The following is a 53,558-nucleotide window of genomic DNA, read 5'->3' as shown; positions in this document are numbered from 1 at the left end:
ATTCGTTCAAGGTGGAGGCCACCGTGCGCGGCCCTGCCGTGGAGCCGGTCGGCTGGGTGGCGGATCTCGCCGACCTGGAATCGGCGCTGAAGGGCGTGGCCTCCGAGCTCGACCACGGCCTGCTCAACGAGAAACCGGGCCTCGAACGGCCGACCCTCGAGCACATCTGCCTCTATTTCGCCGAGCGTCTGAAGCCGGCCTTTCCCGGCCTGTCGCGCATCGTCGTCTCGCGCCCCACCATCGGCGAGAGCTGCGCCTTCAGCCTCTAGACCCGCGGCTTCGGGGCGTTCCGGAGGTAGGGCGGGTCCGTGTGCCGCCTCCACGGGCCCTCGAACTTGGGGTCGTCCTTGCGGCGCCGGTCCGGCCCGAAATAGTCGTCGCAGCGTACGAAGGGCCGCGGGAACTCGATCGCCTGGTGCAGCCGCTCGATCACGCCCCGGGCGGTCAGCGGCTTCGTCAGGATCTCGCTGACCCCGGCGTCCCGCGCCTCCTTCACCCGGGCCAGGGTGGAGTGGGCGGTGATCATGATCACCGGCGCCATCATGTTCGGGCTGTCGGGTGAGTTGCGGAGCAACCGGACGAAATCGATGCCGTCCAGCGGCTGCATCGACAGGTCGGTCATCACCACGTCGACCTCGTGGTCGCGCATGATCTGCAGGCCCTCGGCCCCGTCGCGGGCCTCATAGATCTTCTGCACGCCGACCGAGCGGAGAATCTCGCGCACCATCACGCGGATGAACTGGTTGTCGTCCACCAGCAGGATTCTCAGCAGGTCGTACTTCAAGTCGCCCCACGCGGCCGCATGATCACCCGCTCAACGCATGACGCTCGGTGAACGGGTTCGGCAGATAGGGCGCGCCGCCCGCGCCGGTCAATCGGGGACGTCGTCGCAGGTGCCGAAAACCCCCGGTCCATCCGCGACTTGCGGGGTTTCAGCCGCGGTCCGCGCCGGGGTCGAACGCCCCGCCGCCGGTCTGCGCCCGGTGCCGGAGGAAGGCGTCGGCCAGGACGCAGGCGACCATGGCCTCCACCACCGGCACGGCGCGGATGCCGACGCAGGGGTCATGCCGGCCCTTGGTGCGCAGCTCGACCTCTTCGCCGGCCTCGTTCAGCGTCCGGCGCGGGGTCAGGATCGAGGAGGTGGGCTTGAACGCCACCCGCGCGGTCACCGCCTGGCCGGTGGAGATTCCGCCCAGCACGCCGCCGGCCTTGTTCGACAGGAAGACCGGCCCGTCGTTGCCCATCCGCATCTCGTCGGCGTTCTCCTCGCCGGACAGCGCCGCCGAGGCGAAGCCCGCGCCGATCTCCACGCCCTTGGCGGCGTTGATCGACATCAGGGCCGCCGCCAGCTCGGCGTCCAGCTTGCCGTAGAGCGGCGCGCCCCAGCCGGCCGGAACGCCGCTGGCCTCCACCGCCACCACCGCGCCGGTGGACGAGCCGGCCTTGCGCACCTTCTCCAGGTGTTCCTCCCACACCGGCACGATGGCCGGATCGGGCGCCCAGAACGGATTGTCGCCGGTGACGTCGAAGTCGATCCGCTCCGGGTCCACCGCGTGCGGGCCGATCTGCACGACCGCGCCGCGGATCGTCACGCCGGCGATCACCTTGCGGGCGATCGCCCCGGCCGCCACGCGCGCCGCGGTCTCCCGCGCCGAGGACCGGCCGCCGCCGCGATAGTCCCGCACCCCGTACTTGGCGAAATAGGGATAGTCCGCGTGGCCCGGCCGGAAGGCCTGGGCGATCTCGGAGTAGTCCTTGCTGCGCTGGTCGGTGTTCTCGATCATCAGCGAGATCGGCGTGCCGGTGGTGACCTGGCCGTCGGTCCGCTCGTCCTGGAACACGCCCGAGAGGATGCGGACCGCGTCCGGCTCCTGGCGCTGGGTGACGAACTTGCCCTGCCCAGGCCGGCGGCGGTCCAGCCACGGCTGGATGTCGGCCTCGGTCAGGCCGATCCCGGGGGGGCACCCGTCCACCACGCAGCCCAGGGCGGGCCCGTGGCTCTCGCCCCAGGTGGTCACGCGGAAAAGGTGGCCGAAGGTGTTGTGCGACATGGCGCCGGTTCTCTAGCCCGGAACTTCGCCCGCTGGGAACCTCGGGCTTAGACCCGGATGTCCAGGAAGGCGCCGGTGGCGCGGATCTCGGCGCGCCGCTGGTTGTCGGCCGCCAGGTCCTGCAGGGTCCGCTCGACGATCATCGCCGTCTCGGCGCGGATGCGCTCCTGCGAGCTCAGCTTGAACAGACTGACCGGGTCGCGGCCGGCTTGCGCCGGTTCCGGAGCGCGCACCGGCTCACGCGGCGGGGTCGGCGCGTAGGCCAGTCCGCGGGCGATGGCGCCAGTATGGGTCAAGCCGAGGCTCATGGAGACCTGCCACGCAACGGCGGCGCCAGATCAGGTGAGGGCGACCCCAGCGGCCACGGCCAGCCCCAGGACGGCGAAGATCGCGGTCCCCTTCAGCAGGTCGCGCACGTGCTTGGCGTGGTCCAGCGGCGGCGCCGCCGCGGCGACCTCCGGCGGCAGCAGGCCCCGGCCGCGCGCCACGCCCAGCCAGAGCTCGTCCAGCACCAGCCAGTCGGCCAGGTTGAACGCCATGCCGACCAGGAAGGCGTGCAGGGCCAGGCCGGCGAACGCCTCGCCCCGCGCCTCGGCGCCGAGCGTCGAGAGGACCATTCCGCCGACCACCCAGCCGACCAGCGCCAGGCCCCCGGCCGCGCCGGCGCGTCGCTCGCCCGGCGCCAGCGGCGGCGCCTGGCTGCGCAGAGGTTCGGGAAAGTGCCGGAGGAAGAGGCGCGGGTTGGCCCGCATCAGGCCCGCGATGATGGCGCAGGCGCCCAGGGCGACGATCCCGCCGTCGCGCAGGATCGCGCCCCAGTCCAGCGTCACGCGCCGTCCCCGTCGAAGGCGATGAGGACGGCGCGCACCGGTCCGACCGTCAGGCCGGCTGCTTCTGCGCGGTGGTCTGCGAGCCCGGCAGCGGGCCGCGGTTCAGGTCGAAGAACTTCGGCGCCATCTTCGGCACCGCCTCGTCCAGGATCGACTGGACGGTCCAGCCTTCTTCCTTGGTCACCGTCTCGACCGGGCGCGGCTGGCTGTAGAGGATGATGTTCTCGCCCGACGAGCCGAAGATCTGGCCGCTGACGTGGGCCGCGGCCGGCGTGACCATGGCCACGGAGAAGCGGGCCGGCTGGTCGGCGCGGATCTTCTCGGCCATCACCGCGCGACGGGCGGCGGCGGCTTCGTCCTTCACAGGCACCGATTGCGTCATTCGGGTCCAGGCGACGGGCGCCAGGCAGTTGGAGCGCACGTTGTTGCGGGCGCCTTCCATGGCGATGATCCGCGACAGGCCGGCGATGCCCATCTTGGCCGCGCCGTAATTGGCCTGGCCGATGTTGCCGAACAGGCCCGACGTCGACGTGAAGAACATGTAGGCGCCGTCGTTCTGGTCGCGGAAATGCTCGATCGTGGCGCGGGCCACGTTGAACGAGCCGCGCATGTGCACCTCGATGACCAGGTCCCACTCTTCCTCGGTCATCTTGTGGAACATCACGTCGCGCAGGATGCCGGCCGGATTGATCACCGCGTGCAGGCCGCCGAAGGTGTCGAGCGCCTGCTCGACCATGCCCTTAACCGACTTCATGCTGGTGACGCTCTCGGAGTTGGAGACCGCCTCGCCGCCGTTGGCGCGGATCAGGGCCGCCACTTCCTCGGCCGGGCCGGCGGAGCCTTCGTCGCCGCCCTTCAGGCCGCCGCCCAGGTCGTTGACCACCACCTTGGCGCCTTCCTGCGCCGCGATGATCGCCGCGTCCCGGCCGATGCCGTTGCCGCCGCCGGTGACGAGGACCACCTTGCCTTCCAATGCGCCCATGACTGCAATCTCCCTAAAATGAATGGGAGACAGTTATTCGAGGCGGTCCGCGCGGCGCAAGTCGGGGAAGAGCTTGGCCCAGAGCGCGGTTACCGCAACGGCGCCCACCCCGCCGAACACCGCCGCCCCGACCGGACCCAGGATACGGGCCACCACGCCGCTCTCGAACTCGCCCAGCTCGTTCGAGGCGCCGATGAACACCGATGACACCGAGGCCACCCGCCCGCGCATGTGGTCGGGGGTGACGAGCTGCACCAGCGTCTGGCGCACGAAGACGCTCAGCATGTCCGCCCCGCCCAGCACGGCCAGCGCCGCCACCGAGAGCCACAGGGACTTGGACAGGCCGAAGGCGATGGTCGCCAGGCCGAACACCGCCACGCCGGCGAACATGAACAGACCCGCCTTGCGTCGGATCGGATTGGCCGCCAGCCACAGCGCCACCAGCGTGGCGCCGATCGCCGGCCCCGCCCGCAGGATGCCGAAGCCCTCGGGCCCCACGTGCAGCACGTCGCGGGCGAACACCGGCAGCAGGGCGGTCGCCCCGCCCAGCAGCACGGCGAACAGGTCCAGCGAGATGGCGCCGAAGACGATCTTCTGCCGCCAGACGTAGGCCAGCCCTTCCTTCATGAGCTGCCAGCGCGAGCCCGGATTGGTCTCGGGCTTGGCGTTGCCCCGGATCGACAGCACCAGCAGGGCCGAGACGCCATAGAGCGCGAAGGTCGTGAAGTACGCCGTCTCCGCCGAGCGGGCGACGAGCAGGCCCGCCGCCGCGGGACCCGCGATCGACGCCGTCTGCCAGGCCAGGGAGTTCCAGGCGATCGCCCGCGGCAAGAGTCGGCGCGGCACCAGCATCGGCCCCAGCGCCGTGTTGGCCGGGGCGAAGAACGCCCGGCTGGCTCCGAACAGCGCCGCGATGACCAGCAGCAGGGCCGGCGAGGCCCAACCCTGCACGGTCGCCACCGCCAGCGCCAGCACGCTCAGGATCTCGCCGGTCAGGCAGAGCAGCAGCACCTTCTTGCGATCGTAGCGGTCCGCCGCCTCGCCGGCCGGCAGCGTCAGCAGGAAGACGGGGAGAAAGGCCGCCAGCCCGATCATCCCCACCAGGAACGCGCTTTCCTCCACCGATCGGGTCTGCCGGGCCAGGGCGTACATCTGCCATCCCATGGCCACGCTCTGGATCTGGGCCGCGAAACTGCCGGTCCAGCGGGTGCCCCAGAAGAACAGGTAGTCGCGCTCCTTCAGCAGGGCGCGGGCGGAGGGGACGGTGTCGTCGTCGGCGGGGGGCGTGTCGGACATGGAAGGCGCGCAGCTTGGCCGCCGTCGCGCGCCGGGGCAATGGCGCAGGCGCATCTGGCGGCTGCTTCAGTATTTCCAGGTCAATGATGCCGTGTGTCGAAGCTGACGGGGTATTTTCTCGGGTAGCTCCGAGAATTGTTTAGATATCAATGTGCGACATGTTGTCCGTTTGAGCCTCAATCCGATGGTTAATCATGGATTCAGGACAAACAGTCGTCGGTGGTTAATCCGTACCGGCGTTCTTCCTGTGGGCGAAATTCGAGACACAACGTCATCGAAGTCCTGGGAGAGTCCAACAGATGAAGTTCGCTTGCCTGGCCGCCGCCTCGGCCGCCGCCCTCGTCGCCATGCCCGCGGCCGCCGCCGACCTGCGCGTCTCCAAGGAGCCGGTCCCGATGGTCCGCATCAGCCTGATCGGCAAGACCGACGCCCAGGTGTCCGCCGAGATCAAGAACGCCGCGGCGACGGTGTGCAACGCGGAAGCCGGCGCCTGCGTCCAGACCGCGGTGCTGAACGCCAACCGCCAGTACACGGCCATCAAGCGCGCCCGCGACGGCGGCGCGACCAAGGTGGAAGTGATCCGCGAGGACCGAGCGTCCGTGCGCGTGAAGATCGCCGGCCGCTCCATGGATCAGATCCACGCCGACATCGATTCCGCGGCGAAGGCGGTCTGCAAGGCCGTCGGCAGCGCCGACTTCCGCACCTGCGTCGACAAGGCCTCGCGCAACGCCAAGACCCAGCTGCGCGACATGCAGGTGGCCTCGATCGGCGAGTTCGCCGCCCGCTAAGCCGCGGCGAGTCCCGACGGCAGCGGCCCGCCGGCGACGGCGGGCCGTTCTGTTTTGCGCGCCTTTCGCCGCACGGCGAAGCCGGGCCATTGACCGGCGGGGGCGATGGCCCTAATTGCCCGCTCCCGATCCACGGCCCGGAGGGCCCCTCAGATGCGACGACGTCCGCTGGCGTGAAGCCACTGAACCGCACCGCCGGAACGGAATTCCAGTCCTCCGGTCGTCCCGTCGTCATCCGCGTCTGAGAAAAGTCCCCTCGATGTCCGTCCAGCCCTGCCGGCCCGCGCCGGCGCTCACCCTCGTCAACGAAACCGGCGCCCACGGGCCCCAGATCGAGACGCTGCTCGACCGCGCCTTCGGGCCCGGCCGCTTCGCCAAGTCGTCCGAGCGCGTCCGCGAGTTCGCCGACTTCGCCCCCGAGCTGTCGTTCGTGGCCGAGGAGGACGGCAAGGTCGTGGGCGTCGTCCGCATGTGGCGGGTGAAGGCGGGCGACCAGCCGGTCGTCTTCCTGGGCCCCCTGGCCGTGGAGGCCAGCGAGCGGCGGGGCGGCCTGGGCGCCCAGCTCGTCGAGCGCGCCTGCGAGGCGACCCGCGCCGCGGGCGAGGACGCCGTCGTCCTGGTCGGAGACCTGCCGTACTTCCAGCGCGTCGGCTTCCAGATCGCCCCCGGCGTCGGCATGCCCGGCCCGGTCGACCCCAACCGCGTCCTCGTCCGCAGCTTCAAGGGCCCCGCGCCAAGCGGCGCGATCGCGCCGCGCTGAGCTCGAACGGCGGGCTGGCCCGCCGTTCGATGCAGGCGTCAGCCGGCCACGGCGGCCCGGCGCCGCGCGGCGGATGTCGCGACATCCGGGATCCGTTCGACTTCATATGCCGTGCCGTCCACCCACTTGCGGACGATCTGCGCGAACCGCTCGCCGTAACGCTCGCCCGTGATCAGGTCCGACGGCGGCGTCGCCTCCGCGACCGGAATGTCGGCGAGGCTCTGGCTCATGGGGCCCAGGAACGCGCCAAGGCGGTTGATGTCGTTCTCGCCGCCGCCGCTCCAGTTGGAGCCCGGATGGTCGCCCATCGGAACCCACATCATCCCCATCTGGGCCGCGAAGACCAGAAGCTGGATCTGGGTGTTGGTCTTGTCGCCGTTCAGCGAGGCCGAGTTGGTGAAACCACCGGCGAACTTGTCCTTCCAGCCCTGCCGCCACCAGGGATCGAAGGCGCCCTCCATGAACGCCTTGAAGGGGGCGCTGGGCATGCCCATCAGCGTGGTGCAGCCGAAGATCACGCCGTCCGCGGCGTCGAGCTTTTCCATGACCTCCGCATCCCACCAGCGCATGCGCGCGTCGAGTTGCTGGGGCGTGATGGCGATGAGGTCCGTCGAGACCCCTTCCACCCGAGCGGCGCCGCGGTGGACGGCGTCCGCCAGCAGGCCGGTCCGACCTGAACCCGAATGATAGACCACTGCGACCCGAGCCATCGGATCCTCCTTCCAAATTCTGTACCTCGTGGTACAATACCGAGCGGTACAGAATTGTCTCGGGGCGGTCAAGCGGCTAAGAGAGGGTCATGGCCAGGCCACGCAGCTTCGACCCCGACGCAGCGCTCGACGCCGCCCGCGACGTCTTCTGGGCGCGGGGCTTCGCGGGCGCGTCCTACGAGCAGATCACCGAGGCGACAGGCCTGCAGAAGCCCAGCCTCTATGCCGCCTTCGGCGACAAGCAGGCCCTGTTCCTCAAGGTGCTCGACCGCTACCAGCAGGGGTTGCTCGACCATGCGCGTCGGGTGCTGGCGAAGCCCGGCACGGCGCGCGAGGCCGTCGGCCGATGGTTCGAAGGGTTCGTCCCGCTCTGCAGCGGCGCGCGGGGATCGCGGGGCTGCCTGTCGGTGAACACCCTGGTCGAAGGGGTGGGCCGCGATGACGCGGTGGGCGCCAGCCTCGATGCGTACAATCGGGAACTCGAGGCCTTGCTGCGCGCACGCCTGGAGGCCGGCCTGTCCGCAGGCGAGTTCCCGGCGACCTACGACGTCGCCGGCGCCGCCCACGCCCTGGTCGCCGGCTACAACGGCCTCATGGTCATGGCCCGCCAGGCGCCGCCCGCCGACCTGACCCGGGCAGCCATCGCTCACCTACTGCGGCTGCTGGACGCCTAGGCCCAGACCTCCTCTCCCCCGACCTCGGCGCTGCCGGGGGAAGAGAGGGGAGAGGGCAGGGTGAGGGCAGGGTGAGGGTAGGGAGAGGGGCGAGGCCGACCGCGCCCCCCCCCCCGCACGCTAGCCCAGCCATGACCCGCCTCGATGTCATCCCGGTTTGGGCAAAGCCCAAGACCGGGACCCAACCCGAGGCCGTGCGCCTGGACGGGCCGCAGGGCGCGTCGAGCCAGCAGGTGCGCCCCCGCCATCCGGCGCTCCCGGACGGTTGGGTCCCGGTCTTCGCCCGCGGCGAAACCGGGATGACAGCTCATGGAAAACACCTACGTCCGCTTCTGACGCAGAGCCATGTTCTCCTCCCCACATGGCCACGCCCGCCGCCCCGTCCGCCCCGGATCCCGACGAGCTGATGCTCGCGCGGCTGGCGGAGATGGACATGGCGGCCGCCGTCGAGGCCCATGCGCGGATGATGGCGGCCGAGACGCCGGAGCAGTTCAACGACCTCGGCCGCACCTACCAGCGGATGGCCCGCTCGGCCCGCCAGTCCATCGCCCTCAAGGCCCGGCTGAAGCGTGAGCGCGAACAGCCCGCCCGGCCGGAGCGGCCGCCGCTCAGCCCCGACTGCCTGCCCGCGCGGGTGCGCAACCACATCGACCGCGCCAGCGCCCTGGCCCTGCGCTTCACCGAGCGCGACGCCCCAGAAGGGACGGGGACGGGGACCGGGATCGACGAGATCGACCTCGTCGACGCCCTGATCGCCATCGCCGTCGACGACGGCGAGGCGGCCTTCCTGGGGCGCCCGACCGAATCCCTCGCCGCCGAGGTCCTGCGCCTGGTCGGCCGCCCGCGTCGGACCGACGGTCCGCCGCCGCCGCGACCCGACCCAAAACCAACCGTCCTCTGGCGCGGCCCCCTGCCGCCGTCCCTGCGGCCTCCGCGGAATAGATCGGGTTGATCCGCCGCGGTCGCCGCCGGTTGAGCCGACTCCGCCGCGCGCCTACCTTTACAGCGTGACCAGCACGACCAAGTCCGGCCTGAACGACATCGCCGCCGCCGCCGAGAGCGCGAAGGGGCAGGCGCCCGGCCGTGGGCTGCCGCCTGTGCACCTGTGGAATCCGCCGCACTGCGGCGAGATCGACATCGTCATCAAGGCCGACGGCCGCTGGGTCCACGAGGGCGCCGTCATCGGCCGCGAGGCGCTCGTGCGCCTGTTCTCCACCGTCCTGCGCAAGGATCCCGACGGGATCTACCTCGTCACGCCCGTCGAGAAGTTGAGGATCACCGTCGAGGACGCGCCCTTCGTGGCGGTGCGGGTGGACCGCGAGGGCGAGGCCCTGAAGTTCCTGACCAACGTCGGCGACGAGGTGGTCGCCGGCCCTGACAATCCGATCCGCGTCGAGACCTCGCCCGGCGGCGAGCCGCGCCCCTATGTCCACGTCCGCCGCGGGCTGGAGGCCCTGATCGCGCGGCCGGTGTTCTACGAACTCGTGGAGATGGCCGAGGTCCGGGAGACGCCCGACGGCCCCATGCTCGGCGTCGGCTCCGGCGGCGCCTGGTTCCCGATCGGCGCGGCCGAGGCGGAGGGCGCATGAACCTGATGCGCCCCGTCTCCGAGCTGCGCGACTGGATCGCCCAGCACCTCGACCCGCTGCACGACGAGGCGGTCCAGGGCGCGGCGCGGCGCTCGGACTACGACCTCACGCCCGACGGCTGGGCGGGCGTGGAGACGCGCGAGCTCAAGCCCGCGGCGGTCCTGATCGGCCTGATCGAGCGCGAGCACGGGCCGACGGTGCTGCTGACCCGCCGCTCGGAGACCCTGCGCAACCACACCGGCCAGGTCGCCTTGCCCGGCGGACGGCAGGATCCCGGAGAGAAACCCTGGCAGACGGCCCTGCGCGAGGCGCACGAGGAGGTGGGGCTGGAGCCGCACTACGTCCACCCGCTCGGCCTCGCCACGCCCTATCAGACGGGCACCGGCTACCTGATCACCCCGGTGGTCGGCGTCGTGCGGCCCGGCTTCAGCCTCACGCCGAACCCGCATGAGGTGGCCGACATCTTCGAGACGCCGTTCAGCTACCTCATGAACCTCGCCAACTACGAGGAGCACGAGCGCGAGCTGCCCACGGGCGAGCGGCGGCGCTTCTACGCCACCACCCACGAGGACCGGTACATCTGGGGCGCCACCGCCGGCATCCTGCGCTCGCTCTACGAGCGGCTCTATGGCGCGGCGCTCGCCTGAGGTAGTCCAGCGGCCATGACTGACACCATCGGCCAGCGCCCCTGGATGAACGCGCCGGAAACGGCCGCCGTGTTCGACGCCCTGGAGGCAGAGAGCGGCCCGGACTGCGCCCGTTTCGTCGGCGGCTGCGTCCGCAACACCTTGGTCGGCCGGCCGGTGGACGATATCGACATCGCCACCACCCTGACGCCCGATCAGGTGACCAAGGCCCTGAAGGCCGCCGGCATCCGCGCCGTGCCGACCGGAATCGACCATGGCACCGTCACGGCCATCTCGCGCCACAAGCCGCACGAGATCACCACCCTGCGCCGCGACGTCTCCACCGACGGTCGCCGGGCGACCGTGGCCTTCACCACCGACTGGGCCGAGGACGCCCAGCGGCGCGACTTCACCCTGAACTCGCTCTACGCGCGCCGCGACGGCTCGATCTTCGATCCCACCGGCCACGGCGTGGCCGACGCCAAGGCGGGCCGGATCGTGTTCGTCGGCGACGCCGAACAGCGGCTGCTGGAGGATCACCTCCGCAACCTGCGCTTCTTCCGCTTCTTCGCCTGGTTCGGACGCGGCGAGCCCGACGCCGCCGCCGTCGCCGCCTGCGCCAAGCTGAAGGACCACATCGACGCCCTGGCCGCCGAACGCATCCACAAGGAGCTGCTGAAGCTGCTGGCCGCCGACGATCCGCGCGCGGCCGTCCGCCTGATGGCCGAGACGGGCGTGCTGCAGGTGATCCTGAAGGCGCCGGCCAACCTCGCCCGGTTCGACAGCCTCGTGGAGATCGAGACTGAGCAGATCTTCGACTGCGATCCGGTCCTGCGCCTCGCCGCCCTCCTGCCCGACGACCAGGTGGGCGCCGGCAAGCTGGCCGCCCGCATCCGGCTCTCCAACGACGAGCGCGACCGCATCACCGCCGCCCTCGCGCCCACGCCGAAGCTCAAGAGCTGGATGAGCCCGCGCGAGATCCGCCGCGAGGTCTATCGCGCCGGCCAGGCCGTGTTCCGCGACCGCGCCAAGCTCGCCTGGGCGGCGAGCGACCGCTCTGCGGCCACCATGCAGTGGCGCGGGATGATCGCCCTGGCGGACGGCTGGACTCCGCCCGCCTTCATGATCACCGGCGAGGACGTGATGAAGGCCGGCGTGCCCAAGGGGCCGCTGGTCGGCGCCGTGCTGCGCGAGGTCGAGGACTGGTGGATCGACCACGACTTCCTCGACGACAAGCTGTCGGCGGTCGAGAAGCTCAAGGCCGTCGCCCAGGGGATGGCCTATTGAGGGTCGGCATCCTCAAGACCGGCCGGCCGCCGCGGCCGGCGATCGAGCAGTTCGGGACCTATCCCGAGATGTTCATGGAGCTGCTCGGCCGCGACGCCTACGACTGGCGCGTCTTCGCCGCCGACGAGGGTGAGTATCCGACCGCGCCCGAGGACTGCGACGCCTACATCGTCACCGGCTCGTCCTCCGGGGTCTATGATCCCGACCCGTGGATCGGCCAGCTCCTCGACTTCCTGCGCGCGGCCAAGGGGCGGGCGAAACTGGTCGGGGTCTGCTTCGGCCACCAGGCCATGGCCCAGGCGTTCGGCGGCCAGGTGATCAAGTCGCCCAAGGGCTGGGCGATCGGGGCGCACGAGTACGACCTGCTCTCCCACGAGCCCTGGATGGACGCCGCCTCGCCGATCCGCCTGCCGGCCTCGCACCAGGACCAGGTGGTCGTGAAGCCGCCCGGCGCCGACATCATGGCCGCCAGCGCATTCACCCCGTTCGCCGGCCTCGTCTATCGCGACCAGCCGGCCATCTCGATCCAGCCGCATCCCGAGTTCCAGCCGGCCTACGCCAAGGCCCTGATCGAGGCCCGCCGCGGCAAGGTCTACGCCGACCTCGAGGCCGACCGGGGCATCGCCACCTACGACCTGCCCGACGACCGCCACCGCGTCGGCGGTTGGATCCGGGCGTTCCTGGACGGCTGAGAGATGCTCCCCCTCAGGGGGAGCTCCCGCGGAGCGGGTGAGGGGGCTTCATCCGCGAGGCTGCGACGCGAATCTGACTCGCTCAAAAGGCGAGTCCGGATTGACCTCATGTGTCCAGGAATTGTATTGGCATAAATCGTGCCAATATGTCGCCGCATGCGATCGGCGGCTCCGGAGTGGGGGTTCGGGATGCGGACTGCGAGCTTGGCGGCCTGGGCCGCGGCAGGCGCCCTGCTGGCGGCGGCGCCGGCCGAGGCGGCGATCATGATGGCCACCTACTATGGCTCCACGCCCTATGGCGGCTACGACTACGCCGGCGTCTTCGGGGCGCCGGGCCAGAGCCTGGCCTACAAGTCGGCCACCGTCAGCTTCACCTACGACAGCGAGCGGGGCATGGGCTTCACCACGCCTGCCGACGACTTCCGCGCCGGCGGCTCGTGGTGGGGCGGGGCCGGGCCGATCCTCTCGGCCAAGGTGAGCATCGACGGCGTCGACCTGGACCTGGACCTCTCCCACTACAGCTACGCCGACTCCTACGGCGGGGCCTGGACCTGGCTCAGCGGGCGCTCCCCGACGGCCGGCAACAACGACAACGTCCTCTCGGCCATGGTCTACCACGACGCCCCGGCCGACCTGGCGGCCCCGTTCTTCGTCTACGCCTACGGCTCGGGCGCGCTTCAGCTCTACAAGCCGGACTCCTGGGGCGAGATGCTGGCCGAGACCGAGTTCGAGTTCGGCGGACTGGAGGTCACCTATGTGGGCCCGTCGCCGACGCCCGGCGGCGTGCCCGAGCCCGCGACCTGGGCCCTGATGATCGCGGGCTTCGGCCTCGCGGGCGCGGCGCTCCGGCGGCGGCGGATCGCCTACCCGATGGCCATGTAGACGACCTCGGGCGACGCCGCGCCTTCCAGTCGACGGAAACCGTAGCGGTCGTAGAAGCCGAGGGCGCGGACGTTGCGCGGGCTGCAGCCCAGGTGCGCGCAGCCGCCGACCATGCCCAGCCAGCGGTCCATCAGGGCGCGGCCCAGGCCTTGGCCCTGCGCGCGGGGCAGAAGGTCGATGTGCAGGTGCGCCGGCGCCGCGGCCACGGCTGCTTGCGGCGCGATCGGCGGGTGGTGGATCAGGAAGGCCGCCCACTGGTCGGGCGTGCGCCGCCTCGCCGGCACGTCCGCCGTGTCGGCGTACCGCGCCCGTAGCGCTGGCCACCACTCGGCCTCGCACCGCGCCTCGAACGCTCGCGTGTCGGCGGTTCCCAGGATGTAGCCGCAGGCGCCGGCCTCATCCTCGGCGACCAGCGCCAGCGCCAGCTCCAGTTCGGCGTAGGGCGCGGCGAAGATCTCGCCCAGGATCCTCGGATCCGCATAGAGCGCGCTGGCGTCCGCGCCTGCGTCGCCCGTCCTCAGGCAGATGTCGTACAGCGCGGGCAGGTCGTCGGGGCGGGCCGGCCGAACCTGCATCGCCTCAGTCGTCCCGCTGCAGCGCGCGCAGAGGCGCGAAGTCGATCAGCGTCGCGCCCGCCGCCGCGATCCGGGCGGGCAGGGTGGGGTCGGTGAGCGTGCGGTGGTCGGCCACCCGTCCATCGGGCTGCTCCAGGTCGTAGGCGCGCAACTCGGGTCCATCCTCCACCGGGTGGAAGTAGACCTCGGTGACGCCGGGCTTCAGGCCGGCCACCAGGACCTCGAAGGTCCGGCCCGGCCGCGCGTTCTCCAGCGAGACGCTGGTGAGGTGGTCGGGGAACACGACGCCTCGCTCTTCGGCGGCGGCCCGCCCCGGAAAGCCGATCTGCGCCTCGGCCTTGGCCCCCGCCATCCGCAGCGGCAGGCGGTACTCCGCGGCCAGATCCAGATAGACCTCAAAGAACCGCGGCTCGAGCTGCATCACCCCCATGTGCGTGTCGAGGTGGGTGATGTCGACGCCCCAGGCCAGCGCCTGCTCGATCTGCGCCCGGCACTCCGCGCGCACGTCCGCGAGCTCGGCCTGGGCCCAGACCTCCCGCGTCGTCGCCGGCATATGGCCCGTGGCGTCATGCAGCGAGGCCGCGCCCGTCAGCGCCCGCCACCGATAGGTCGGATATTCGCAGGTCAGCGTCAGATGGACGCCGATCCCACCGGCCTTGCCCTTCGCCACGCCGTCCAGCGCCCAGGGGCAGGGGACCATCAGGGTGGCGCTGGTCGCCGTGCCCGCCGCCAGGCACTCCGCCGTCGCGCGGTTCGCTGAGGCGCTGGAGCCCAGGTCGTCGCAGTTGACGATCAGCAGCTTCGCATCGGGCCCATGGCCCAGGCGCTCGGCGAGGCTGGCCATCTACGGCCAGGCCACCATCGGCGGCATGGACGACAGGATCGTCTCGATGTTGCCGCCGGCCTTCAGGCCGAACATGGTTCCGCGGTCGTAGAGCAGATTGAACTCCACGTAGCGGCCTCGGCGCACCATCTGCTCCCGCCGCTCGGCCTCGCCCCACGGCTTCATCATCTGGCCGCGGACGATCTTCGGATAGACCTCCAGGAACGCCTCGCCGACCGCGCGAGTGAAGGCGAAGTCCTTCTCGAAGTCGCCGCTGTTGTGCCGGTCGTAGAAGATGCCGCCGATGCCGCGCATCTCCTGGCGGTGCGGCAGGTAGAAGTACTCGTCGCACCAGGCCTTGTACTTCGGATACCACTCCGGATCGTAGGGGTCGCACGCCGCCTGCATGGCTGCGTGGAACAGCTTGGTGTCGTCGGCGTCCTGGCTGCGCTGCACGTCCAGCATCGGGGTCAGGTCCGCCCCGCCGCCGAACCAGCTCTCGGCCGTCGAGAGGAAACGGGTGTTCATGTGGACCGTCGGGACCCACGGGTTCAGCGGGTGGATGATCAGGCTGATGCTGGCCGAGACGTAGGAGGGGTCCTTGTCCGCGCCCGGCATCTGCGCCGCCATCTCCGGCGAGAACTTCGCGGTCGCGGCCGAGGTGTGGATGCCCGCCTTCTCGATCAGTCGCCCGCGCAGGAAGCCGCCGGTGCCGCCGCCGACGCCGGTCTCGCGCGTCCAGGGCTTGTACTCGGTCCGCCCCGGCGCGCCGGGGTAGAGCTCCGGCGGCGCCTCGTCCTCGAGTTGCTCCAGGGCGGCGAAGATTCGTCGCTGCAGCGACTCGAACCATTCCTGCGCGCGGCCGCGCCGCTCCATGATCTCGGGGGTCAGGCTGGACATGGGGCCACGTGCTAGCCCGGCGGGACGGGGGTTGGAAAGCCGTTCGTCTGTCTCAGCGCCTCACCCAGGGCCAGGGTGGCCGCTGTGACCAGGTTCAACGAGCGTGCTCCTGGCGTCAGCGGAATCAGCAGGCGGGCGTCGGCCACGGCATGGACCTCGTCCGGGACGCCCGCGCTCTCGCGGCCGAACAGCAGGATGTCCGAGGGCGCGAAGGAGAAATCATGGAACGGCTCGGCCGCCCGGGTCGTGAACAGCACCAGCCGGCCCGCGCCCGCCGTTTCGGCGCGGAAACTGGCCCAGCCGGCATGGCGCCGCACCTCCGCGAGGGCGTCATAATCCATGGCCGCGCGGCGGATCGCGGCCTCGCTGAGCGGGAAGCCGCAGGGCTCGATCACGTCCAGCGGCACGCCCAGACAGGCGGCGAGGCGTATGGCCGCGCCCAGGTTTTGCGGAATGTCCGGTTGAAAAAGGGCCAAACGCATTCTAAGGCCTCTCGCCATCGGGAGTGGCCGGGGCATAGGGGCACGAATCACGGGGACGCGGACACGACGTTCGCATATGTCCCAGTGTAGAGTGCCCGTTCACCGACCGTCTTCCGGAAAGGCCTTTCACCAGACGCCTGGGGCGGGCCGCTAAAGCTTTACGGCCCCTTGGCGCGTCGAGGGGCCCTATCGAAGGGTAGCTTCAAGGTGGCCGACACCGTCGTGGGCGCAACTCCCGACCCGCACGCTCCGGGTGATGACCCGAGCCGTCGCGATTTCATTCACATCGCCGCTGGCGCCGCTGCTGTCGGCGCCGTCGCGGCGCTGGCCTGGCCCCTGGTCGACCAGATGAACCCGGCCGGCGACACGCTGGCTCTGGCGTCCATCGAGTTCGACCTCGGGAAGGTCGTCGATGGACAGCAGGTGGTCCTGAAGTGGCGCGGCAAGCCGCTGTTCGTGCGCAAGCGCACGGCGGCCGAGATCGCCGCGGCGGTGAAGGACGACAACGCGTCCAACCTGCGCGACCCCGCCACCGACTCTTCGCGCCACAAGCCGGGCAAGCCCGAGTGGCTGGTCCTTGTCGGCACCTGCACGCACCTCGGCTGCGTGCCCACGTTCGGCGGTGGCGACTACGGCGGCTGGTTCTGCCCGTGCCACGGCTCGCACTACGACACCTCCGGCCGGATCCGTAAGGGTCCCGCGCCGAAGAACCTCGAAGTGCCGGACTGGGCCTTCCTGTCCGACACCCAGATCAAGATCGGCTGACAGCGATGAGCGGACATTCCACTTACGAGCCGAAGACCGGCATCGAGCGCTGGCTCGACACCCGTCTCCCGATCGTCCGGTTCATGAAGGACACGGCGATCGACTTCCCGACGCCGAAGAACCTGAACTACTGGTGGACTTTCGGCGGCATCCTCGCGCTGATGCTGGGCATCCAGCTCGTGACCGGCATCGTGCTCGCGATGCACTACGTGCCGCACGTCGACCACGCCTTCGCCTCGGTCGAGCGCATCATGCGCGACGTCAACTACGGTTGGCTGCTCCGCTACATGCACGCCAACGGCGCCTCGATGTTCTTCCTGGCGGTCTACATCCACATGATCCGCAACCTCTACTACGGCTCCTACAAGGCGCCGCGCGAGGTGCTCTGGATCATCGGCTGCCTGATCTATCTGGCCATGATGGCCACCGCCTTCATCGGCTACGTGCTGCCCTGGGGCCAGATGAGCTTCCACGGGGCCGTCGTGATCACCAACCTGTTCGGCGCGCTGCCGATCGTCGGTGAGCCGATCACCACGTGGCTGTGGGGCGGCTTCGCGGTGGACAATCCCACGCTGAACCGCTTCTTCTCGCTGCACTACCTGCTGCCCTTCGTGATCGCGGGCCTCGTGGTCCTGCACATCTGGGCGCTGCACGTGCCGGGCAACAACAACCCGACCGGCGTGAACGTGAAGTCGGAGGCCGACACCGTTCCGTTCCACCCGTACTACACGGTGAAGGACGGCTTCGCGATCGCGGTCTTCCTGCTGCTTTACGCCAGCTTCGTCTTCTACAACCCGAACGTCCTGGGCCACGCCGACAACTACGTGCCGGCCAACCCGCTGGTGACCCCGGCGCACATCGTGCCTGAATGGTACTTCCTGCCGTTCTACGCGATCCTGCGCGCGGTTCCGGACAAGCTCGGCGGCGTGCTGCTGATGTTCGGCGCCATCGCCACCCTGTTCGTCCTGCCCTGGCTGGATACGTCCAAAGTGCGCTCGATGCGCTACCGTCCGACGGCGCGGCTCTACTTCTTCATCTTCGTCCTGGCCGCGCTGGTGCTCGGCTACTGCGGCGCCAAGCTGCCCGACGATCCGGTGATCGGCGCCGCTACCGGCCTGATGCTGCTGGACGCCGACATCAACAGCTTCGTCTGGCTGAGCCGCCTCGCGACGCTCTACTTCTTCGCCTACTTCTGGGTCATCCTGCCCGTGCTCGGCCTCACCGAGACGCCGCTGCCCGTGCCGGAATCGATCTCCGAACCTGTCCTGTCGCATCCCGCCTCGACGCCCGCGGGCGCCGCGGCGTCGCCTGAAAAGAGGGGCTGAGCCTTAAGATGCTGCGCAAAGGTATCGCGCTCGCGGCGCTGGGGCTGGCCCTGATCGCCGCCCCGGCGGCCCAGGCCGCCACCGGCCACGCCGTGATGAAGCACGTGTCGTGGTCGTTCGACGGGCCCTTCGGCAAGTACGACACGGCCCAGCTCCAGCGGGGCTACAAGATCTATCGGGAGGTCTGCTCGGCCTGCCACTCGATGGAGCTGGTGTCGTTCCGGAACCTCGGCGAGAAGGGTGGGCCCTTCTACGATCCGAAGTATCCGAACCCGAACGACAACCCGTATGTGAAGGCCCTGGCCAAGGACATCCAGGTCCCGGACATCGACTCCGAGACGGGCGACGTCGTCCAGCGCCCGGCCGTTCCGGCCGACCGTTTCCCGAAGCCGTACCCGAACGCCGCGGCCGCGGCGGCCGGCAACGGCGGCGCCATTCCGCCGGACCTGTCGGTGATCGCCAAGGGCCGGACCGGCGGGCCGGACTACATCTACTCGCTGCTGACGGGCTACAAGGCTCCGCCGGCCGGGCTGACCGTCAATCCGGGCCAGAACTACAACGTCTCGATGCCCGGCGATGTGTCCGGCCAGTGGACGGGCGACCATCACAAGGTGCCCCCGGGCGGCTTCCTGGCCATGCCGCCGCAACTCGCCGACGGCAAGGTGACCTACGACGACGGCACTCCGTCGACGGTGGATCAGCAGGCCAAGGACGTGGCCGCCTTCCTCATGTGGGCCGCCGAGCCCAAGATGATGGCGCGCAAGCAGTTCGGCTTCGGCGCGATGATCTACCTCGCCCTGTTCACGGCGCTGCTCTACTTCAGCTACCGCCGCGTCTGGCGCAACGTCGCGCACTGAGGCGACGTCCACGGATTTGGCGAGGGCCCCGGAGCGATCCGGGGCCCTTCTGCTATCTGGCGGGCTGCACGATGAGTCGGCCGGCCGGGAAGTCGAAGCGCAGCCGGAAGTGCGCCAGCACCGGTCCGCCCAGGACGCCCACCACCCCGCCGTCCGCCGGCATAAGGCCCGTCGCCACGTCCCGTCCCACGGCGCCGGCGAAGCTCACCTGCGGCAACCGGGCGAACCAGACGCCGTCCTGATATAGCTCCTGAGGGTCCGACAGGCCGGGCGCCTGGGCGAGGTCGTCGGCGAGCCGAAGGGGCGCGTTCGCGCCGCTGGCGACCACAAACCGCCCCCGGATCTCGTGCGCGTCGTCCGACACGGCGGCCTCCACTGTCGGCCGGCCCAGGTCCCAATCCAGCGCCAGGACGTGGCCCCTGAAGGGCGCCGCCCCGCCAGGCGACGAGAGACGGATGCGACAGGGAGCGTAGCTCACGTCCACCACGTGCCCTCTCAGGGCGTCGGCCCCGATCACCCCCGCCAGGGGCGTCGACAGGTTCCAGCCGCGGACGTCCAGGTCGGCCACGCCGATGGACAGTCCGTCCACTGTGGCGCCGGCGACCTGTACGCTCCCCGTTAGATCGTCCGCGACGATCCCCTCGGATCGCGCGCGCGTGTCGTGCAGAAGGGTCCGCGGTGCGCCGGTGTCGAGCACAAAGTCGCCGGCCAACCCGGCCACCGTCGCGGACACGACCGGCGCGCCGCCTTCGAACCGGCAGGCGACCTCGCCCGCGCCGGCGGCGCCCGCGGCGACGAGGCCGCTCGCCAATGCAGTGAGACTCAGACGCGCCACGCCCGACCATAGCGTGAGTTCGCGCCACGCCTTACCCTCGCCATCCCGTGCGCTAAATAGGACCCATGGCTCACACCCCCGCCTGGCGGAATTTCAAGCGCACCGAGGACCTCACGGTGGTGACGGCGGGGCTGATCTATGCGGGCGCGGTGGTGCACGCCTTTGACCGCCTGCCCGGCGGCTTCGCCCTGATCGCCGAGCGCACGCTCCTGTGGCCGGGCATCTTCCTGAGCCTTTCGCTGGGCGCGCCACTTGCGGTGGGCGTCCTGCGCCGGACGCTGGCCCGCTATGTCTGGATGAGCTTCCGGGCGGGATTCGGCCAGACCGCGCAATCGATCCTCACGGGCGTGGCCCTCCTCGCCGGGGCCGCGGCGTTCATGTACTGGCAGATTTCCAGCGCGGCGAATGGCGGCCGCTACCCGGCCGGCGTCTTCTCCGGCTATGCCGCCGGAATCGGCATCCTCGCGGCCCAGGCCGCTCTGGTGCGGGTGCTGGAGAAGCATCCCGAGGTCCGCCGCGAGATCGAGGTCTAGGCTTCCTCGCCGCCGCGTCCGCCGCCGTGGCGGGCGAAGAGGGCCAGCGTGCGCAGCCGCGACAGCCGGGCGGAGTCCGCGTGGAAGCCGTTGGGCGCCACGAAGGCATGTCCCGCCTCGTACATGTAGACGGGCAGGTCCGGGTGCGCCGTGCGGATCCGCTCCACATCATCCGGCGGGATCAACTCGTCCGCCTTGCCCAGGTGCAGGATGGTCGGGACCGTGGGCGTATCGGCCAGGCAGTCCTTGATCTGACCGCCGTAGTAGGCGGCGACGGCCGACAGCCCGCTGCAGCGCGCCGCCGCCAGCCACGCCACCGTCCCGCCGAAGCAGAAGCCGATGGCGAACACGGGCGGGCGCAGGGCGTCGATCGCGGCCTGGACCGCGTCCAGCACGCCCACGCCCCACCCGACGGACTCCGCGAAGCCGTTCTGCCGCTGGAAGAGGGCCGGATCGGTATCGCGCTCGGCGAAGCCGCGCTGGAAGCGGTCGAACAGGCTGGGGACCAGAACCTCGTAGCCGTCCTCGGCGAAACTGTCGGCCAACTCCCGCAGATGGGGCGTCACCCCCCAGATCGCATGGCAGATCACGAGCCCGCCGCGGCGCGCGTCGGTCGGCGCGGCGCGATAGGTGTCGAACGCGAAGCCGTCCTTGGCGCTGTGGAGCTGGACCGTTCCGCCCATCAGGCGTTGTCGAACAGCTCGAGAGTCCGATGGCGGGCCAGGTCCGCAGCCTCGGCGTTGTAGCGCTCCGGGCTTTCATTGTTGAAGCCATGGCCCGCGCCTTCGTAGATGTGGACGGGCACATCCGGATGGTGCTGCCGGATGGCCGTCTCGACCTCGTCGGCGTCGATCCCAGGGTCGGTGCGCCCCAGGTGGACGATGGTGGGGCATTTCGGCGTCTCGGCCGCGAACGACTTCACGAGGCTGCCGTAGTAGCTTGAGGCCGCAGCGACGCCGGGGAGCCGCGTGGCGCTGAGCCAGGTCAGCGAACCGCCGTAGCAGTAGCCCACCACGCAGACCTTCTCGCCATGCCGCTGCAGGAAGTCGCGGCAGGCGGCGATGTCGCCCAGCGCCTGCTCCAGCGGCGTGGCGCGCGCTTTCTCCAGGCCGGCCTTGATGCCGGCGTCGTCGTGCTCGGCGTGGAAGTCGCGCTGCAGGCGGTCGAACAGCGCCGGCGCCAGGGCCTCGTAGCCCATCTTCGCCCAGCGGGAGACATCGGCCCGGACGTGCCGATCGATGCCGAAGATCTCCTGGATCACGATCACCCCGCCCTTGCGGGGCGTGAAGGCAGGCTCGTGATAGGCGGAGAACTCGAAACCGTCGGCTCCCGCCAGGGTGATCGTCTCCGCCATCGTCAGTCTCCCGTATCTTCCGTCAGACGTTGAACCTGAAGTTCATCACATCGCCGTCGCGGACGACATACTCCTTGCCCTCGGAGCGCAGCTTGCCCGCGTCCCGCGCGCCGGCCTCGCCGCCCAGTCCGACATAGTCCTCGTAGGCGATGGTCTCGGCCCGGATGAAGCCCTTCTCGAAATCGGTGTGGATCACGCCGGCCGCCTGCGGGGCGGTGTCGCCCTTGTGGATCGTCCAGGCGCGCGCCTCCTTCGGGCCCACGGTGAAATAGGTCTGCAAGCCCAGCAGGTGGTAGGCCTCGCGGATCAGCTTGTTGAGGCCCGGCTCGGTCAGGCCCAGGGTCTCCAGGAACTCAGCGCGCTCCTCGGGATCGAGCAGGGCGATCTCGCTCTCGATCTTGGCCGAGATGACCACGCTGTCGGCGCCGTCGCGAGTGGCGCGGTCCTGAACCTGCTTGGATAGGGCGTTACCCTCGGCGGCCGACGCCTCGTCCACGTTGGCCACATACAGCGCCGGCTTGGACGTGAGGAGCTGCAGCATCCGCCAGGCCTTGTCGTCCTCGGCCGACACCTTCGCCACCCGGGCCGGGCGGCCCTCGTTCAGCTCGGCCAGGGCCAGCTTCACGAGGCGCAGCGTCGTGGTCGCTTCCTTGTCGCCGACCTTGGCCCGCTTCTCCAGGTTCACCACGCGCTTCTCGAGGCTTTCCATGTCGGCCAGCATCAGCTCGGTCTCGATGGTGTCGAGGTCGGCCAGCGGGTCGATCCGCCCTTCCACGTGGGTGATGTCGTCGTCGATGAAGCAGCGGGCGACGAAGGCGATGGCGTCGCAGTCGCGGATGTTGGCCAGGAACTGGTTGCCCAGGCCCTCGCCCTTCGACGCCCCGCGCACCAGACCCGCCACGTCCACGAAGTTGATCCGCGCCGGGATGATCTCCTTCGACGGGATCACCTTGGCCAGCGCCTCCAGGCGCGGCTCCGGCACGGCCACGTCGCCGACGTTCGGCTCGATGGTGCAGAACGGATAGTTCGCGGCCTGGGCGGCGGCCGTCTGGGTGAGGGCGTTGAAGAGGGTCGACTTGCCGACGTTCGGCAGGCCGACGATGGCGACTTTGAGAGCCATGGAGTGCGCAGTTCCTAGAATGAAGGCGCCGCACCTAGCACGCGCGCGCGCCCGCGCGAAGCGCTGAGGACCCGGTCAGGCCTCGGCCAGCGCCTTGGCGGCCAGGTCGCGCCACTGCTTGCCTTCGCGCCGGAAGTGGGGAGCCAGCTTCGTCAGGCGCTTATCCATGTCGGCGACCATCGCCCGGGCCTGGTCCTTGCGGCCGGTGCGGGCCAGGAAGGCCGCGTAGCGGCCCATGCCCTCGAAGCCTGGCAAGCGGGTGGCGGCGTCGCTGAGGGCGGCCTCGGCCTCTTCCGCCCGGCCGACGGCCTCATAGGCCCGGCCCAGCGCCAGAACCGCGCTCGGCGTCTGGCCCTCGGACGCGTCCGCCCTGAGGCGCTCCAGCACCGCCAGGGCGTCGGCGCCGCGGTTCAGCTCAAGCAAGGCGTTGGCGCGGCCCAGCAGCAGGGCGGGGTCCTCGGCGTGGATCCCCTGCGCCGCCTCGGCATAGAGCCGTTCCGCCTCGTCGTGCCGGCCGAGCGTGGCGGCGGCCTGGGCCAGTCGCGACTGGTTGCGGACGGTCGGTGTCTCCTCGCATGCGGCCTTCGCCTCACGATACTCTCGCATCGGGTCGAGCGCGGCGCGGGTGGCGGCGCCAAGGCGCTGGGCGCCGGGGCCGCGCAGCATCTCGGGCAGGACGATGGCGATCAGGTAGACGATCCCGCCGATGGGCTGGAAGATCAGGATGATCCAGAGCCAGAAGAGCTCCCGGCCCGTGCGGACGACATGGACGGCCAGGGCGATCGCGACGATCAACGACAGGCCGATCAGTGGCAGCGAGCCGCCCAGCAGGTTGAACAGACTCATTCGCCGCCCCGCGCCAGTTTCCGCGGATCGGCCTTTTCGGCGGGGGCCAGGCGCATGACCTCGGCCTGGTATTTCTCGTCCTCGCCCAGGGCGAGCAGAGGCATGGCGTCGGCGCAGGCCTCAAGCAGGGGCTCGACCCACTTCATCTCGGCCTTGTGGAAGTCCGACAGCACGTGGCCGTGCACCAGCGCCTTGTCGCCCGGGTGGCCGGTGCCCAGCCGCGCGCGGCGGAAGTCTGGGCCCACCTGGGCCGCCACCGAGCGGATGCCGTTGTTGCCGGCCGCGCCACCGCCCGTCTTCATCCGGAAGCGCCCGGGCGCGAGGTCGATCTCGTCGTAGAAGACCACCAGGTCAGACGGCTTCAGCTTGAAGAACTTGAGCGCTTCGCCGACCGCCCGGCCGCTCTCGTTGTAGTAGGTCTGCGGCTTCAGGATCAGCGCGCGGACCGGGCCGTCCGGCGTGTCGATGGCGCCCTCGGACGCCTGGCTGTGGAAACGCGAACGCGCCGGCGAGAACCCCCACCGGCGCGCAATTTCGTCAACGGCCAGGAAGCCGATGTTGTGACGGTTCTTCGCGTAGGTCGGGCCTGGATTCCCAAGCCCCGCGATGAGCAGCATCGTCGTCCCTCAGGGAGGGGCGAGGATCAGCCCTCGCCGCCCGCTTCGCCTTCGCCTTCGGCCTCGGTCCCGGTCCGGGAGCCGGCGATCGAGGCGACGACCAGATCGCCGTCCACGGCCGCGGTAACGCCCTTCGGCAGCTTCAGGTCGGAGACGCGGATCGTGGCGCCGATCTCAAGACCCTTCAGGTCGATCACGATCTCTTCCGGGATGTGGTCGGCCGGGCAGGAGACGTTCAGGGTGTGGAGCACGACCGCCAGGTTGCCGCCGCGCTTCAGGCCCGGGGATTCTTCCTGGTGGGCGAAGTGCACCGGCACCTCGATCTTGATCTGCTGGTGCTCGTCGACCCGGTAGAGATCGAAGTGCCACGGCTCGTCCGTCACCGGGTGCATGTCCACGGCCTTGGCGATGACCGGCTGGGTCTCGTCGCCATACTTCAGGGTCACGAGGTGGCCCAGGAGCTTGCCGGTGTAGAGCGCCTTGCGGAACTCGTTGGACTTCACGGCGATGGCCACGGGGTCCTTCGCGCCGCCGTACAGGATGCCCGGCACCTTGCCGGCCCGACGGGTTTCACGGGAGCCGCCGGTACCGGTCCGCTCGCGCACTTCAACGTTCAATACGATCTCGGCCATGGCCTTGCCTCAAAACGAAGCCGCCGCGCGACTCGCGCGCGGCGACAAATTCCGTGACCTGTCGGTCGAAAGGGTGCGCGTAGATACACAAAAGCTCCGGCGGGCGCAACGGGGCCGGACGCGTCAGTTTCAGCTCTTTCGCGCGGGCTTGCGGGCTGGAGCCTTTTTCGTCGGCATGCCCTTGTTGATCGAGTCCTGGCTGGGCACGAACCGCGGTTCGTAGGGTTCCGGCAGGCCGGCGGCTTTGATCATGCAGCGCCCGGTGTCCATCATCGCGTGCTGCCCCAGGCAGAAGACGTCCTCGTAGTGCGGCCGCGCGACGGCCAGGCACTGATAGAGGTTCAGCTTCGACATGTTCATGCACGTGCCCACGTTGGGCTCCTGCATGAGGCCCAGGACCTGTTCGACGTTCGCATCCCCGGCCTCCCCGAGAGCGGCCAGGGCCGCGATCGCGAGGCTTCGGACGACGGTGGGCGTGTAGGGGGGCGCGGCGGTGGCGGCGGTCACGGCCAGCGGCGTTGCGCCGATGGAGGCCTGTTGCAGTCGGGCGGTTTCGGCGACGTCGCCGGCCATGGCGGAGGCCGAGAGTGTCTTGGCCGCCTGGAGCCGGGCGCTGCGGTCGGCCACCTCGGCCTTCGACCAGGGCTGGCGCTGGATATCGTAGGCCGACTGCTTGACGCTCTTGCCGCCATCGTACAGTCGCTGGCCCTCGCCCCCTATGGCGCCGATCACCAGGCCTGCGGCGCTGGCTGAGCCGGGAAGGCCGACGGCGTAGGCAGGGTCACGCAGAATCTCGTGAGCCACCTGCCGACGGGAGGCGGCGTCCTTGGCGTAGACCCGCACGCCATCCACGAAGGTCTTGTCCTGCAGCGCCGCGACAGCGCCATAAGCCATGGCCCCGCGCAGGAGCTGGCCAGGCTCGTAGGCGGCGCCCACCTTCAGCGACCGCGCCACGCCGTCGCCGTCGGCGAAGTCGCTGGTGATGCCTGTCGAGCGGACCATGTAGTAGCGATAGGCGCCGGCCAGCTCGATCAGCTTCGGCGACAGGGCCACGCTCGGAGGGGCGGGCGGCGGCGGCGGGGGCGGCGGCGGTTCGGCGCAGGCCGCGACCAGGATGGCGGCGAGGACGGCCGAAGCGGTCTGTCTGACCGGAAAGCGGAACGGCATCAGGCGACTCCCCCTCTCGCGAGTGGTGATTCTACTCAATTCGCCCCCGAATTGGCCCCTGGCTTACCCGCCGTCGCCCGGCGTCGGCAAGCTTGGGCGAGCCTTTGGCTCAATCGAAGAGTTTGGACACGCTCTCTTCGTTGGCGATGCGGCGGATCGCCTCGCCGACCAGCGGCGCGCAGGTGACGGTGCGGATCTTGGTCTCGCCCAGCACCTGTTCCGACGCTTCGATGGAGTCGGTGATCACCAGTTCCTTCAGCACCGAGTTCTTCACCCGCTCGGTGGCCGCGCCCGACAGGACGCCGTGCGTGACATAGGCCGAGACCTCAACCGCGCCGGCGTCGATCAGCGACTTGGCCGCCGAGCAGAGGGTGCCCGCCGAGTCGGCGATATCGTCGAACATGATGAGCCGGCGGCCGACGACGTCACCGATGATGTTGGCCACCTCGGACTTGCCGGGGCCCGTGCGCCGCTTGTCGACGATCGCGAGGTCCGCGTTGAGGCGGCTCGCCACCGCCAGCGCCCGCACCACCCCGCCCACGTCGGGCGAGACGATCATCAGCTCGGACGGCTTCTCGTAGTTCTCCTTGATGTCCTGCGCCATCAGCGGCGCGGCCAGCAGGTTGTCGGTCGGGATGTCGAAGAAGCCTTGGATCTGGCCGGAGTGCAGGTCCATCGTCAGCACCCGGTCGGCGCCGGCGCGGGTGATCAGGTTCGCGACCAGCTTGGCCGAGATCGGCGTGCGGCCGCCGGTCTTCCGGTCCTGCCGCGCGTAGCCGAAGTAGGGCATCACCGCCGTGATCCGCCGGGCCGACGCGCGCTTCAGCGCGTCGATGCAGATCAGCAGCTCCATCAGGTGGTCGTTGGCCGGGTAGCTGGTCGACTGCAGGACGAAGACGTCCTCGCCGCGCACGTTCTCGTCGATCGTGACCCAGACCTCATTGTCGGCGAAGCGCTTCACCTGCGCCTTGGTCAGCGGCAGGTCCAGGTGGTTCGCAACGGCCTGAGCCAGCGTATGATTCGAGTTGCCGGCGAGCAGCTTCATCGGACCCCCTTGGACGAATGCGCGGGCTTGTAGCAGCGCCGCGCCCTGAGTCCATCCCTGACGAGCCTGTCCCCGACGCTAGGTCAGGACGATCGCCGAGAGCAGCCGCCCGTAGTCCGGCTCGCCCAGCTTGAAGGCCCGCCGGTTGGAGAAGAACAGCTCCGGCTCGGCGCAGGTGTCGCGGCCGATCCACTCGCAGCGCTCGATCCCGGCGACCCGCAAGCGGTGCAGGACGAAGGCGGGCAGGTCGAACTGACGCTTGTCCGGCCCCGCTCCGGAGGTGAAGAAGCGGCCATAGGCCGGGTCCTTGTCGGTGAAGCGGGCCTCATATTCGAGCCCCACCTCGTAGGACGCCGGCCCGATGCACGGGCCGACCGCTGCGACGATTCGCCCGCGGCGGGCGCCCAGCGATTCCATCCTGGCTATGGCGTCCTCGGCCACCCCGGTCAGCGCGCCCTTCCAGCCGGCGTGCGCCGCGCCGACGACACGCGCCTCGGCGTCGGCCAGCAGGATCGGGGCGCAGTCGGCGGCCAGCGCGCCACAGACGACGCCCGGCGTGGCGGTCACCACCGCGTCCCCCTCGGGGGGCGCGTCCGGCCAGGGGCGGTCGGCCACGTGCGCGGTCGCGGAATGCACCTGGTAGGCCGTCACCAGCGCTCCGCCCAGGTGCGCCGCCGCCCGCCGCCGGTTCTCGGTCACCGCGTTCGGATCGTCCTTCGAGCCCACGCCGACGTTCAGGCTGGCGTAGATCCCGTGCGAGACCCCGCCCTGCCGCGTGAAGAAGGCGTGGCGGATTCCCGGCAGGTCCAGTAGCGGCGAGGTCAGGACGGGCAGGTCGGTCATCTCACGCCTCCGCGAACGCCGGCGGCGCCCAGCCGGGCGAGCTCAGGCAGCAGGTCTTGAAGAGTTCGCCCATCTCGTCGGCGCCGATCAGCCGCTGGAGCTGACGGCCGATCAGGGACGCCCTGTCGGGCCGCGCCCGCACCAGGGCCTCGGCCCGGGCGCCGATCCCCATGCGAGCCAGGAACTGGGCCTGGGTCAGGATCGCCGCCTCCGCCCCGCTCCGCCGCGCCGCGGCCATCACCGCCGGGAAGTCGGCCCAGACGGTGAGATCGGCTTCTCCCGGACAGGCGAGCGGGTCGACCTTCCGGTGGCGCGTGAGGGCCTGCAGCGTGTCGCCGAAGCCTGGCGTGTCGCGGCCGTAGTCGATCAGCAGGGCGGCCCCGCCGTCGCGGACCAGACGCTCGCCCAGGGCCTGACCCAGCGCGGCCTGCGCGCCGGAGACCTCCACGACCGCGCCATCCCTTGCGTCCGCGACCGGGGCGGATGCGGGCACGCGGCCGAAAGCGAGCCGGCCGTCGGGCCCCAGGCCCACCACCTGCTCGGTCCAGCCGGCCGCGGTCTTCACGAACTGACGCGCCGGCAGGCAGTCCAGCAGCTCGTTCGCGACCAGCAGCAGAGGATGGCCGCCGGGAACTTCGTCCAGCGACCGCGCCCACCGGACTCCATCGCCCAGACGTTGACGTTGCAGCGCCGCGAGAGGCTCCGAGGTCTCAACCAGCCAGACCTCGGCCGCCTCGAGGAAGCCGGGCAGGGCGCGACCGGCCCGCAGCAGGTCGCTCATCAGTGTTCCGTCGCCGGGGCCCATCTCGACCAGGATGAAACGCTGCGGCGCGCCTATCGCCTGCCACGCGCTGGCCATCCACAGGCCGATCAGTTCACCGAACATCTGGCTGATCAGTGGCGCGGTGATGAAGTCGCCGCCTTCGCCCAGCGCCGGGCGCGTGGCGTAGTAGCCGTCCCGGGGGTCGTGCAGGCAGGCGGTCATGAACTGGGCCACGGTCATGGGCCCGGATTGCCGGATCTCCGCCGCCAGCCGGTCGGCCAGGCTCATCCCTTTTCAGGCAGCGTGGGCGGCAGGGGCTCGCGCATGCCGCGCCAGATCAGGAACGCGCCGGCCAGCAGCATGGGGATCGACAGGATCATTCCCATGGTCAGGCCCAGCGGCAGGTTCTCGAGCCCGGCGTCCGGCTCTCGCACGGTCTCGATGGCGATGCGGAAGACCCCGTAGAACAGCACGAAGATCCCCGCGACCACTCCCCGGCGATCGCCCAGCTTCGCTATGTGCGTCGCCCAGCGCAGGATCAGGAACAGGATGAGGCCCTCGAACAGCGCCTCGTAAAGCTGGCTCGGATGCCGCGGGACAGTGCCCGCCGGACAATAGCCGTGGGTCTTCACGATCTGCTCGTTGCAGAAGCGCACGGCCCAGGGCAGGCCGGGCGCCTCGCGGCCCCAGAGCTCGCCGTTGATGAAGTTGGCGCAGCGGCCGAGGAAGTGGCCGATCGGGTAGGCAGGCGCCACGACGTCGGCGATCCGCAGCAGGTCCAGCTTGTTCTTCCAGGCGAAGAGGATCATCGCGATCGACACGCCGATCACGCCGCCGTGGAAGCTCATGCCGCCTTCCCAGGTGCGGAAGATGCTGAGCGGATCGGCCAGCGTCTCCGAGAAGGGCGTGTAGAACAGCACGTGGCCCAGCCGGCCGCCGCCGATCACCCCGATGGCGATCCACAGGATCAGGTCGTCCATCTGCTCGGGCGTGAAGGGGGCGGGGCGGCGCGTCCAGAGCCGCCCATTCTTCAGCAGGCCTGTGGCGTATCGCCACCCCAGCAGTATCCCGGCCACGTAGGCCAGGGCGTACCAGCGTATGGCGAGCGGCCCCAGTTGCACGAGGATGGGGTCGATATTGGGGAAGGGCACTGGCGCTCTGCTCCGGCGTTGGAGCTGTGGACTTAGACGAGAAGCCCTTCGCTTTCATCCCCCGAAGGGCCATATAGAGGCTGAACGGGACGGTTGACCGGCCCTTAAGAAGACAACGATGCAGACCCAGAACCCCCTACTCGACGAGATCGCCAAGCTGACCACCGCCGCCATGGGGCTGGCCCAGGCCGCGGGCGACGAGGCCAAGGCCGCCATGCGCAGTCAGGCCGACCGCGTGGCCGCCGAACTCGACCTCGTCCGGCGCGAAGATCACGAGGCGCTCAAGGCCGAGGTCGCCGCTCTGCGCGCCGAGATCGAGGCGCTCAAGGCCGTCAAGAAGCCGGCGCGGCCGGCGAAACAAGCGTGACCGTATCGCATACCGCGCGAGGAGGGCTCGCGCGTCGCAAGAACTCGCTGACACCTCTGTCAGGAAACAGTTTAGCTTCGACTCTACGGACGATTCGGGGGCGGCGTTCCGTCCACCGTCCGTGTCGAAAGGGGTCGTGATGGACACCTCCCACGCAGACGACAACGTCGTCCTGACGAACGATCCTCTCGACGTGGTGGAGCATGTCCTCACCGCCGAGAACCTGCCTTTCGACCGCACCGAGGACGGTGACCTCGCCTTCACCCTGGCCGGCGACTGGAAGGACTACGAGCTCTGGTTCGCCTGGCGGCCCGAGGGCGACACCCTGCAGCTCTGCCTGTCGATGGACCTCGCGGTTCCGCGCGCGCGCCGCCAGGTGGCCCAGGAACTGATCGCCACCATCAATCCCCGCGTCTGGCTCGGCCACTTCGAGCTGTGGGACGAGGGCGAGATCATCTTCCGGCACGGCATGGCGCTGATGACCGGAGAACAGCCCAGCCTCGCCCAGGCCGCGGCGATGATCGACGTGGCGGTGGAGGCGGCCGACCGCTTCTTCCCGGCCTTCGACTTCCTCCTGCGCGGAGCCAAGACGCCCCAGGAAGCCATCGCCGCCTGCATGTTCGAGACGGTGGGCGAGGCGTAGGACCTGAATTGGCGGAGGGCGGCTATGCCCGCCGCCCGCCGGCCCAGAAGCGCTCTTGCGGTTTGAAGAATTCGTCGGCTTGCCGAAGAGCGACGCCTTGGGCACGAGGCGCGCCCATGCGTTCGACCCTTGTCACTATGCTGCGCGGTCCCGTCCCGATCCGTTCGGGCGAGGCGGCGCGCGCGGCGGTCGGCGCTCTCGCCGGCGTCGCTGCCGCCGGCCTCCTGGCGCGGGCCCTGGTCGACGGCGCGGTCTCCGAGGTTCCGCTGCTGGTCGGCCCGATCGGGGCGTCGGCGGTGCTGGCCTTCGCCGTGCCGGCCAGTCCCCTGGCCCAGCCCCGAGCGATCATCGGCGGCAATGTGCTCTCCGCCCTCGTCGGAGTGACCTGCGCCCTGGCCATCCCGCAGCCCGCGCTGGCTGCGGCCGTGGCGGTAGGCGGCGCGATCCTCGTCATGGCGCTGCTCGGCTGTCTGCACCCGCCGGGCGGGGCGGTGGCGCTAGGCGCGACCCTTGGCGCTGGGGCGGTCTCGCCGTCGGGCTACGCCTATGTGCTGGCGCCGGTTGGGATCTGCTCGGTCCTGCTGGTCCTGGCCGCCATGCTCTACGGACGCCTCACGGGGCACGCCTACCCGCACCGCGTGGTGACGGCGCGCTCACCGCACCGCACCGCCGACCCGCCGCCTGGAGAGCGCCTGGGTTACACCCCCGCCGATCTCGACCGGGCGCTGGCGCAGTACGGCGAACTGCTCGACGTCAGTCGGGAGGACCTCGATGCGCTCTTTAGGCAGGTGGAGTTGCAGGCGCACCGCCGGCTGCATTCCCAGATCCATTGCCGCGATATCATGTCCCGGGATGTGATCGCTGTGGACCTCAACCAGAGCGCCGAGAGCGCCCTGGCCTACCTGCGCCAACATGAGCTGCGCGCGGCGCCGGTGATCGACTCCGACCGGCGCGTGGTGGGGATGGTGCGGCGCGCCGAGCTGGTCGCCGGTCGCGGCCGCCGCGTCGAGGCGGTGCTGGACCCCTTCGTCCACAAGGTGCGGCCTGGAACGCCGATCGAGGCGCTGCTGCCTCTCCTGTCCAGCGGGGTCACGCACGAGGCGCTCGTGGTGGACGAGGCGCGCCGCCTCGTCGGTGTGATCACCCAGACCGACCTATTGGCGGTCCTCTATCGGGCCCATGTGGTGGAGGCGGTGGTGTCCGCGACCGCCGCCTGATCGCCGGAATCCACAATATGGGCAGGGCGTCCGGACCGTCTGGCGGGGCCGCCAGCCGCAGGTAACTCCCTCTTAACTCCGTCCGCGCGTCAAGCGACCAGTAAGTTCGCGCGGGGGGAACGAGGCATGGCGGAGGGGTTGGCGGCGTTGCGCCTGCTTGTGGTCGACGACAATCCGCAGATGCGGACCATCGTCGGCACGGTGCTGAAGGCGGCGGGCATCCGCGACCTCCACTACGCGCCGAACGGCCGGGTCGCCTGGCACGGCCTCGCCGAGATCAAGCCCGACATCTGTTTCGTCGACTACGAGATGCCGGTCATGAACGGGCTCGACTTTCTGTCGATCGTCCGCGGCCTCAACTCGCCGCTGCGCTTCATGCCGGTCATCATGCTGACCGGGCACTCTGACGAACTGCGGCTTACCGCCGCCCGCGATCGCGGTGTCAACGAGTTCCTCGCCAAGCCCGTGAGCGCCCGGACCATCCTCATGCGCCTCCATGCCGTGATCATGCGGCCGCGGCCGTTCGTGACATCCGAGAGCTATTTCGGACCCGACCGGCGCCGCCGGACGACCCCCAGCTTTGCCGGCCCCTTCCGCCGCGCTGAGGACCGCGTGCCTGACCGCCGGGAAGTCTTCGAACTCTGACCGCGCGGCCGGTATGGCTGCCCGCTCGCATGCGGCATGCCGCCGCATCGCACCGCTTCCAAGGCACGGAAACGCCTGAAAAAACGCCCTGAAGATTGAACTTCTCAAGGCCGCGCAACCTTGGCGCGTGTTCGCAGAGCGGCGTGTTAGGTCGTGGGAAAGGTTAGCGCGACCATACCATGTTCCATGACCCGAACGGTCCGTGAAACCCTTCTGACGATCGCCCTCTGCGGGGGTATCGGCGTGTTCAGCGCCGCCGTGCTGCTGGGCGCGTCCCGGTCTCCCGATCCGACCGAGGCGGCCGGCGTGTTCCCGCCTTGGTGGAGCCGGCAGGCTGTCCTGGCCGCCGCTGGGCAGGCCGGAGTCATCCGCGACCTGGGCGCGGTCCCGTTCATCGTCGTCATCCGCGATCCGGCAGGGCAGGCGCAGGCGCGTCTCCAGGCGGCCGGCGCACTCTTCTCTGTCGGCCCCGCCGGCTCCTTCGCCTGCGGCAGCTAGAGGACTAACTCCCGTGTTCCAGACCATCGCCGAACAGCGCAGCTTCGCCAACCGCATCGTCATCGGGGGCATCTGGCTCCTCGTGCCGATCATCGCCCTCGCCGCCATGCTGGTGCATGGAAACTGGCTGCCGCTGACGATCGCCGCCGCCGGCATCGCGGGCGGCGCCACCGCGGCCTGGCGGCTGTTGAGCGAGAGCCCGGTCGTGCGCATCACCGCCGGGGTGGCGCAGATGGCGCAGATCTCCCTGCTGGTGGGCGGCTTCTCCGGCCATCCCTGGCAGATCGACATGCACATGGCCTACTTCGCAGGCCTGGCGGTGCTGATCGTCTACTGCGACTGGCGCGTGATCGCGGCGGCCACCTTGATCGTGGCGGTCCACCACCTGCTGCTCTCCTTCGTCCTGCCGGCCGCGGTCTTCCCTGGCGGCGGCGACATTGCGCGCGTGCTGGTGCACGCGGTGATCCTGCTGGTCGAAGCGGGGGTTCTGATCTGGGTCGGGCACAACCTCTACGCCATGTTCGAGCGGTCGGGTCTGATGCTCAAGCAGGCCTCCGAAGCCCGCGACCGCGCCGAGTCGGCCATGGCCGACGCCGAGGCCGCCCGGGCTGGCGAGGCCAAGGCCGCGGCCGATCGCGAGCGCGTGCGCCGCGCGTCGGAGCAGGAGGCCGAGCTCGTCGTCGGCGCCCTGGCCGACGGTCTGGGCAAGCTGGCCCGGGGCGACACGACCCACCGCATCTCGGCGGCCTTCCCCGACCACTACGGCCAGCTCAAGACCGACTTCAACGCCGCGGCCGACCAGCTCCAGTCGACCCTGCGCTCGATCGTCGAGGTGAACGGCCGCGTGCGGGGCAGCGTCTCGGAGATTGCTGGCGCCTCGAACCACCTGTCGCAACGCACGGAGCAGCAGGCTGCGACGCTCGAGGAGACCGCTGCGGCCCTTGACGAGATCACCGCCACGGTGAAGCGCACCGCCGCCGGCGCCCGCGATGCAGGCCAGGTGGTCGGCGCCGCCCGCGATCACGCCGAGCAGTCGGGCGAGGTCGTTCAGGCCGCGGTCGACGCCATGAACGGCATCGAGGAATCCTCGAAGCAGATCAGCCAGATCATCGGGGTGATCGACGAGATCGCGTTCCAGACCAACCTGCTGGCCCTCAACGCGGGCGTCGAGGCGGCCCGCGCCGGAGACGCCGGCAAGGGCTTCGCGGTCGTGGCTTCGGAAGTCCGGGCCCTGGCCCAGCGCTCGGCCGAAGCCGCCAAGGAGATCAAGGCCCTGATCACGACCTCCACCTCCCAGGTGGGCGAGGGCGTGGCCCTGGTCGGCCGCACGGGCGAAGCCCTGGCGCGCATCGTCGCCGAGGTGGGCCAGGTGAACACTGCGATCGCCGAAATCGTGAGCTCGACCGCCGAGCAGGCCACCAGCCTGCAGGAGGTCAACAGCGCCATGAACGGCCTCGACAGCATGACCCAGCAGAACGCCGCCATGGTCGAGGAGGCCACCGCGGCGACCCAGGCCCTGGCCGCCGAGGCCGAGCGCCTAACCCAGCTCATGGCGAGATTCCAGATCGCCGGGGGCGGCACGGTGTCACCGGCGAAGCGGGCGGCCTGACCGCCCGCTCCGGCGAACCGGACTACTGGACGCCAAGCACCTTCTTCAGGAACAGCACCTCGGTGGCCCGCACGGCCTCCTGGTTCGCCTTCTTGTAGATGCCGTGGCCCTCGTCCTTGGCGAGGACGTACCAGACCTCGGTCCCCTGGGCCCGCAGCCTGGCCACCATCTGCTCGGACTCGCTGCGCGGCACCCGCGGGTCGTTGGCGCCCTGGAAGACCATCATCGGCTTCTTCATCCGGTCGCTCATCCGGATCGGCGCGATGCGGTCGAACACGGCCCTCATCTTCGGGTCACGCTCGTCGCCGTACTCGGCCCGGCGCAGGTCGCGGCGATAGCCCTCGGTGTTCTGCAGGAAGGTGACCCAGTCCGAGATGCCGTAGAGGTCGATGGCTCCGGCGATGCGGTCGTTGTAGTGGCCGGCGACCGCCAGGACCATGTAGCCGCCGTACGACTGGCCAACCACCGCCACCCGGCTGGCGTCGAGATCTGGCTGGGTCGCCACCCAGTCCAGCAGGGCGCCTATATCCTTCACCGAGTCCTCGCGCTTCTCGGCATTGTCGAGGCCCAGGTAGGTCTTGCCGTAGCCGGACGAGCCGCGGACGTTCGGGATGATCACTGCCGCGCCCAGCTCGTTCACCCACGATTGCCGGCGCGCGCTGAAAGCCGGCTGCTCCTGGCCCTCGGGGCCGCCGTGGATCTGGATCACCACCGGCAGCTTCCCGGTCGCGCCCTTGGGCTTGTAGATGAACGCCGGGATCTGGCGCTTGTCGAAGGTGGGGTACCGGAACAGCGCCGGTTCGACGAGCTTCGACGCATCGAGCCCCGCAAGCTCGCTCTCGGTCCAGCGCGTCAGCTCTCCGGACTTCAGATCGTAGCTCCAGACGTCGCCCGAGCTGGTGGAGGTGGAAAGGCTGAGGCCGATCCTAGACCCGTCGGGCGAGAACTTGGCGGCCGTGAGTACGCCCTGCGGCAGCTTCGGGCCGGGCAGAACCTTGCCGGTGGCGACGTCGCGCAGGACGAGGGTGGAATAGCCCTCTTCATTCACCGCCTGCAGCAGCGTCCTGCCGTCCGGCGAGAGGTCGAAGCCCTCCGAGCCCCATTTGGCGCCCGGCTCCAGGTCGCGGACCTTTCCCGTCTTCACGTCGATGATCACCGGCCGCGTGTGCTCCGCGCCGTCGTCCGACAGGGTCAGCACCGCCGTTCCGCCGTCGATCAATGCGCCACCCTGGTAGCCGATCTTGCGGCCGGTCGGACCGACGGGCGTCAGCTTGCCGCTGGCGACGTCCAGGATGAACAGCTCGACGTTGGTCTGGGCGAAGTACCGCTGGACGAGGATGGTCTTGCCATCGGCAGTTATGTCCACCGGGGCCATGGAGCCCGTGCCGTCCAGCACCTTGCGCCGGCTTTCCGGCTTGGACGGATCGGCCAGCATGATGTCGTAGTTGGGGTCGCCAGGCGTCACCTGGCTCCAGGCCACCAGCTTGCCGTCCTTCGAGAACGTGAAGCTCTGGTTCCGCGTGCCCGGCGCTGTGAGCTGGACCTCGGCGCCTTTCAGGTCCCGGACGTAGGCCTGGTAGTATTCCGCCCCGCCCACGTCGCGGGGATAGAGGTAGGTCGAGGTCCCCGGTACGGTCTCGGCCTGGCTGATCGGTTCGCCGAAGAAGGTGAGCTGGGTGCGTGCGCCCATCGGCTGGGCCACGCGGTGGATCTGGGTGGTGTCGCCGAACCGGGTGGCGATCAGCATCGAGCCGTCCGGCAGCCAGTCCTCGAACACCGCCGAGCGAGCGTTGTAGTAGGGCGCGATAGCCGCCTGCAGCGTTGCCGGAGTCGCCGGCGCGCCCTCGTAGACGATGTTCCCCACTTCCCGCCGTTCGACCTGCGCCGCCGCGCTGGAGAAGATCGAGAAGGCGAGGGCGGTTCCGAGCAGGAGCGCGCGTGACGGCATGACGAGGTCCCCGACAGAAAATCGAAGCGGCGAGGCAAGCGCGACCATCGCCTTACGTCAACGAAACTCGACGCAACGCCGTTCGGGGTTTCACGGCCGGGCCTAAGTCCGCTAAGCCTCCGCGCATGATCACGCCGATCCTGATGCTGGGCGCCGGGCGCATGGGCGGGGCCATGATCGAGGGCTGGCTCGCCGCCGCCGCCTTCGACGGCCGCGAACTGATGATCCGCGACCCCAGTCCCGGCCCCGCAGCCCGGGCCGCCGAGGCGGCCGGAGCGATGCTGAACCCGCCAGAGGCCGAATTGGCCCGGGCGAGCACGGTCGTCCTTGCGGTGAAGCCCCAGCTCTGGCGCGAGGCGGCGGCCGAGACGGCGGCGTGGCTGGGTTCCTCGGCGGTGATCGTTTCGATCGCCGCGGGCGTGAAGTCAGGCGACATCTCCAAGGCCTTCGGCGGGCGCTGCGTGGCGCGGGTGATGCCGACGACCGCCGCCGCCATCGGCCAGGGCACGGCCAGTCTGTACGCCGATGATCCTGCCGCCCTGGCGCGCGCCCATGCCCTGTTCGAGCCGCTAGGCGCCGTGGTCGACCTGACGGACGAGGCCCTCATGCACGCGGCGACCGCGGTCTCGGGGTCCGCGCCGGCCTATCTCTATGCGTTCATCGAGGCGCTGGAGGCGGCCGGGGCCTCGGCAGGCCTCTCGCCGAAGGACGCCCAGCGCCTCGCCCGCAGCACCCTCACCGGCGCGGCGGCGCTGCTGGCGCGCAGCGGGGAGGAGCCATCGGACCTGCGCCGCCAGGTCACCTCGCCCGGGGGCACCACGGAGGCGGCGTTGAACGTTCTGCTCAGCGACACTGGCCTGCCGCCGCTGCTGCGCGAGGCCGTCGGCGCGGCGGTGCGCCGCTCGAAGGAGCTCGGCGCCTAGCTCTTTCGCCCTAGCTCTTTCGCCCTAGCTCTTTCGCCACGTCTGGCCCTGGCAGACGATGGCGATGCAGCCCTCGACCTTCAGCGTTCCGTTGGGGTTGACCGACAGCTTGCTGTCATAGGTCTTGCCGCTCTGGGGGTCGTAGATCTTGCCGCCCGTCCACTTGCCGGGCCCGGCCGCCTTGAAGCCCCAAAGCATGGGCAGCCCCATGATCGGCCGCGCCTTCAGCTTGGCGTCGGGGTTGTTGGCGTCGGTGGCCTTGGCCTCGGCCGGATTCTTCACCCACGAGACGTTGCCGCAGAGCCGGTCGACCTTCCCCGGACAGGGCGCGATCTTGACCTTCGCCGTGCCGCTCTGGGTCAGCCACTCGCCATGGGCGGGATCGGCGAGCGCCGGTGCGGCGCAGAGGGCGAGAACGGCGGCGAGGGCGGCGGCGCGCATGTGAGGCTCCTGAGGATGACGTGGCCAGGCTCGTTGGACGCGGATGAATCCTGGCTGAACGGCGCTATCCCGGCAACCGCACCGTGGCCCGCAGGCCGCCGAGGGGCGAGCGGCCCAGCACGATGTCGCCGCCGTGGCCGCGGGCGACGTCGCGGGCGATGGCCAGGCCCAGCCCGACCCCCTTGGTGTTCTGGTTGCGGCTGGCGTCGAGGCGGGCGAACGCCTTGAACGCTTCCTCGTACTGATCCTCGGGGATGCCCGGGCCGTTGTCGTCGACAATGATCTCGATCCCGCCCGGGCCGCGGCGGGCGGTCACCTCGACCTGCTCGCCATGGGACGCTGCGTTCATCACCAGGTTGGAGAGCGCACGCTTGAGCGCGTTGGGTCGCGCGGTCACGACGAGCTCGGGCGCGACATCCACGGTCACCTGGGCGCCGGCGCGGCGCGCGCCTTCACTCACCGCCTCGATCAGCGGCTGCAGCGGCGCCGCCTCGGCCGCCTCGCCGCCCTCGCCGCGGGCGAAGGCGAGGTATTCGTCGATCATGTGTTCCATCTCGACCAGGTCGCGCTTCATCTCGGCCGTGCGCGCCGTGGGCTCGGACAGGGCCAGGGCCAGCTTCAGGCGGGTCAGGGGCGTGCGCAGGTCGTGACTCACGGAGGCGAGGAGGGCCGTGCGCTGTTCGATGTGGCGCTGGATGCGGCCCCGCATGTGCAGGAAGGCGGTGGCCGCCCGGCGCACTTCCCGCGCGCCCTGGGGCTTGTACGCCGGGACGTCCGCGCCCCGGCCGAAGGCCTCCGCCGCATTCGCCAGCCGCTCGATGGCCCGCACCTGGTTGCGGATGAAGAGGATGGCGATTGCGGTCAGCAGCACGGTGGCCACGGTCATCCAGAGGACGAAGATGTGCCCCTGGGTGGCGAAGGCGCGGTCCCGGGGCGCCAGCACGCGCATGACGCCGCCCCGCACGGCCACGCGGATGTCGACGTAGGCGGGGTAGCGCGTGGTGTCGAACCAGTAGGGCGCGTCGATCCGCTCGGAGAGCGCGCGGTCCAGGGAGCGGTCGATCGGCGCGAAGAACGGGCTGAGCGCCGCCGGCGGATCGCGCCGCCGCGCCGGCAGGCTGCGGCCGGGCTGGAGGGCGATCGACAGGCCCATGGACTCCTCCGCCCGCTGGGACAGCTTGGCGAAGCTCTCCGGCGTCGGGTCCTCGCGATAGCTTTCCACCGCCCAGGCGATGTCGCCCGCGAGCCCTTCGGAGAGGCGGCTGGTGACGGTCTGCCAGTGGGCGTCGAAGAAGACATAGGTGACGGCGATCTGCATCAGCGCCACGGGCAGCACGATGATCAGCAGCGAGCGGCCGAAGAGGGTGCTCGGGAGGCGCCGCTTCAGCCACCGCATCAGGACCCGCGAGGACGAAGGGAGCTTCATCGCGGGAACCTCCCCTGCGAAGAGGGGGAGGGGGACCCGAAGGGAGGAGGGGGCAGCGACGCTGCGAGGTGGCCGCAAGGCCGGCGTATGGCCCCACCGCCCCCTCCACCGCTTCGCGGTCCCCCTCCCCCATTCATGGGGGAGGTTGTGGCGCCGACGAGCTTCATCAGTCGGGGGCCAGGCGGTAGCCGACGCCGCGGACGGTCTGGAGGTAGCGGGGGGACTTCGGGTCGTCCTCGATCTTGCGACGCAGGCGGGTCACCTGCACGTCCACCGCCCGGCCGGACGGGTCGACCGTATCGCGGGCGAGCTCCATGCGGTCCACCGGCTCATGCGGCGTGCGGGCGAGTTGGCGGAGAAGGGCGACCTCGGCCTCGGTCAGCCGCACGGCCTCGCCGCTGCAGGTGAGCTCGCCGCGATCGGGATCGAAGGCGCAGCGCCCGAGCGAGAGAACGCCGCCCGCCTGTGGCTTGTCGCTGGCGCGGCGCAGGATGGCCTCGATGCGCAGCAACAGCTCCTCGGGCTCGAACGGCTTGCCGAGGTAGTCGTCGGCGCCGAGCTTCAGGCCTTCGATCCGATCGCCGGCCTCGCCGCGGGCGGTGAGCATGAGGACGGGGGTGCGGCCCGCCGCGCCCCGCTGGTCGCGAAGCCACCTCGTCAGCGAGAACCCGTCCTCGCCCGGCATCATGACGTCGAAGACCGCGAGGTCGAAGTCGAGAGTGGCGAGCAGCCGCCTGGCCGGGGCGCCGCCGGCGGCCGCCGTGACGCGGAAGCCGGCGCGGGTGAGGTATTCCTTCAGGAGTTCGCGGATGCGGTCGTCGTCGTCGACGATGAGCAGGTGGCGAGCGCGCGGCGGCGCGTCGGAGAAGGTCATCAGCGGCCTCCGGCCGGCGTGGGACTGCGCAGGCGTCCTCCAGCCAGGGCGGCCAGTATGGCGCGCGCGCCGCCCACCCGGTCCAGCCCCCCTTGGCGATAGGCGCGGCCGAGCTGGGCGCGAAGCCGCTCGCCGATGGCGGCCTCGAAGGCCTGGCCGCGGGCGGTGAGCGCGGCGCTGCGGCGGCGACCGTCCTCGTCGCCGGCGTGCTTCTCGACGAGGCCCTTGGCCGCAAGGTCCACCAGGATGCGGCTGGCCGCCTGCTTGGAGAGGCTGGTCAGGTGCGCCAGCTCCTGCACGCCGATCCCCGGACGCCGGCGCAGCAGGAAGGCTGCCCGCCAGTGCGAACGGCCCAGACCCAGCCCCTCGGCCTCCAGGCCCTGGTCGACCGCCGCCCACAGCGCCGCCTCCGCCAGCAGCAGCAGTTCGAGGCCGGCGTCGAGCTCGTCCTCGTGCAGGATCAGGCGGGGGTCGGGCGGTCCGCTCATGGGCAAGTGGTCTCAGGCTTGGCCAAACCGTTTGACGACGGGGCCCGCGGCAGGTTCAAGAGGGGCGCTTCGAAAGGAGGTTCTCCCCTCATGGCTCTTGTTCCCTTCGACGATCGCGACGGCTGGATCTGGCTGGACGGACAGTTCGTCCCCTGGCGCGAGGCGAAGGTGCACGTCCTCACCCACGGCCTGCACTATGCGTCGGCCGTGTTCGAGGGGGAACGGATGTACGGGGGCGAGATCTTCGAGCTGACGGCGCATACGGAGCGGCTGTTCGAGTCCGCGAGGATTCTGGACTTCGAAATCCCCTACACGGTGGCCGAGATCGACCAGGCCTGCAAGGACACCTGCGCCAGGAACGGTCTGACCGACGCCTACGTCCGCCCGATCGCGTGGCGCGGTTCGGAGATGATCGGCGTCTCGGCCCAGCAGACCAAGATCCACGTCGCCGTCGCGGTGTGGGACTGGCCCAGCTACTTCTCGCCTGAGGAGAAGGCCAAGGGCATCCGTCTCACCTGGGCCAAGTATAAGCGTCCGAGCCCCGAGACCGAGCCGGTGCACGCCAAGGCCACGGGCCTCTATATGATCTGCACCATCTCCAAGCACGCCGCGGAGAAGGCCGGCTACACCGACGCGATGATGCTCGACTACCGTGGCTACATCGCCGAAAGCACCGGCTCGAACGTGTTCTTCGTCAAGGACGGGGTGATCCACACGCCGACGCCCGACTGCTTCCTGAACGGCATCACCCGCCAGACGGTGATCAAACTGGCGAAGTCCAAGGGCTTCGAGGTGGTCGAGCGCCATATCCAGCCCGAGGAACTGGCCGGGTTCACGGAGTGCTTCGTGGTCGGCACGGCCGCCGAGGTCACGCCGGTGGGCGAGATCGGCGAGTACCGCTTCACGCCCGGCAACATCAGCCTCAGCCTGATGGACGACTACGCCAAGCTGGTCCGCCGCGAGCTGGTGGCGGCGTAAGAGCGCGCCCTCCCCGCGAGGGGAGGGATGACTCTAGGCCAGCACCGCGTAGGGGCGCGGATAGGCTTCGCCTCGACTGAGGTACGTGAGCCCCACGACGCAGCGCACGCCGTACCAGACGGAGGCGCCCGCCCAGACCAGCCAGGCCAGGCCCATGATCGGGAAGCCGATCAGGATCACGCTGAGGATCGCGCCGACGCCGAAGATCACGCCGCCGGCGATCATCAGGAGCAGCCCGATCCAGAAGGTGCGGATCAGGAAGGTGTAGTGGCTGGCGTTGGTCGGACCCGCCGTTTGCCGCTGGGCGTAGGCGATGACGAGGCCCACGATAGCGGTCACGCCGGTGGCGAACGCGATCAGGTACAGCGCATAGCAGACCGCCGGCATCGTCTTGTCTTCGGCGGCGTAGGTCTCGGTCATCGTCTCGGCCCTTGATCCCCGGATGGGATGAGACCTGAAAGATGGCCCCGAACCGGCGCTGCTCAAAGGCGTCACACGGTTACAAATCGGTCACCCGCGCTCTACGACGATCTCCACCCCGGCCGCTACGGCGTCGGGCGCCAGGGCCAGCGGCTTTTCCACCCGGACCCGGGCGCGGCTGACGCGCGGATCGGCGAGACAACGCTCTGCCAGGCGATGGGCGAAGGTCTCCACGAGGTGGATATGGCCCGCGCCGGCGACGGCCTGGGCCGCCTCGACGATGGTCTCGTAGTTCACGGTGTCGGTCAGGCGGTCGGAGGCGTCGGTGGGCACGTCGAGTTCGACGTCAACGATCAGCGGCTGCACGCGGCCGATCTCGTGGCGATAGACGCCGATCTCGGCCTGCACCTTCACGCCGGTGACGAAGACCTTCGAGGTGACCAGCCGCGCGACGCTCATGACAGGTGCTGCCCCGAATCGACGGCGATCATCTGTCCCGTCACGGCCCGGGCATCGATCAGGTAGGCGAGCGCCGCGCCCATCTGGGCGGGATCGACCGGGCGCCGGAGCAGGGTCGCCTCGGCTTCGGCGGCGAAGGCGTCGGCGTCCTGATGGATCGACTGCAGGGTCGGGCCCGGCCCGATGCCGTTCACGCGAATCCGCGGCGCCAGCGCCTGGGCCAGCATCCGCGTGGCGTCCCAAAGCGCGACCTTCGACAGCGTGTAGGAGAAGAAGTCGGCGCCCGGCCGCCAGACCCGCTGGTCGAGCACGTTGACGATCAGGCCCTCGCGATCCTCGGGCAGGCGGCGGGCGAAGGCCTGGCTCAGCACCAGGGGCGCGCGCAGGTTGGTCTCCATGTGGAGATCCCACGAGGCGCGATTCATGTCGGCGAAGGCGTCTTCCTCGAACACCGAGGCCGAGTTCACCAGCAGGGTGACCGGACCGAGTTCGGCCTCGACGTCGCCCACCAGGGCGACGGTGGCGCTTTCCTTGCGAAGGTCGCAGCCGAGGATCGCGGCCTTGCGCCCATAGCCTCGCACTTCGCCGGCCGCCGCCTCGGCGTCGTCGTCGATCTGCCGCACGTGGATGGCGACGTCGTAGCCAGCGCGCGCGGCGGCGGCGGCGAGGACGCGGCCGATCCGCCGCGCGCCGCCCGTCACCAGTGCTGCGCCGCGGGCGGCCATGGGCCTGTCCGCCTTAGTCGAGGCGGCCGAACTCGAAGATGTTCAGGGCCGCCATGGCCGCAACGAAAACGAGGATCTGCAGAATGCCGCTCATGGGGCCTCCGGAAGTCGATGCGGGGGCTTTAGCGAGCGCCTCGCTCCGCCGCAAGGCCGACGGGCCTTCTGAAGTTACGCCGCGTTGGGGCTTCCCCGGTTAACGCCGATCACTAATATGAGCGTTTGAAAGGCGGGGCCCGTAGCCCTTATGCCTCAACGAGAACGCCGCCAGGAGGACGTCTATGCGCGAGTACCTCAAATTCTACATCGACGGGCAGTGGGTCGACCCTGCCGAGGGCCTCAAGACGCTGGACGTCGAGAACCCGGCCACGGAAGAAGTCTGCGGCAAGATCGCCATGGGCTCGGCCGCCGATGTCGACAAGGCCGCCAAGGCCGCCCGCAAGGCCTTCGCCTCGTGGAGCCAGACCAGCCGCGAGGAGCGCCTGGAGGTGCTGGGCCGCATCCTGGCCGAGTACCAGAAGCGCTTCGGCGACCTGGCCACCGCGGTGACCGAGGAAATGGGCGCCCCGGCCTCGCTCGCCCAGCGCGCGCAGGTGCCGATCGGCATGGCCCACCTGGCCACCACCGCCGAGATCCTCAAGACCTTCAAGTTCGAGGAAGACCGTGGCCCGACGATGATCGTCAAGGAGCCGATCGGCGTCTGCGGCTTCATCACCCCCTGGAACTGGCCGCTCAACCAGATCGTCTGCAAGGTGGCCCCGGCCATCGCCACCGGCTGCACCATGGTGCTGAAGCCGTCGGAAGTGGCGCCGTTCAGCGGGCACATCTTCGCCGAGATCATGCATGCGGCGGGCGTGCCGGCCGGCGTGTTCAACCTGGTGCACGGCGACGGCCCCAACGTGGGCGCGGCGATCTCCAGCCACCCGGAAGTGGACATGGTCTCGTTCACCGGCTCGACCCGGGCCGGCATCGAGGTGGCCAAGGCGGCCGCCCCGACCGTGAAGCGCGTGGCCCAGGAGCTGGGCGGCAAGAGCCCGAACATCGTCCTGGACGACGACGCCTTCGCCAAGGGCGTGGCCCGCGGCGTGGCCACCATGATGACCAACTCGGGCCAGTCCTGTAACGCGCCCACCCGGATGCTCGTGCCGCAGAAGCGGATGGACGAGGCGATCGCGGTGGCCCGCGAGACGGCCTCGGGCATCACCGTCGGCGACCCGAACGGCAACAGCCAGCTCGGCCCGGTGGTCAACAAGACCCAGTTCGACAAGATCCAAAAGCTGATCCAGGCCGGCATCGACGAGGGCGCCACCCTCGTGACGGGCGGCGTGGGCCGACCCGAGGGCCTGGACAAGGGCTATTTCGTGAAGCCCACCGTCTTCGCGAACGTGAAGAACGACATGACCATCGCCCGGGAAGAGATCTTCGGCCCGGTGCTGTCGATCCTGGGCTACGAGAGCGTCGACGAGGCCGTGCGGGTCGGCAACGACACCGAGTACGGCCTGGCGGCCTACGTCCAGTCGGCCGACCTCGAGAAGGCCCGCGGCATCGCCCGCCAGCTTCGCGCCGGCCAGGTGTCGATCAACGGCGCGGGCGGCGACATGACCGCCCCGTTCGGCGGCTACAAGATGAGCGGCAACGGGCGCGAGTGGGGCGACTACGCCTTCCACGAGTTCCTGGAGACCAAGGCCATCCTCGGCTACGCGCCGAAGGAAGCCGCGGAGTAATCGCCCGCCCACGGACTGCGAAGGGCCGCCTCTAGGGGCGGCTCTTTTTGCTTTTGGGGTCAGTCCCCGCGCAGCCGCCGGGCGGCGCTGGTCATCAGGACCCCGAGGCCCAGCGCCGCCGACGCCAGCGATCCCAGCACGACGCCAGCCCGCGCCTGGGCCTGGAGCAGGGTGTCGGAGTCGGGGAAGGCGAGGCCCGCGATGTAGAGGCTGATCGTGAATCCCACCCCGCAGAGCGTGGAGGCGCCGTAGAGCTCCAGCCATCTGGTCCCGGTCGGCCGGCGGGCCCATTTGAACGCGAGCGCGAGCGCGGTGGCGCCGAAGACGCCAGCCTGCTTGCCCAGGAACAGCGCGGCCGCGATCCCGAGGCTCACGGGGCCGACCAGCGCGCCATCCAGCCGGAAGCCGGCGGCCGTGAAGGCGAACAGCGGCAGGACCAGGAAGGCGACGTAGGGGTGGAGCGCCTCCATGGTCTCGGTCAGCACGCCCTGGCCGCCGGGCCGCTTGGGCTCCAGCGGAAAGCAGAGGGCGGCCGCGACGCCCGCCAGGGACACATCGACCCCCGACTTCAGGGTGAACCCCCACAGGAGCAGGCCGCCCAGGGCCCAGAAGGCGTAGGGCGCGGTCCGCCATCGCGCCATCGCGGCCAGCACCGCCGTCGTCACGGCGGCGCCCGCCAGCATCGGGAAGCGCAGGTCGGCGGAGTAGAGCACCGCGATCGAGCCGACCGCCAGCAGGTCGGCGGCCATCGCCAGGGTAAGCAGGAACACCCGCAGGGGCGGCGGCGTCCTCGGGCCGGCGAGCGCCAGCGCGGCGAGGGCCAGGGCGATGTCGCTGCCCATGGTCACGGGCCAGCCTTCCAGCCGGCCTGCGGGGCCGAGGTTGAACGCCAGATAGACCAGGGCCGGGGTCAGCGCGCCGCCCAGGCCGCCGAGGATCGGCAGGGCGAGGCGGCGCGGGTTGGAGAACTCGCCGCGCAGGACCTCGTGCTTGAGCTGGAGCCCGAGGACGAAAAAGAAGATCGGCATCAGCGCCGACCGGACCCATCCCGCCACCGACATGGACTCGGCGAACGGGCCCACCTGCACGGGCACGGCCGCATGGGTGATCGCGTCATAGGCGCCGGCCCACGGCGAGTTGGCCCAGGCGATGGCCAGCCCGGCGGCGACGGGCAGCAGCAGGCCCGACCCCGTCTCTGTCTTCAGGAAGGCGAGCGTCGAGCGCGTGGACATCCCGCGTGGGTAACAAGCGGGCTCGCGGCGCTCTAGCGGATTCGGCTGGCGCCCGGCCCGCCCGGGACTATGGTTGACCCCAACAAACCCATAATTCGAGGAAACGCCGTGAGACTGGACAAGCCGCGCATCGCGCCGATGACCGACGCCGAGATGGGCCCGGAGCAGCACGAGGCGCTGAAGGAGTTCGGGCCGGGGCCGATCCTCAACATCTTCCGGACGCTGGCGCGGGCGCCGAAGGCGCTGAGCCGCTTCAACGCCTGGGGCGGCTATGTGCTGTCGCGCCGCAATGACCTGCCGGCGCGCGAGCGGGAGATCGTGATCCTGCGCGTGGGCTACCTCTGTCGCAGCGGCTACGAGTTCACGCAGCACACGCGCATCGGCCTCCAGTCGGGCCTGACCGCGGACGAGATCGAGCGGATCAAGCGGGGCGTGGACGCCGGGTGGAGCGCAGCCGATGCGGCCCTGATCCGGGCCACGGACGAGTTGCACGCCGACCAGTTCATCACCGACGCCACCTGGGGCGAGCTCGGGCGCCACTTCACCGCCAAGCAGTGCATGGACCTGGTCTTCACCGTCGGCCAATACACCCAGGTCTCGATGATGCTGAACACCTTCGGCGTGCAGGTGGAGGGCGACCAAGTCGTCGATCCCGAGCTGAAGGTCCGCTGACGTGGCCGGGCGGCTCGCGGGCAAGGCCGCGGTGGTCGTCGGGGCGGGCCAGACTCCCGGCGAGACGATCGGCAACGGCCGCGCCATGGCCCTGCTGTTCGCGCGTGAGGGGGCCAGCGTTCTGTGCGTCGACCGCATCGCTGAACGGGCCGAGGAGACGGCCGGCATGATCCTGGAGGCCGGGGGGACCGCCTCGGCGCTGCAGGCCGACGTCTCGCGCGCGGCCGACGCCCAGCGGATCGCGGACGAGGCGGCGGCGCGCCTGGGCCGCCTCGACATCCTGGTCAACAACGTCGGCATCGGCGGCGGGGACGCGCCGGCCCATGCGGTGGAGGAGGCGGCCTTCGACCGCATCCTGTCGGTGAACCTCAAGGGGACCTGGCTGGTCACCAAGGCGGCGCTGGCGGTGATGCGGGCCCAGCGGTCGGGCGCGATCGTCAACATCTCGTCCCTGGCGGCGCGGGCGGGCGGGATCCAGGTGGCCTACGAGGTGTCGAAGGCGGCGGTGAACCGGCTGACCCAGAGCGTCGCTCAGTCCCAGGCCCGCTACGGCATCCGCTGCAACGCCGTGCAGCCGGGGCTGATGGACACGCCGATGGCCGTGGCCGGCATCGCGGGCGCCAGCGGCCGGACGCAGGCCGAAGTGCGGGCCGAGCGGGACGCGCGGGTGCCCCTGGGCGGCAAGATGGGCACGGCCTGGGACACCGCTCACGCGGCGCTGTTCCTGGCCTCGGACGAGGCGGGATTCATCACCGGCGTGATCCTGCCGGTGGACGGCGGCATGGGCGTGCGGATCGGCTGATGTAAGCCGAATATAATGGCGCTGGGCGGGACCGGCCTCTATCTAGGGGCCATGTCTGCACAGCGAGCCCTCGGGCGGCGCGTGTCCGCGCTGCAGGACTTCCTGCGCCAGGAGGCGGCAGGCGGCTACGTCCTGATGGCGGCCGCGGCCCTGGCCCTCATCGTCGCCAACTCTCCCCTGGCGGGGACCTACTTCGCCGTCCTCGACACCAAGATCGGCTTCGACCTGGGGCCGCTCGCGCTGCACGAGACGGTGCTGCACTGGATCAACGACGGGCTGATGGCCCTGTTCTTCCTGCTCGTGGGCCTGGAGATCAAGCGCGAGGTCCTCGACGGAGAGCTGTCCCGGCCGTCCCGGATCGTTCTGCCCGGACTGGCGGCGCTGGGCGGGGTGGTCGTGCCGGCGCTGATCTATGTGGCCTTCAACGCGGGGAATCCCGAGGCCGTGCGCGGCTGGGCGATTCCGGCGGCGACCGACATCGCCTTCGCTCTGGGCGTCCTGGCTCTGGCGGGCGACCGGGTGCCCGCCTCGCTGAAGATTTTCCTGACGGCCCTGGCGGTGCTGGACGACCTGGCGGCGATCATCATCATCGCCGTCTTCTACACGGCCGAGCTGCACATGGCGGCCCTGGCCGGAGCGGGCGGCGCGCTGGCTCTGCTGATCGTCTTCAATCGGCTGAAGGTGCAGGCGCTGTGGCCGTACCTGCTGGTCGGGCTGGTCCTCTGGTACTGCGTCCTGGAGTCTGGGGTCCACGCGACCCTGGCCGGCGTCGCGCTGGCCATGACGATCCCGCTCAAGCGGACGCCCGCCAAGCCGGACTCGCACACGACCTCGCCCCTGCACCGGCTGGAGCACCTGCTGCACAGGCCGGTGGCCTTCTTGGTGATTCCGATCTTCGGCTTCGCCAACGCCGGCCTGGCGCTCGGGGAACTGACCCTGCGCCACTTCACCGACACGATCCCGCTCGGGATCGCCCTGGGCCTGTTCTTCGGCAAGCAGATCGGGATCTTCCTGACCTCGATGCTCATCATCCGCCTGGGGTGGGCCGACATGCCGCGCAACGCCTCGGTGGGGCAGCTCTATGGGGTCTCCGTCGTCTGCGGCATCGGCTTCACGATGAGCCTCTTCGTGGGCAACCTCGCCTTCACGTCACCGGAGTTGCTCGCCGAGACGAAGGCCGGGGTTTTCATCGGGTCCCTGGCCTCCGCGATCCTCGGACTGACGCTGCTCAAGATCTTTGGGCCTGACCTGAAGGGCGCGCCCTCGCCGGGCCGACGGGCGGCAGAGGGCGGAACGGCTTCCTAGGTCGCGGCGTTAGCCGGTCTCCCTGAAATCGCCCGAGGAGACGCGGCGTGAACAACCTCATCTACCTCGTCGGCCTGGTGGTCGTCGTCCTGCTGGTGCTGAGCTTCCTGGGCATCGCCTAGTTGCCGGCCGCCGCGCCAGCGCCTTAGTTGGCGCAATGCCTGTCTCGTCCGCCTACCAGCCCGACCCGCTCTTCCCGGACCTGGGTCCCGAGTTCGCGGACCCTGTCGAGGCGGCGCGCTTTCCCAAGACCATCCTGCGCCACCGGAACGACCGGGCGGCGGCGACGGTGGGGCTGGACGCTCTGACCGACGCCGAATGGGTCGCCCATTTCGGCCGGTTCGAGCCGCTGCCGGGCAACATCGATCCGCCCCGGTCGATGCGCTACCACGGCCACCAGTTCCGGACCTACAACCCCGAGCTGGGGGACGGCCGCGGCTTCCTGTTCGCCCAGCTTCGCGAGGCGGGGACGGGGCGACTGCTGGACCTCGGCACCAAGGGGTCCGGCCAGACGCCGTGGTCGCGCTCGGGCGACGGCCGGCTGACCCTGAAGGGCGGCGTGCGCGAGGTGCTGGCGACCGCGATGCTGGAGGCCCTGGGCGTTCCCACGTCGCGCTCGTTCTCGCTGGTGGAGACGGGCGAGGACCTCGTCCGCGGCGACGAGCCCAGCCCGACCCGCTCTTCGGTTCTGGTGCGACTGTCGCACAGCCACATCCGCTTCGGGACCTTCCAGCGGCACGCCTTCTTCGAGCGGGCCGATCGGGTCGACCTGCTGATCGAGCACGTGATCGAGGCCTACTACCCCGAGCTCGCCGGCGCGAAGGACAGGGCCGCGGCCCTGCTGGCGGCGGTGGTGGCCAGGGCCGCCCGGCTGACCGCGCGGTGGATGGCCGCCGGGTTCGTCCACGGCGTGCTCAACACCGACAACATGAACATCACGGGCGAGAGCTTCGACTACGGTCCCTACCGGTTCCTGCCCTACTCCGATCCCAACTTCGTGGCCGCCTACTTCGACCAGACGGGACTCTACAGTTTCGGCCGGCAGCCCGAGGCGGTGTTCTGGAACCTGCAGCAGCTCGCCGGCTGCTTCAGCCTGGTGACCCAGACCGACCCGCTGGTGGATGCGCTGAACACCTTCGGCGCGGCATACCGGCGCGAGCTGGCGGCGGCGATGGTCGCACGGCTGGGCGTCGTTGCGCAGGGCGAGGAGGCGGACGCAGCCTTCGTGCAATCCGCCTTCCGGGCCCTGGCCGAGGGCGGCGAGCGCGTGCGCTGGGAGCCGTTCTTCTTCGACTGGTTCGGCGGCCGGGACGACCGCGCCCTGGCGGGGCCGCGGGCCGCCCTCTACGCCGAGCCGCCGTTCGCGGAGTTTCGCGAGCGCCTGGCGGCGTATTCCGCGGACAGGCCGGAGCGTCTCGCGCACGCCTATTTCGCGGCGGCGGAGCCCGAGGAGCTGCTCTACGACCAGATCGAGGCGCTCTGGGCGCCGATCGCGCAGGCCGACGACTGGTCGGCGTTTGAGGCGAAGCTGGCGCGGATCGAGGTCGCGCGGCAGGGCTGGGGTTTCAGCTAGCCCCGCGCGCGCGAGGCCCACTGCGCCAGGACGACACCCGCCAGGGTGACCGCCGCGCCCAGGCCCTGCAGCGGGCCAATGGCCTCGGCGAACAGGACCCAGCCGAGGGCGGCGGCGACCACGGGCTGGACGAGCACCGTGACCGAAGCCGTGGAGGTGGGCAGGCGGCCCATGGCCCAGGCGATGGCGCCCTGGCCGGTCACATGCATGACCCCGAGGCCGACGAGGGCCGCCCAGCCGCTGGGCGTGGCGGGAGTCAGCGGTTCGCCCAGCGCCACCGCGGCGGCCAGCAGCAGCGGGACGCCTGTGACCCCGGCCCAGAACATCATCTGGCTGGCCCCGGTCGACTTGCGGCCTTCGGCCATGGTCAGGAAATAGAGCGCGTACCAGAGGGCGGTGGTCACCGAGAGGGCGTCGCCCAGCGGCTGGTTCAGCGGCGCGCCGCCGCCCTTGGCGTAGGCCATCAGCGAGGCGCCGCCCACCGCGGCCGCCACCGCCACCAGGAACAGGCCGCCGGGGCGCTGGCGCAGGAAGATCCAGGCGAAGGCGGTGACCACCACGGGCGTCAGGTTGGTGAGGACGGTGGCGTTGGCGACCGAGGTGTAGCGGATGCCGTAGTGCCAGAACCCCAGGTCGAGGGCGAAGAACAAGCCGGCCCACAGCGCCATCCGCGGCGGGGCGCCGAGGCCGCCCGAGGCCTGCCGCGCCATCAGCGCCAGCAGCGGCAGGGCGAAGACCAGCCGCCAGAACCCCGTCGCCGCCGGGCCGGCGTGGGCCAGCCGAACCAGGATCGCCGCCAGGCCGATGACGCAGGCGCCGCCGATGAGGGCGGCGAGCGCGGTCCAGCGCGGGGGCGAGGGGGCGGGGGCGTCAGTCAAGGCCGAGCTCGCGGCGCAGGACGGCGGGCGTGACGCCGCGGTCCCGGATGGACCTCAATGTCTCTGCGCGGTCGCGCTTGGCCAGCCGCTTGCCGTCGGGACCGAGGATCAGGCGGTGGTGGTGATAGGTCGGCGTCGGCAGGTCCAGCAGCGCCTGCAGCAGGCGGTGGACATGCGGCGCGTCGGCGAGGTCGACGCCGCGGATGACGTGGGTGATCCCCTGCAGCGCGTCGTCGACCACCGAGGCCAGATGGTAGGACACCCGCACGTCCTTGCGCGCCAGGACCACGTCGCCGCCCAGCTCGGGCCGCGCCCGGATCTCGCCCTCGCCCTCGACAACATAGGTTAGGCGGTCGAAGCCGCCCAGGACCGCCTCGGCCCGGTCCAGCGACAGGCGCCAGGCGTAGGACTCGCCGGCGGCCACGCGGCGCGCTTCCTCGTCGGGCGGCAGCGGGGCGCCGCGGAAGGCTTCCATGGGGCCATGCGGCGCCGCGGCGGACTGCGCCTGCAGCTCGGCGCGGGTGCGGAAGCAGCGGTAGAGGACGCCCATCGCCTCCAGACGGGAGAGGGCGGCGTCGTAGTCCGCCATGTGCTCGGACTGCCGGCGGACCGGGGTTTCCCAGCTAAGGCCCAGCCAGGCCAGATCGTCGTAGATCGCCGCCTCGTACTCTGGCCGGCAGCGGGTGGCGTCGATGTCCTCTATCCGCAGCAGGAACCGGCCGCCGGCCGCCCGCGCGGCGTCGAAGGCGGTCAGCGCCGAGAAGGCGTGGCCCTTGTGCAGGAAGCCGGTCGGCGAGGGTGCGAAACGGGTGACGAACACCCGCCGCGCTCTATCAGTCCCGGTTCAGCGAAGGAAAGAGGCCGAGGTGATTGAACACCGCCTCCAGGAACGGCTTCTCCCCGCCCAACTCGGCCTTGAGCTGGTCGAACTGCTTGAAGCCGGCCATCTCGGCCAGGCCGTGCCCGGCGCACCAGGCGGCGATGGTGGCCAGCTCAAGGTCGACCGCCTGCGCGGGGTCGGAGCCCAGCTCGACCATGGTGTCGCGCACCATGCAGTAGGCGCTGTCGTCCTTGCCGTCGTGCATCTCGATCGGCAGGGCTTCCTTGTCGCGGGCGGCGTCGTACATGACGCGGTAGAGGGCCGGGTTCTCGCGGGCGAAGCAGACGTAGGCGATGCCGAGCGCGCTAAGCTTGTGCGCGCCCTCGGCGGCGCTCTTCGCCGTGTCCATCGCCTGATGCAGCATCTCCCAGCCTTCATGGGCCACGGCGTCGAGCAGCTCGGCCTTGTCCTTGAAGTGGTGGTAGGGCGCCGCCGGGCTGACGCCCGCCTCCCTGGCCACGGCGCGAAGCGACAGGGCGCTGGGGCCTTCGGACTCCAGCAGGCGGCGCGCCGCATCCACCAGGGCTCGGCGCAGATCGCCGTGATGGTAGGGGCGGGATTCGACGCTTTTAGCTTCGCTCATAGCCTTACCATAATTTCATATCTAAGCGCCGTACAGATGTCTTGACCGCTCAGCTTGTCGCACCTATCTGAGCGGTGCTCAAATGAATCTGAGCGTCGTTCAAATAAGAAACACCCCCGCTCCCCCGGGGATCCAACTGAAAGGTGTGTGTCATGTCTCTCGCGAAGTTCGAACGTCTCTTCGACCGTCTCGCCCCCTCGTTCCTGCTGTTCCTCGGCCTGACTGCGGCCGTGGCCACGGCGGGCCTGGGCGTCTGAGCTCCCCCTCAAAGCGGTCGTAACGACGAGTCAGGGGCCCGCACGCGGGCCCCTTTTTCGTGGGCGGATGGCGGGTGGGTGACGGCATCCGGCGCGCGAAGACGGCGCTGCGCAACGGCGGCGTGTGGACTGCGGGCGCTCCTGCGAGAGCAGACGGTCTGGATGTCGGTGAAGGGTGGAGGTTGTGAACCCTC

The 53,558-nt window shown here is 70.3% G+C and carries 62 protein-coding genes (1 of these 62 running past the window's edge); 27 read left to right on the top strand and 35 right to left on the bottom strand.

Going from position 1 to position 53,558, the window contains the following annotated elements:
* Positions 1–269, top strand: the 3' portion of a protein-coding gene (locus tag DJ019_RS13825) for a 6-pyruvoyl trahydropterin synthase family protein (RefSeq protein ID WP_111276640.1). Its footprint begins 103 nt before the window's first position; only the last 269 of its 372 coding nucleotides appear in the window; its start codon lies off the left edge, out of view; its stop codon occupies positions 267–269.
* Here the strand turns inward: DJ019_RS13825 and DJ019_RS13820 are convergent.
* The 6 genes from DJ019_RS13820 to DJ019_RS13795 form a co-directional block, all read right to left on the bottom strand.
* On the bottom strand, positions 266–784 hold the full coding sequence (locus DJ019_RS13820) for a response regulator (protein ID WP_111276639.1): 519 nt from the start codon (positions 782–784) through the stop codon (positions 266–268). The two genes, DJ019_RS13825 and DJ019_RS13820, sit on opposite strands and share 4 nt — an antisense overlap.
* A 148-nt stretch (positions 785–932) precedes the next feature.
* Positions 933–2,051: a chorismate synthase gene (gene aroC, locus DJ019_RS13815; RefSeq protein ID WP_111276638.1), complete on the bottom strand. Its 1,119-nt coding sequence runs from the start codon at positions 2,049–2,051 to the stop codon at positions 933–935.
* Between the two features lie 47 nt (positions 2,052–2,098).
* Complete coding sequence (locus DJ019_RS13810) at positions 2,099–2,347, bottom strand: hypothetical protein (protein ID WP_133255306.1); 249 nt, start codon at positions 2,345–2,347, stop codon at positions 2,099–2,101.
* 42 nt (positions 2,348–2,389) lie between these two features.
* Positions 2,390–2,881 (bottom strand): hypothetical protein, encoded by a 492-nt coding sequence (locus DJ019_RS13805; protein WP_111276636.1) that lies wholly within the window; start codon positions 2,879–2,881, stop codon positions 2,390–2,392.
* A gap of 49 nt (positions 2,882–2,930) precedes the next feature.
* Positions 2,931–3,863 (bottom strand): SDR family NAD(P)-dependent oxidoreductase, encoded by a 933-nt coding sequence (locus tag DJ019_RS13800; protein ID WP_111276635.1) that lies wholly within the window; start codon positions 3,861–3,863, stop codon positions 2,931–2,933.
* Between the two features lie 33 nt (positions 3,864–3,896).
* Positions 3,897–5,159, bottom strand: a complete 1,263-nt coding sequence (locus DJ019_RS13795; RefSeq protein WP_111276634.1) for an MFS transporter — start codon at positions 5,157–5,159, stop codon at positions 3,897–3,899.
* Between the two features lie 299 nt (positions 5,160–5,458).
* On the opposite strand from DJ019_RS13795, the gene DJ019_RS13790 reads away from it, so the two are divergent.
* A complete protein-coding gene (locus tag DJ019_RS13790) occupies positions 5,459–5,947 on the top strand; it encodes a hypothetical protein (protein WP_111276633.1) in 489 nt (162 codons plus the stop codon).
* Positions 5,948–6,206: 259 nt separating this feature from the next.
* Positions 6,207–6,707, top strand: a complete 501-nt coding sequence (locus DJ019_RS13785; RefSeq protein WP_111276632.1) for a GNAT family N-acetyltransferase — start codon at positions 6,207–6,209, stop codon at positions 6,705–6,707.
* Between the two features lie 38 nt (positions 6,708–6,745).
* Here the strand turns inward: DJ019_RS13785 and DJ019_RS13780 are convergent, their stop codons facing one another.
* A complete protein-coding gene (locus DJ019_RS13780) occupies positions 6,746–7,417 on the bottom strand; it encodes a flavodoxin family protein (RefSeq protein ID WP_111276631.1) in 672 nt (223 codons plus the stop codon).
* An 89-nt stretch (positions 7,418–7,506) separates the two neighbouring features.
* Between DJ019_RS13780 and DJ019_RS13775 the strand changes: the two genes are divergently transcribed.
* The 7 genes from DJ019_RS13775 (at position 7,507) to DJ019_RS13745 (ending at position 13,167) form a co-directional block, all read left to right on the top strand.
* The gene (locus tag DJ019_RS13775) at positions 7,507–8,091 is read left to right on the top strand and encodes a TetR/AcrR family transcriptional regulator (protein ID WP_111276630.1); all 585 of its coding nucleotides are present in this window, start codon (positions 7,507–7,509) and stop codon (positions 8,089–8,091) included.
* Between the two features lie 361 nt (positions 8,092–8,452).
* Positions 8,453–9,043 carry a hypothetical protein gene (locus DJ019_RS13770; protein WP_111276629.1) on the top strand — a complete coding sequence of 197 codons (591 nt, stop codon included), beginning with the start codon at positions 8,453–8,455 and terminating at the stop codon, positions 9,041–9,043.
* A gap of 55 nt (positions 9,044–9,098) precedes the next feature.
* Positions 9,099–9,680, top strand: coding sequence for a DUF1285 domain-containing protein (locus tag DJ019_RS13765; RefSeq protein ID WP_111276628.1), 582 nt, complete (start codon positions 9,099–9,101; stop codon positions 9,678–9,680).
* On the top strand, positions 9,677–10,327 hold the full coding sequence (locus DJ019_RS13760) for a CoA pyrophosphatase (protein WP_111276627.1): 651 nt from the start codon (positions 9,677–9,679) through the stop codon (positions 10,325–10,327). The genes DJ019_RS13765 and DJ019_RS13760 overlap by 4 nt, the downstream gene beginning before the upstream one ends.
* Positions 10,328–10,342: 15 nt before the next feature.
* The gene (locus DJ019_RS13755) at positions 10,343–11,593 is read left to right on the top strand and encodes a CCA tRNA nucleotidyltransferase (RefSeq protein WP_111276626.1); all 1,251 of its coding nucleotides are present in this window, start codon (positions 10,343–10,345) and stop codon (positions 11,591–11,593) included.
* A complete protein-coding gene (locus DJ019_RS13750) occupies positions 11,590–12,285 on the top strand; it encodes a glutamine amidotransferase-related protein (RefSeq protein ID WP_165844013.1) in 696 nt (231 codons plus the stop codon). The genes DJ019_RS13755 and DJ019_RS13750 overlap by 4 nt, the downstream gene beginning before the upstream one ends.
* Positions 12,286–12,474: 189 nt before the next feature.
* Complete coding sequence (locus DJ019_RS13745; protein ID WP_205854164.1) at positions 12,475–13,167, top strand: PEPxxWA-CTERM sorting domain-containing protein; 693 nt, start codon at positions 12,475–12,477, stop codon at positions 13,165–13,167.
* Here DJ019_RS13745 and DJ019_RS13740 read toward each other — a convergent pair.
* The 4 genes from DJ019_RS13740 to DJ019_RS13725 are packed head-to-tail and all read right to left on the bottom strand — an operon-like array spanning position 13,149 to position 15,947.
* Positions 13,149–13,742 (bottom strand): GNAT family N-acetyltransferase, encoded by a 594-nt coding sequence (locus DJ019_RS13740; protein WP_111276625.1) that lies wholly within the window; start codon positions 13,740–13,742, stop codon positions 13,149–13,151. The genes DJ019_RS13745 and DJ019_RS13740 overlap by 19 nt on opposite strands.
* A gap of 4 nt (positions 13,743–13,746) precedes the next feature.
* On the bottom strand, positions 13,747–14,586 hold the full coding sequence (locus DJ019_RS13735) for a polysaccharide deacetylase family protein (RefSeq protein ID WP_111276624.1): 840 nt from the start codon (positions 14,584–14,586) through the stop codon (positions 13,747–13,749).
* Positions 14,587–15,465 (bottom strand): oxygen-dependent coproporphyrinogen oxidase, encoded by an 879-nt coding sequence (hemF, locus tag DJ019_RS13730; RefSeq protein WP_111276623.1) that lies wholly within the window; start codon positions 15,463–15,465, stop codon positions 14,587–14,589. It lies immediately after the preceding gene.
* Positions 15,466–15,476: 11 nt separating this feature from the next.
* Positions 15,477–15,947, bottom strand: coding sequence for a tRNA (cytidine(34)-2'-O)-methyltransferase (locus DJ019_RS13725; RefSeq protein ID WP_111276622.1), 471 nt, complete (start codon positions 15,945–15,947; stop codon positions 15,477–15,479).
* 207 nt (positions 15,948–16,154) lie between these two features.
* On the opposite strand from DJ019_RS13725, the gene petA reads away from it, so the two are divergent.
* From petA to DJ019_RS13710, 3 genes are read left to right on the top strand one after another with little or no spacing between them, the layout of a single operon-like run.
* Complete coding sequence (petA, locus tag DJ019_RS13720) at positions 16,155–16,712, top strand: ubiquinol-cytochrome c reductase iron-sulfur subunit (protein ID WP_111276621.1); 558 nt, start codon at positions 16,155–16,157, stop codon at positions 16,710–16,712.
* A 5-nt stretch (positions 16,713–16,717) separates the two neighbouring features.
* The gene (locus DJ019_RS13715; RefSeq protein WP_111276620.1) at positions 16,718–18,037 is read left to right on the top strand and encodes a cytochrome b; all 1,320 of its coding nucleotides are present in this window, start codon (positions 16,718–16,720) and stop codon (positions 18,035–18,037) included.
* A gap of 8 nt (positions 18,038–18,045) precedes the next feature.
* Positions 18,046–18,894 carry a cytochrome c1 gene (locus DJ019_RS13710; protein WP_111276619.1) on the top strand — a complete coding sequence of 283 codons (849 nt, stop codon included), beginning with the start codon at positions 18,046–18,048 and terminating at the stop codon, positions 18,892–18,894.
* 52 nt (positions 18,895–18,946) lie between these two features.
* Here DJ019_RS13710 and DJ019_RS13705 read toward each other — a convergent pair whose 3' ends face one another.
* Entirely contained in the window at positions 18,947–19,729 is a 783-nt protein-coding gene (locus DJ019_RS13705; RefSeq protein WP_111276618.1) for an aspartyl protease family protein, read from the bottom strand.
* Between the two features lie 65 nt (positions 19,730–19,794).
* Here DJ019_RS13705 and DJ019_RS13700 point away from each other — a divergent pair, with 65 nt between their 5' ends.
* Positions 19,795–20,262, top strand: coding sequence for a hypothetical protein (locus DJ019_RS13700; protein ID WP_111276617.1), 468 nt, complete (start codon positions 19,795–19,797; stop codon positions 20,260–20,262).
* Here the strand turns inward: DJ019_RS13700 and DJ019_RS13695 are convergent.
* The 11 genes from DJ019_RS13695 to lgt form a co-directional block, all read right to left on the bottom strand.
* Positions 20,259–20,945, bottom strand: a complete 687-nt coding sequence (locus DJ019_RS13695) for a dienelactone hydrolase family protein (RefSeq protein WP_111276616.1) — start codon at positions 20,943–20,945, stop codon at positions 20,259–20,261. The two genes, DJ019_RS13700 and DJ019_RS13695, sit on opposite strands and share 4 nt — an antisense overlap.
* Positions 20,945–21,616, bottom strand: a complete 672-nt coding sequence (locus DJ019_RS13690) for a dienelactone hydrolase family protein (RefSeq protein ID WP_111276615.1) — start codon at positions 21,614–21,616, stop codon at positions 20,945–20,947. Before DJ019_RS13690 ends, DJ019_RS13695 begins: the two co-directional genes overlap by 1 nt.
* Positions 21,617–21,638: 22 nt before the next feature.
* The gene (ychF, locus tag DJ019_RS13685) at positions 21,639–22,736 is read right to left on the bottom strand and encodes a redox-regulated ATPase YchF (protein ID WP_111276614.1); all 1,098 of its coding nucleotides are present in this window, start codon (positions 22,734–22,736) and stop codon (positions 21,639–21,641) included.
* Positions 22,737–22,811: 75 nt separating this feature from the next.
* On the bottom strand, positions 22,812–23,582 hold the full coding sequence (locus DJ019_RS13680) for a tetratricopeptide repeat protein (RefSeq protein ID WP_338066087.1): 771 nt from the start codon (positions 23,580–23,582) through the stop codon (positions 22,812–22,814).
* Positions 23,579–24,199 (bottom strand): aminoacyl-tRNA hydrolase, encoded by a 621-nt coding sequence (pth, locus tag DJ019_RS13675; RefSeq protein ID WP_111276613.1) that lies wholly within the window; start codon positions 24,197–24,199, stop codon positions 23,579–23,581. Before pth ends, DJ019_RS13680 begins: the two co-directional genes overlap by 4 nt.
* A gap of 26 nt (positions 24,200–24,225) precedes the next feature.
* Positions 24,226–24,831 (bottom strand): 50S ribosomal protein L25/general stress protein Ctc, encoded by a 606-nt coding sequence (locus DJ019_RS13670; RefSeq protein WP_111276612.1) that lies wholly within the window; start codon positions 24,829–24,831, stop codon positions 24,226–24,228.
* A gap of 129 nt (positions 24,832–24,960) precedes the next feature.
* Positions 24,961–25,998, bottom strand: coding sequence for a hypothetical protein (locus DJ019_RS13665; protein WP_111276611.1), 1,038 nt, complete (start codon positions 25,996–25,998; stop codon positions 24,961–24,963).
* 109 nt (positions 25,999–26,107) lie between these two features.
* Positions 26,108–27,043, bottom strand: coding sequence for a ribose-phosphate pyrophosphokinase (locus DJ019_RS13660; protein WP_111276610.1), 936 nt, complete (start codon positions 27,041–27,043; stop codon positions 26,108–26,110).
* Positions 27,044–27,121: 78 nt separating this feature from the next.
* Complete coding sequence (pgeF, locus tag DJ019_RS13655; RefSeq protein ID WP_111276609.1) at positions 27,122–27,886, bottom strand: peptidoglycan editing factor PgeF; 765 nt, start codon at positions 27,884–27,886, stop codon at positions 27,122–27,124.
* 1 nt (position 27,887) lies between these two features.
* Positions 27,888–28,937 carry a class I SAM-dependent methyltransferase gene (locus DJ019_RS13650; RefSeq protein WP_111276608.1) on the bottom strand — a complete coding sequence of 350 codons (1,050 nt, stop codon included), beginning with the start codon at positions 28,935–28,937 and terminating at the stop codon, positions 27,888–27,890.
* On the bottom strand, positions 28,934–29,800 hold the full coding sequence (lgt, locus tag DJ019_RS13645) for a prolipoprotein diacylglyceryl transferase (protein ID WP_111276607.1): 867 nt from the start codon (positions 29,798–29,800) through the stop codon (positions 28,934–28,936). The genes DJ019_RS13650 and lgt overlap by 4 nt, the downstream gene beginning before the upstream one ends.
* A gap of 118 nt (positions 29,801–29,918) precedes the next feature.
* On the opposite strand from lgt, the gene DJ019_RS13640 reads away from it, so the two are divergent.
* From DJ019_RS13640 to DJ019_RS13615, 6 genes are all read left to right on the top strand, one after another.
* Entirely contained in the window at positions 29,919–30,167 is a 249-nt protein-coding gene (locus DJ019_RS13640) for an accessory factor UbiK family protein (protein ID WP_111276606.1), read from the top strand.
* Between the two features lie 139 nt (positions 30,168–30,306).
* On the top strand, positions 30,307–30,810 hold the full coding sequence (locus tag DJ019_RS13635) for a type III secretion system chaperone family protein (RefSeq protein ID WP_111276605.1): 504 nt from the start codon (positions 30,307–30,309) through the stop codon (positions 30,808–30,810).
* Positions 30,811–30,926: 116 nt separating this feature from the next.
* Positions 30,927–32,027 carry an HPP family protein gene (locus DJ019_RS13630; protein ID WP_111276604.1) on the top strand — a complete coding sequence of 367 codons (1,101 nt, stop codon included), beginning with the start codon at positions 30,927–30,929 and terminating at the stop codon, positions 32,025–32,027.
* Positions 32,028–32,153: 126 nt separating this feature from the next.
* Positions 32,154–32,672, top strand: coding sequence for a response regulator (locus tag DJ019_RS13625; protein WP_111276603.1), 519 nt, complete (start codon positions 32,154–32,156; stop codon positions 32,670–32,672).
* A gap of 186 nt (positions 32,673–32,858) precedes the next feature.
* Positions 32,859–33,170 (top strand): hypothetical protein, encoded by a 312-nt coding sequence (locus DJ019_RS13620; protein WP_111276602.1) that lies wholly within the window; start codon positions 32,859–32,861, stop codon positions 33,168–33,170.
* 13 nt (positions 33,171–33,183) lie between these two features.
* Complete coding sequence (locus DJ019_RS13615; RefSeq protein WP_111276601.1) at positions 33,184–34,779, top strand: methyl-accepting chemotaxis protein; 1,596 nt, start codon at positions 33,184–33,186, stop codon at positions 34,777–34,779.
* A gap of 22 nt (positions 34,780–34,801) precedes the next feature.
* Here DJ019_RS13615 and DJ019_RS13610 read toward each other — a convergent pair whose 3' ends face one another.
* Positions 34,802–36,727: a S9 family peptidase gene (locus DJ019_RS13610; RefSeq protein ID WP_111276850.1), complete on the bottom strand. Its 1,926-nt coding sequence runs from the start codon at positions 36,725–36,727 to the stop codon at positions 34,802–34,804.
* A 128-nt stretch (positions 36,728–36,855) separates the two neighbouring features.
* Here DJ019_RS13610 and proC point away from each other — a divergent pair, with 128 nt between their 5' ends.
* On the top strand, positions 36,856–37,650 hold the full coding sequence (proC, locus tag DJ019_RS13605) for a pyrroline-5-carboxylate reductase (RefSeq protein WP_111276849.1): 795 nt from the start codon (positions 36,856–36,858) through the stop codon (positions 37,648–37,650).
* A gap of 24 nt (positions 37,651–37,674) precedes the next feature.
* Here the strand turns inward: proC and DJ019_RS13600 are convergent, their stop codons facing one another.
* The 4 genes from DJ019_RS13600 to DJ019_RS13585 form a co-directional block, all read right to left on the bottom strand.
* Positions 37,675–38,091, bottom strand: a complete 417-nt coding sequence (locus DJ019_RS13600) for a DUF2147 domain-containing protein (protein WP_111276600.1) — start codon at positions 38,089–38,091, stop codon at positions 37,675–37,677.
* A 64-nt stretch (positions 38,092–38,155) separates the two neighbouring features.
* A complete protein-coding gene (locus DJ019_RS13595) occupies positions 38,156–39,517 on the bottom strand; it encodes an ATP-binding protein (protein ID WP_111276599.1) in 1,362 nt (453 codons plus the stop codon).
* A 166-nt stretch (positions 39,518–39,683) separates the two neighbouring features.
* Positions 39,684–40,391 (bottom strand): response regulator, encoded by a 708-nt coding sequence (locus tag DJ019_RS13590; protein WP_111276598.1) that lies wholly within the window; start codon positions 40,389–40,391, stop codon positions 39,684–39,686.
* Complete coding sequence (locus DJ019_RS13585) at positions 40,391–40,879, bottom strand: MarR family winged helix-turn-helix transcriptional regulator (RefSeq protein WP_111276597.1); 489 nt, start codon at positions 40,877–40,879, stop codon at positions 40,391–40,393. The genes DJ019_RS13590 and DJ019_RS13585 overlap by 1 nt, the downstream gene beginning before the upstream one ends.
* Positions 40,880–40,969: 90 nt before the next feature.
* Between DJ019_RS13585 and DJ019_RS13580 the strand changes: the two genes are divergently transcribed.
* A complete protein-coding gene (locus DJ019_RS13580; RefSeq protein WP_111276596.1) occupies positions 40,970–41,857 on the top strand; it encodes a branched-chain amino acid aminotransferase in 888 nt (295 codons plus the stop codon).
* Between the two features lie 33 nt (positions 41,858–41,890).
* On the opposite strand, the gene DJ019_RS13575 is transcribed toward DJ019_RS13580, so the two are convergent.
* The 3 genes from DJ019_RS13575 to DJ019_RS13565 form a co-directional block, all read right to left on the bottom strand.
* Positions 41,891–42,277 (bottom strand): DUF4870 family protein, encoded by a 387-nt coding sequence (locus tag DJ019_RS13575; protein ID WP_111276595.1) that lies wholly within the window; start codon positions 42,275–42,277, stop codon positions 41,891–41,893.
* Between the two features lie 90 nt (positions 42,278–42,367).
* Complete coding sequence (folB, locus tag DJ019_RS13570) at positions 42,368–42,736, bottom strand: dihydroneopterin aldolase (RefSeq protein ID WP_111276594.1); 369 nt, start codon at positions 42,734–42,736, stop codon at positions 42,368–42,370.
* Positions 42,733–43,461, bottom strand: a complete 729-nt coding sequence (locus DJ019_RS13565) for an SDR family oxidoreductase (protein WP_111276593.1) — start codon at positions 43,459–43,461, stop codon at positions 42,733–42,735. Before DJ019_RS13565 ends, folB begins: the two co-directional genes overlap by 4 nt.
* Positions 43,462–43,739: 278 nt before the next feature.
* On the opposite strand from DJ019_RS13565, the gene DJ019_RS13560 reads away from it, so the two are divergent.
* The gene (locus DJ019_RS13560) at positions 43,740–45,182 is read left to right on the top strand and encodes an aldehyde dehydrogenase family protein (RefSeq protein WP_111276592.1); all 1,443 of its coding nucleotides are present in this window, start codon (positions 43,740–43,742) and stop codon (positions 45,180–45,182) included.
* A gap of 59 nt (positions 45,183–45,241) precedes the next feature.
* On the opposite strand, the gene nhaA (DJ019_RS13555) is transcribed toward DJ019_RS13560, so the two are convergent.
* The gene (nhaA, locus tag DJ019_RS13555) at positions 45,242–46,414 is read right to left on the bottom strand and encodes a Na+/H+ antiporter NhaA (protein WP_111276591.1); all 1,173 of its coding nucleotides are present in this window, start codon (positions 46,412–46,414) and stop codon (positions 45,242–45,244) included.
* Positions 46,415–46,522: 108 nt separating this feature from the next.
* Between nhaA (DJ019_RS13555) and DJ019_RS13550 the strand changes: the two genes are divergently transcribed.
* The 4 genes from DJ019_RS13550 (at position 46,523) to DJ019_RS13535 (ending at position 50,766) form a co-directional block, all read left to right on the top strand.
* The gene (locus tag DJ019_RS13550) at positions 46,523–47,086 is read left to right on the top strand and encodes a carboxymuconolactone decarboxylase family protein (protein WP_111276590.1); all 564 of its coding nucleotides are present in this window, start codon (positions 46,523–46,525) and stop codon (positions 47,084–47,086) included.
* Position 47,087: 1 nt separating this feature from the next.
* Positions 47,088–47,888 (top strand): SDR family NAD(P)-dependent oxidoreductase, encoded by an 801-nt coding sequence (locus DJ019_RS13545; RefSeq protein ID WP_111276589.1) that lies wholly within the window; start codon positions 47,088–47,090, stop codon positions 47,886–47,888.
* 51 nt (positions 47,889–47,939) lie between these two features.
* A complete protein-coding gene (nhaA, locus tag DJ019_RS13540; RefSeq protein ID WP_111276848.1) occupies positions 47,940–49,193 on the top strand; it encodes a Na+/H+ antiporter NhaA in 1,254 nt (417 codons plus the stop codon).
* A gap of 157 nt (positions 49,194–49,350) precedes the next feature.
* Positions 49,351–50,766, top strand: coding sequence for a protein adenylyltransferase SelO (locus DJ019_RS13535; RefSeq protein WP_111276588.1), 1,416 nt, complete (start codon positions 49,351–49,353; stop codon positions 50,764–50,766).
* On the opposite strand, the gene DJ019_RS13530 is transcribed toward DJ019_RS13535, so the two are convergent.
* Genes DJ019_RS13530 through DJ019_RS13520 form a run of 3 tightly spaced genes read right to left on the bottom strand, consistent with a single transcriptional unit; the run spans position 50,763 to position 53,107 of the window.
* A complete protein-coding gene (locus DJ019_RS13530) occupies positions 50,763–51,644 on the bottom strand; it encodes a DMT family transporter (protein ID WP_111276587.1) in 882 nt (293 codons plus the stop codon). The two genes, DJ019_RS13535 and DJ019_RS13530, sit on opposite strands and share 4 nt — an antisense overlap.
* The gene (gene gluQRS / locus DJ019_RS13525) at positions 51,637–52,464 is read right to left on the bottom strand and encodes a tRNA glutamyl-Q(34) synthetase GluQRS (RefSeq protein ID WP_111276586.1); all 828 of its coding nucleotides are present in this window, start codon (positions 52,462–52,464) and stop codon (positions 51,637–51,639) included. The genes DJ019_RS13530 and gluQRS overlap by 8 nt, the downstream gene beginning before the upstream one ends.
* A gap of 13 nt (positions 52,465–52,477) precedes the next feature.
* The gene (locus DJ019_RS13520) at positions 52,478–53,107 is read right to left on the bottom strand and encodes a TetR/AcrR family transcriptional regulator (protein WP_111276585.1); all 630 of its coding nucleotides are present in this window, start codon (positions 53,105–53,107) and stop codon (positions 52,478–52,480) included.
* Positions 53,108–53,558 lie beyond the last annotated feature (451 nt).

This window comes from Phenylobacterium kunshanense (assembly GCF_003254525.1).
Classification (GTDB): domain Bacteria; phylum Pseudomonadota; class Alphaproteobacteria; order Caulobacterales; family Caulobacteraceae; genus Phenylobacterium; species Phenylobacterium kunshanense.
The sequence above is the reverse complement of the archived record's forward strand: the minus strand, read 5'-3'. Positions and strand labels throughout refer to the sequence as shown.

Coding starts and splice junctions, on each gene's coding strand:
- aroC (WP_111276638.1), bottom strand. CDS start 2,051: ATGTCGCACAACACCTTCGGCCACCTTTTCCGCGTGACCACCTGGGGC.
- DJ019_RS13800 (WP_111276635.1), bottom strand. CDS start 3,863: ATGGGCGCATTGGAAGGCAAGGTGGTCCTCGTCACCGGCGGCGGCAAC.
- DJ019_RS13795 (WP_111276634.1), bottom strand. CDS start 5,159: ATGTCCGACACGCCCCCCGCCGACGACGACACCGTCCCCTCCGCCCGC.
- DJ019_RS13790 (WP_111276633.1), top strand. CDS start 5,459: ATGAAGTTCGCTTGCCTGGCCGCCGCCTCGGCCGCCGCCCTCGTCGCC.
- DJ019_RS13785 (WP_111276632.1), top strand. CDS start 6,207: ATGTCCGTCCAGCCCTGCCGGCCCGCGCCGGCGCTCACCCTCGTCAAC.
- DJ019_RS13780 (WP_111276631.1), bottom strand. CDS start 7,417: ATGGCTCGGGTCGCAGTGGTCTATCATTCGGGTTCAGGTCGGACCGGC.
- DJ019_RS13775 (WP_111276630.1), top strand. CDS start 7,507: ATGGCCAGGCCACGCAGCTTCGACCCCGACGCAGCGCTCGACGCCGCC.
- DJ019_RS13770 (WP_111276629.1), top strand. CDS start 8,453: ATGGCCACGCCCGCCGCCCCGTCCGCCCCGGATCCCGACGAGCTGATG.
- DJ019_RS13760 (WP_111276627.1), top strand. CDS start 9,677: ATGAACCTGATGCGCCCCGTCTCCGAGCTGCGCGACTGGATCGCCCAG.
- DJ019_RS13755 (WP_111276626.1), top strand. CDS start 10,343: ATGACTGACACCATCGGCCAGCGCCCCTGGATGAACGCGCCGGAAACG.
- DJ019_RS13745 (WP_205854164.1), top strand. CDS start 12,475: ATGCGGACTGCGAGCTTGGCGGCCTGGGCCGCGGCAGGCGCCCTGCTG.
- DJ019_RS13740 (WP_111276625.1), bottom strand. CDS start 13,742: ATGCAGGTTCGGCCGGCCCGCCCCGACGACCTGCCCGCGCTGTACGAC.
- DJ019_RS13735 (WP_111276624.1), bottom strand. CDS start 14,586: ATGGCCAGCCTCGCCGAGCGCCTGGGCCATGGGCCCGATGCGAAGCTG.
- hemF (WP_111276623.1), bottom strand. CDS start 15,465: ATGTCCAGCCTGACCCCCGAGATCATGGAGCGGCGCGGCCGCGCGCAG.
- DJ019_RS13725 (WP_111276622.1), bottom strand. CDS start 15,947: ATGCGTTTGGCCCTTTTTCAACCGGACATTCCGCAAAACCTGGGCGCG.
- DJ019_RS13715 (WP_111276620.1), top strand. CDS start 16,718: ATGAGCGGACATTCCACTTACGAGCCGAAGACCGGCATCGAGCGCTGG.
- DJ019_RS13710 (WP_111276619.1), top strand. CDS start 18,046: ATGCTGCGCAAAGGTATCGCGCTCGCGGCGCTGGGGCTGGCCCTGATC.
- DJ019_RS13700 (WP_111276617.1), top strand. CDS start 19,795: ATGGCTCACACCCCCGCCTGGCGGAATTTCAAGCGCACCGAGGACCTC.
- DJ019_RS13695 (WP_111276616.1), bottom strand. CDS start 20,945: ATGGGCGGAACGGTCCAGCTCCACAGCGCCAAGGACGGCTTCGCGTTC.
- DJ019_RS13690 (WP_111276615.1), bottom strand. CDS start 21,616: ATGGCGGAGACGATCACCCTGGCGGGAGCCGACGGTTTCGAGTTCTCC.
- ychF (WP_111276614.1), bottom strand. CDS start 22,736: ATGGCTCTCAAAGTCGCCATCGTCGGCCTGCCGAACGTCGGCAAGTCG.
- DJ019_RS13680 (WP_338066087.1), bottom strand. CDS start 23,582: ATGAGTCTGTTCAACCTGCTGGGCGGCTCGCTGCCACTGATCGGCCTG.
- pth (WP_111276613.1), bottom strand. CDS start 24,199: ATGCTGCTCATCGCGGGGCTTGGGAATCCAGGCCCGACCTACGCGAAG.
- DJ019_RS13670 (WP_111276612.1), bottom strand. CDS start 24,831: ATGGCCGAGATCGTATTGAACGTTGAAGTGCGCGAGCGGACCGGTACC.
- DJ019_RS13665 (WP_111276611.1), bottom strand. CDS start 25,998: ATGCCGTTCCGCTTTCCGGTCAGACAGACCGCTTCGGCCGTCCTCGCC.
- DJ019_RS13660 (WP_111276610.1), bottom strand. CDS start 27,043: ATGAAGCTGCTCGCCGGCAACTCGAATCATACGCTGGCTCAGGCCGTT.
- pgeF (WP_111276609.1), bottom strand. CDS start 27,886: ATGACCGACCTGCCCGTCCTGACCTCGCCGCTACTGGACCTGCCGGGA.
- DJ019_RS13650 (WP_111276608.1), bottom strand. CDS start 28,937: ATGAGCCTGGCCGACCGGCTGGCGGCGGAGATCCGGCAATCCGGGCCC.
- DJ019_RS13640 (WP_111276606.1), top strand. CDS start 29,919: ATGCAGACCCAGAACCCCCTACTCGACGAGATCGCCAAGCTGACCACC.
- DJ019_RS13635 (WP_111276605.1), top strand. CDS start 30,307: ATGGACACCTCCCACGCAGACGACAACGTCGTCCTGACGAACGATCCT.
- DJ019_RS13630 (WP_111276604.1), top strand. CDS start 30,927: ATGCGTTCGACCCTTGTCACTATGCTGCGCGGTCCCGTCCCGATCCGT.
- DJ019_RS13625 (WP_111276603.1), top strand. CDS start 32,154: ATGGCGGAGGGGTTGGCGGCGTTGCGCCTGCTTGTGGTCGACGACAAT.
- DJ019_RS13620 (WP_111276602.1), top strand. CDS start 32,859: ATGACCCGAACGGTCCGTGAAACCCTTCTGACGATCGCCCTCTGCGGG.
- DJ019_RS13610 (WP_111276850.1), bottom strand. CDS start 36,727: ATGCCGTCACGCGCGCTCCTGCTCGGAACCGCCCTCGCCTTCTCGATC.
- DJ019_RS13600 (WP_111276600.1), bottom strand. CDS start 38,091: ATGCGCGCCGCCGCCCTCGCCGCCGTTCTCGCCCTCTGCGCCGCACCG.
- DJ019_RS13595 (WP_111276599.1), bottom strand. CDS start 39,517: ATGAAGCTCCCTTCGTCCTCGCGGGTCCTGATGCGGTGGCTGAAGCGG.
- DJ019_RS13590 (WP_111276598.1), bottom strand. CDS start 40,391: ATGACCTTCTCCGACGCGCCGCCGCGCGCTCGCCACCTGCTCATCGTC.
- DJ019_RS13585 (WP_111276597.1), bottom strand. CDS start 40,879: ATGAGCGGACCGCCCGACCCCCGCCTGATCCTGCACGAGGACGAGCTC.
- DJ019_RS13580 (WP_111276596.1), top strand. CDS start 40,970: ATGGCTCTTGTTCCCTTCGACGATCGCGACGGCTGGATCTGGCTGGAC.
- DJ019_RS13575 (WP_111276595.1), bottom strand. CDS start 42,277: ATGACCGAGACCTACGCCGCCGAAGACAAGACGATGCCGGCGGTCTGC.
- folB (WP_111276594.1), bottom strand. CDS start 42,736: ATGAGCGTCGCGCGGCTGGTCACCTCGAAGGTCTTCGTCACCGGCGTG.
- DJ019_RS13565 (WP_111276593.1), bottom strand. CDS start 43,461: ATGGCCGCCCGCGGCGCAGCACTGGTGACGGGCGGCGCGCGGCGGATC.
- DJ019_RS13560 (WP_111276592.1), top strand. CDS start 43,740: ATGCGCGAGTACCTCAAATTCTACATCGACGGGCAGTGGGTCGACCCT.
- nhaA (WP_111276591.1), bottom strand. CDS start 46,414: ATGTCCACGCGCTCGACGCTCGCCTTCCTGAAGACAGAGACGGGGTCG.
- nhaA (WP_111276848.1), top strand. CDS start 47,940: ATGTCTGCACAGCGAGCCCTCGGGCGGCGCGTGTCCGCGCTGCAGGAC.
- DJ019_RS13535 (WP_111276588.1), top strand. CDS start 49,351: ATGCCTGTCTCGTCCGCCTACCAGCCCGACCCGCTCTTCCCGGACCTG.
- DJ019_RS13520 (WP_111276585.1), bottom strand. CDS start 53,107: ATGAGCGAAGCTAAAAGCGTCGAATCCCGCCCCTACCATCACGGCGAT.